Here is a 57,671-nt window from a genome sequence, read left to right on the forward strand (position 1 = left end):
TTTACTGGGGACATCGGCATTGCTTCCATTAAACGTGTTTCGTCGCAAAAACAAGTCTAATGAATGTCGGTGTCCCCCGTTAATGATGAAGAGCCAAATCTCATAAAGCCCTGAAAACTGCACGAATGCTAGGTTTCAGGTCTTTTTTATTTGTTGGCTGATTGCTCTCGTGTTCTTATTGCCCCGCAAAGGTATTGGTATATGCGTTGGTACCGATACGGGAGGCGATTGTTCAGCGACAATTGACTTGGCCGGCCAAAGTAGTTGACGCGCGACAAGGCGATGATGTACCGGCAACGGTTCACAGATGCCCCTTGTGTGCGGCACCAAGGCGGAGCACTAACATATCAAGTTGTCCTACGGTGATGACTTGCGTCTAATGCTGGGGTCTGGTGCAGTAAGTACTGGCGCCACGCCTGTCGCTTCGAGGGCAAGCAAGACTCTGGTGCTTGATACCTTCCCTGTATCAGGTTGCGCAGGCTCGGGAAGAACATCTGGAAATCCGGTGCATCTGGCCGATGGCGTCGATTCTGGAGCACAGGAACAAAGTCAAAGGCGCAGCTTCGAGTCGGTGGCCCATCGTGGCATGGTCCTTGGCCCATGAATGGGACTGAGCGGCATGCGACTATGTGCTCAATCGTTTGGAGGCCGATATATTCCTACGAATTTAATGTCTGTCTATCGGCGAGCTGATGCTCGCCACATTTCGAGACGTTATCCAAAAAATTGAAGCCCATGGGGCATGGATGGTGCTAGACGTAACGTGGCGACATGTGGCCAGATTACGCACTACACTGTTAGTAATGATTGCCTGAACCATAATCCGGAGGCGGGAATTCGCCCTTGGGTGCGGACAAACGGCAGGTGAGCAATATAAAATAAACTACTGTAATTAAATACAGTAGTTTATTGACGTCTGGACGTCAATATGCTAAACTCCACCAACTTTCTTGGAGTTTCGTATGTCTTTTCCACCTGGTGCTATTCGCGACGCAATTATTGAGTATTTGACTGTAGTCGCGTCTGGAGCAACCACAGAGGAAATCATGGGAGCTGTTCGGGTGCGACTTGGTGAAGTACCTTCTTCTTCTATACGTTCTTATTTAAATCTTAATACACCCACTCGATTTGAACGCTTATGTAGAGGCCGTTATTGTTTAAGAGAGCATGTAGGTGAGTACAAAGGTGAGTTCGTCGATCGCCCTATTTTTCCTTCCGAAACTTTAGGTGGCGCACGGGCTTTTAATGCTGATTGTTTTGAATGGCTGGCAGTCCAGGCTGAGAGATCTATACATGCAATAGTGACAGATCCCCCTTATGGCTTAGTTGAGTATACGGAAAAAGAAACAATTAAACTTCGAAACGGTAAGGGAGGTATATGGCGTATTCCTCCTGCTTTCGATGGTCATCAAAGGGCACCCTTGCCCCGTTTTACTGTGTTAGACGAAGCCGACAAGGTTAGGCTTTACAAGTTTTTCATGAAATTTGGTGTACTGGCAAAAAGAATACTCGTGCCTGGAGGGAATGTGGTTATAGCGTCAAACCCTTTGCTTTCGCATATCGTGAGTTCTGCCATGGTGGAAGCAGGTTTCGAACTGAGGGGCTACTTGGCTCGGCAGGTAATGACAATGCGTGGGGGTGACAGACCAAAGAATGCTCATGAAGAATTTTCTGATGTATCTGTAATGCCACGCTCTCAATGGGAACCATGGGTGGTATTGAGAGCGCCTCTAGAGGGTCGCGTTCAAGACAACTTAAGGAAATGGCGTACTGGCGGATTTCGGCGAATCTCAGCAGATAGACCTTTCGGGGACTTGATTCGATCTCACCCGACTCCGTCGTCTGAGAAGAAAATTGCGCCTCATCCCTCATTAAAGCCACAATCTTTTATGAGGCATTTGGTGCGTGCAGTGCTACCTCTGGGTGATGGCATAATCGTCGATCCCTTTATGGGGGCGGGATCAACATTGGCTGCTGCAAATGCAGTCGGTTATAGAAGCATTGGGGTGGAATTGGATGAGATCTTTTTTGATATGGCAAAATCGGCCATACCATTGTTGGCAAATCTCAAAGTGCGGAACGATGATTAATCGAGAGACTTACGCTTTGTATATCCAATTCTCTCGGAGCTTTTTAATACCCTCTCGGTGCAATGTTGCTGTACGGGTACCTAGCTCGGACCTCTGATTTTTGCGGAAATCTGATTCAGTCACGTATGCTAAGTACACTTCGGAAAATTGCATCGGAGCCCGTTTGGAGGCAGGTTCGCTTTGATTGTCGACGGTATAAACGAATACGCACATCCATTGTTCTCTTGCGCCGTGTGTGTCTACTGCGCCGCCCGCTTTTCTTGTGCTTTTGATTTCTATGCCATGTTCCCCCGAGGCAACTGAATCATTTGCATATTGGCCACGTTTTATAAGATCTGGGTGGCCGTTGAAGTGTTTGTTTTCTACGAGGGCTCGAGAGAATTTTGCTAACGAGGCCGTGATCATGTCGGATATGGTACCTGACATAGCTGCCGGTCTCATCATATCGTCAAGGCGCTGTAAACCCCGCTCCGAGAGTAGCTTATTCACGTCATGGAAAAAATCATAGACGTCTTCCATTGCTGCTTTAAAGTCGCTAATTCTCAAGTCGTACGGCAGCTCTATATTTTGGTTAAAGGCTGCCGCGTTAATCATGGCTTTAACCGTCACGTTTGGGCACTCGAGGTTTAAGGGTAAAAGGAAGTTGTAACCGCATTTAAGGATTGTACTACGCTGTTATCTCCTGCAGAGTGGTTCGGGTTCCGGAAGAGGATCATGCCGTGGATTGGGCAAAAATAATCGATCGCTGTATGTAATTCCTAGATAGTTCGCTCAATGGCACCAGAAGGCGAAATGCATCAGTTGCCACGCGGTAGGTCAATGCTCTGCACTTTGAGCGGATCAAGCAGTCTGAGACGCGCACATGGTCTATGTCTGCATCAATTCCCCAAACGGGCTGTATTGCAGTTGCATGAGTACTGGGGCCTGGCAACCGGAGCCCCACCAATATGCTTTGCCCACATCCTCATTACAGTTGTCGAGAGAGCAGGACAGTTAGGTTCCTATGCAAAAGGCAGGATCGCCGGGCTAACGTATGACCGGATTTGCGATGGGGTTGAGGTGCTGCCAGTGAGTGCGCAATAACGAGACGATTAGGCGGCGGTGTATTGCTGCACTTCGTGCTGCGGATCTTGATTAGAGACAATTCGCGGCGCTTCACGAGTGGATAAATGATCGAACGAGATACCTGGAGGCATGCCATAGTCTCATGTATGCGGTACATCTACCTTTCAGGTTTCGTTGTTTCTCGCCTTCACGCAAAGTCTAATGGGCGTGTAGCCGCCTCATAGATCAAAGGTGGGCCCTGATTGGAGCCGCTTTGGCCCGGTGCTCAATCCAAAGAATCAAACGATTCTGCCATAATTTGCCCGGGAACCTGTATGAAATAAGGCATTATCGGGGGTTCGAATCCCCCTCTGTCCGCCAAGAACAGCCAGCGGTAATCGGCAAGACCCGCGCACAACCCGCCCGAAATCATGTAAAAACATGGCTTTGGCTGGTTTTTTTGCATCAGCTATCGTTATGTCCATGCCGCTATCCCCTTCTTTGCTCGACGAGACGCTGCGCGTCGTCGCTCGCCGTTACCGCTTGCCGGCGATGGCCGCCATATCCGCCCAGATGCGAGAAGCCAGTCCGGCGGCGGCGCTCGCCATCGTGATCGAGCAGGCGCGCGGGGCGGTCGCCCGCGGTGAAGCGCCGGACGCGGCGCTGAAGCGCCTTTTCATCGACGCGCTCGCGCGCATGATTCATGACGCGATGCGCGCGGAGTCCGGAGATCACGCCTTTCAGGCCATGGTGCTTCGGCACCGGGCAGTGCAGGTGCGCGAATACGCGTCGCTGTCCGCGCACGCCGATCAGGATCGCCGCCTGATTCTTGCGGGCGTCAATGCGATGGCCCACCCGGCCAAACGGCAGCGCATCCTGCCAGGCCGGCAGCGCGAGGCCTTGGCCCGATTGCACGCGTGCGCGTCCTCCGCATCCTGGTCGGAACTCTCCGATACCGCGCGCCGCCTCCTCCTTACGCCGGAGTTCGCGAACGGATCGCCATTCGAGCGCGGCTTGACGCGGCTAGTGGATAGTCCCGCCCTGGAGCGCCTGCGGCGCCTCGAAGCCCTGACGCCGGATGAACTCGTGCGCCAGTATCAATCGCTGTGGGACAGGCATGGTCCGCGCTCGGGAAGCCCTGTGGCCCTTGCGCAAGGCTCCGCCTCGCAGCGGCGCGGCGCCGCCGTCGAAGCATCGGCCGCGCAGGCGCTCGAGGCGCTGGCTCGGCGACTCGATGAGGCGGAAGGGGCCGGGGCGTCATACCGCGTCGCGACCTCGATGCGTGTGCCGGCTTCGATACCCGCCAGCCCCCAGCGCGCCAAGAGCGAGTGGGACGCGGTCCTGCTAAGGCATGCAAAGACCGCAGATGCGGCGCCAGTCTGGGACGTTTGCCTGCTTGTGGAAGCCAAGGCTTCCGTGGATGCCGCGGCAACCGACCTGCCGCGGCTGCTGCGCGGATTGCGCCTGCTCGCGCACGCCGAAGAAGACATTGTTTATCCGTTCAAGACCCAGCAGGGGATGGTGCGCCTGCGCGGTGCATCGCTAAGCGCGCTGACGACCGACGCGGCCGGCCTGAAAAGGGCGGTGCTCTATTGCTGCGATGCGCCTGCCGAAGCGGCTCCGCGCCTGCTCAGCGCAGCCAGCCGGATGCAGCTTTTGTCCGCGCAGGCCAGTGTGGAATTCGCCAGCATCCTGGCGGACAGGCAACATGCGGATGCTCAAGGCCTCGAGCCTGTCTGGCATCAGCTGCTGGAATCGCCCCGGTGGGATGCCGTGCTGAACCAATACCCGATGCTGCGCCAGGCGCGGGAATTGATGGTTCATACTGAAGACCTGTTGGCTGCGATCAACGGCGCGACAGGAGCGGGCCGCTAGCCTTTCGATGCCAGAACCTGGCGCGCGGCTTCGGCGGCGACCCGGGCGAGCTTGTACGATTCGTTCAACACCCTCGTGGCATAGCCTTGTGCGCTGCCCGAGTATTGTCCAAGCGCTTTGTCGAGGCTTCCGCCCGCCTTTTCCAGATACTCTTCCAGGACATCGGCCCCGACCCGGATGTTCACCTCGGGATCGAAGAGCGATTCGGAAGGATGCAGCTTGTCGGGATGCCATCGGCGAACGATCTGCATCAGACCTTGGGCGCCATAGCGGCTTTGCACTTTTGGACGCAGCGAGCTTTCTTTTTGCATCATGGCCAGGAGAATCTCTGGAGACATCCCGTTGCGCTTACTCGCCTCCTTCCAGGCCAGCTCCACATATTTGAGAATCGACGATTCACTTTGACCAAACTTCGCGGCCAGATACTGTGTTTGCGCTTGTATTTTCGCCTCTTGTTCGACTCTCAGCATGCGCCCCTGCTCCAGGGACTTGAACTGCGGAGGCGGCGTTGTATATTCTTCCGGCTCCAGCGGCGGTATTTGCAATGCGAGCTGCTGGGCCGAGGGCTGGCGCTCCTGCTCGTCAAGCTCGCCGGCCAAGAGGCCGGGCGGGACGAGAATGCCCGCCGCCAAGACGAGCATGGCGGCACGCTGACGGTTGCTTCGTGTAAAAGTGAAGGCTAGTGCTGCGGAAAGGATATTTTCAAGGTATTTAATGTAGGTCATCGGTCCTGAGCCGCCACAGTTGGCGCAGGGGCGCAGAATCGGCTCCGGGCTGTTCAAGCTTGCCGTTCTCGATGGGATCTGACGCTGGCGTGTATCGGTTCCTCGTGGAATCAGGAGTCCGATCAATCGCTGTGTGGCGGTCTGTTTTGTTGATATGCCGCGCCGAATGACGCATTTTCTGCTGAAAAGCATAGCATTGACCCTCCCATGTCAGGCCTACCAAATGTAAAAACAGTACAAAATGGCAACAGGAGCGTCCTTCCCCCCTGGGAACCGTGCGATCGCCGGCTCCTCGACCTGATATGCTGGATTGCAGCATTGCGCAGCGATGGAATGGGAGCTTCGGGCTGTGTGTACGGTAGGATAGTTTTACCTTTTAGCGCCATGGGCCAGGAGATCTACTTTTTATGGCCCTCATCTGATTGGCTCCTGTGATGGGGGATGGCGTCATTGCCCCCATTGCCATTCGCCGGGCTATCCTGATCGACTTAAACCCGCTGTCGCCAAAACTGCCCGCGCCCGGCGAGGCGGTAATGATCCGCGTTTTTCTCAGGGGAGCGGGGGGCGGCAATCCCGTCCCGCTGCTTGTTCATGCTGACGGCATGTCGCCGGCCCAGCACGATAGTGCAAGGCGAAGCGATGGGCTGTCCTTCCGCGATTGGGCGGCAGCATTCCACTCACCGCAGAGCTTGCGGCAATGACTGATTGCGACTGGCGGATCAAGGCGCTCTGTAGGCCTACCAAGCGCGTGGAATATCCGGCCCGGCGGTTCCGGACGGTTCGGGCGCTGCGGGAATGGGTTTCAAGTGCGACAGAAAGGTTTGGGTCGACGCGCGCCAGGAGAATTTTTCAGCGTGAGCGCGGGCCCGTTCGCGCGGAATGTTCAGTGCGCTCAGGCAGGCCTGGCGCAGGTTTTCGTCCATGACGCCGGCGTCGGAGCCGCCCAGCACGTCGATGGGGCCAGTCACCGGGTAGGCGGCTACGGGGCAGCCACAGGCCATCGCTTCCAGCAAGACCAAGCCGAAGGTGTCGGTCCGGCTGGGAAAGACGAAGACATCGGCGGCGTTATACAGGCTGGCCAGAGTCGGCTGATCGAGTACGCCGGTAAACCGCGCCGCGGGATAGCGCTTTTTCAGGTCGTCCAATAGGGGACCGGTGCCCGCGACCCATTTGGTGCCGGGCAAATCCAGCTTCAGGAACGCTTCGACATTCTTCTCGATGGAAACCCGGCCAACGCATAAGAAAACTGGCGGTTTTTCCTCGTGGGGCAAAAGGGGCCCGGGCTTGAACAAATCCAGATCCACGCCGCGCGACCAAAGCACCACCTGGGCGGCAGGAAATCCGAACGCTTCCAGGTCTTGCTTGACGAGCCGGGTCGGCACCATGACGGCGACCGCCGGCCCATGAAACCAGCGCAGGAAACGATAGGTCCACGACAGCGGTAAACCGATGCGCGCCCGTATGTATTCGGGGAAACGGGTGTGATAGGCCGTGGTGAAAGGCAAGCCGTGCCGCAGCGCATACGCGCGCGCCGCCATGCCAAGCGGGCCTTCCGTCGCGATGTGCAAGGCATCGGGGGCGACCGATTCGATTCTGGCCGCTACCCCGCGTTTGGGGAACAGGGAAAGGCGGATTTCGGGGTAGGTCGGGCATGGAATCGTACGAAACTCCAGCGGAGTCAGCAGATGCACTTGATGTCCCATGCGGCTCAGTTCTAGGCGTGTTTGCGTCAGGGTTCGCACCACGCCGTTCACCTGCGGTTCCCAGGCATCGGTCACGATCATGATTTTCAATTGTGCGGAACTCCTTCGGTTTGGCTGGTGACGGGATCGGTGCCGGGTGTCGCCGCGGCTTGGGATTTTTTTATCTTTGCTTTGGCCTTGACGGGCAGGGGCGGGGCCCACATTATGATTTCCAGGCGGCCATCCCAGTGTTCGACCAGGGCGCTGCGGCTTTCCACCCAATCGCCGTCGTTGCAGTACAGAATGCCGTCGATATCCCGGATTTCCGCTTTATGGATATGCCCGCAAACCACCCCGTCGAAATTCCGTTGGCGTGCTTCGTGCACCAGCGCTTCTTCGAACGCGGTAATGAAGCTCACGGCATTTTTGACTTTATGCTTCAAATACTGGGACAGGGACCAGTACCCCAGCCCCATGCGGGCCCGGACCCGGTTGCACCAGCGGTTGAACTTTAGCGCCAGGGTGTACAAGTGGTCACCCACATACGCCAGCCACGGCGCATATTGGATGACGCCGTCAAACAAGTCGCCGTGCGTAATCCATAGCCGCTTGCCTGTCAGCGTTATGTGTTCGGCTTCGTGCAGGACTTCAATGCCGCCGAAATTCAGGCTGACATAGTCCCGCGCAAACGAGTCGTGGTTGCCGGGAATGTAGACCACGCGTGTCCCCTTGCGGGCCTTGCGCAGAATCTTTTGCATGACATCGTTGTGTGATTGGGGCCAGAACCAGCGGCCCTTCAATTGCCAGCCATCGACAATGTCGCCAACCAGGTACAGCGTGTCGGACTCATGATGCTTCAGAAAGTCCAGCAACGGTTCGGCCTGGCACCCGGCGGTCCCCAGGTGCAGGTCCGAAATCCATATGGCACGAAAGTGCGAGGTTTTTTCCAGGGCTTCAATCAAGTCGAATTTCGCCGGCAAATGAATGATGTGTGCATTACACCCGCGGCGCATGACGCTAGAGTGACAAAAACACGTAATAGAACCTCATGTGGCGTGTTTGTCACACAGGGAGGGGGCTGTCTTCCCGTCTAGCAGCGACTCACATGCTTTTTCCACTGCCGTCTCTCTTGATTGACGCCGTGCGCGATGCATGGAAAGCAGACTGTCCACGATATGCGCCGGCGCTTCGTACGGCGTGCCGGCGGCAAATAGAGGCTCTGGAGCATATTCGATCTGCAGTTGCACGCGCATGGCGGCATCCTCGCCTTCTATTTCCGCAATGACGCGAAGCGCCATATCTATACCCGCCGTGACACCGCCGGCGGTGAAATACTTTCCGTCTATGGTCGTCCTTTCATTTGACACGTCCACGCCGAAGCGGGCCAGAAGATCGCGCGCCTGCCAGTGGCCTCCCGCCCTTCGGCCAATAAGCAGCCCCGCGGCGGCCAGCAACAATGACCCCGTGCATATCCCCAATACATACCGGGCTTCCTCGGCCTTTTCACGAACGAATTTCACCGTGGCCTGGTCGAGCATGGCCTCGTCGACCCCGGGTCCGCCTGGAACGACCAGGATATCCAGGCTTTCAGTAAGCAGAAAATCATGGGTGGGAGTCAGGATCAAGCCGCGGTCGCTCACCGGCGACCGGTCTTTGCCAATCAATAACGGGCGCGCATTTTGCATGCGGCTCAGCACTTCGAAGGGACCCGTCATGTCGAGTTGTGTGATGCCTGGAAAAATCAGAAAGCCCACAGTGATGTTCGAGCGTGGAATGGACATATGTTCTCCTGGATTGAGTCGCCGGTATTCAATGCGGGCTCATGGACGCTGTCCATGATGCCCATCGGTCATTCGTGATGGCGGCTTTGCTCCTCGATACCATCGTCCGGGCGCTGTTCCTCGCACGAGCTTCTCGGCATCGCCGATTCGCGGGCATCGACCCATGAAATGGGAGAGTTCTTGGCCGTGTTGACGCGCAGATCAAAAATATCGAAACGATTGTAGTAGCCCACCACGTCATGAATGCGTTTTACCGGCAGCGCCTTGCTCAAATCTATCTCGCCGATGCAGAGTCCTTCATCCTTCTCGAAAATTTCCGAGACGGGTTTTCCGGTGGGATCGATGATCATGGAGACCGTAGGAGAGCCATTGTCGAGCAGCGCAAGCTTGTCGTCGCCCAGGAACTCGAGGAACTTGCGCGCGGTGGCATCAAATGGCGCGGACGCCACAATGTTGAACACCTTAGCCTCGAACGAGTGAGATGCCGCGCGAATGCGTATGCCGTCCTGGATGTCATAACCGCCGGAACCGTCAATGTTCCTGGCGGGCGCAACCGATGGATAGCTCGAAATATGGACCTGCTCTCCTTGAGCCATCAAGGTGTACCTGGCCAGCGGGTTGGCGTTTTCGCCGCAAATCAGCATGCCGATGCGGCCAAGAGCCGTCTCGCTGACCTTCAGCCCCGACCCGTCGCCGTTGGCCCAGAAAAGCTTCTCCACATAGGTCGGGACGAGTTTGCGATGATGATTCAAAAGGGCCCCATCGCTGCCAATCAGCACGTTGGCGTTCCACAGACACCCGACACTGGCGTTCGTGCCTTCGTTGAATCCTATCGATACGACGACCTCGTGCATCTTCGCGGCGGACCGTATGCGGGCTATTTCGGGCCCGTCTATCCGCAATCCGCGCGCGCACATTTCTCCGAACAGGGCATCGGTCTCTATCGGCGCGACAATCCGGCCCCAATGCGGATACCCGGGAATGAAACTCTCGGGAAAAGCCAGGAGCTGAACACCCTGGCGAGCCGCTTCGGCGATCAGGTCGCAGGCTTTGTCCACAGTCTTGTCAATATCAAAATAGACAGGCGACACATGCGCGGCTGCCGCCTTGTACTTTGGGTATGTAATCACGTTTTCGCTCCTTTACGACGTGGCACGGCACCAGGAAGCCGCGTGGATCGCAGGCCTCAGGGCCTTGGAACCAACGATTATCCGCCCCTGAAAATTCGTGGGTAGCGAAAACGGAGACCGTCACCCTTTCCAAAAAATCGCGGCCGCGAGCGCATCCGTCCTATTCCAGGTTTTGCTCGTGCCGGGAGGCCAGCCAGGCGATCAACTGCTGCTTGGGCGCATCAGAGTGGATCGACGGATCATGGCACACGACGACTTCAAACCTCGCCGGCTGTAGATCGAGCCGCACAATGGCCAGACCTGTCGGCAGCGTCCCCGGGACCGCGACGTAAGGAATGACAGCAATACCGGCGCCCTCCTTCACGGAGCGGAGCACCACATCGAAAGATCTCACCGCAAGCTCGACATCTCCGCGCAAGCTCGAGGCGCCCGATGCGCCGTCCACAATGTCGATCGGCGGCGTCCAGACGATAGGATAGCCGGCAAGATCGCCGCTTGTGAGAACCAGCCGTGAAGCCAGGGGATGCGCCAGTGGAACGACCACGGCCAGATCGGTTTGGCGGTACGGGTGGGACAACAAGCCGCTCATCCGATTGGTCTTGACGCAGACGCCAATATCGGCCGTATTCTGCTTCACGGCCTCAGCCACCTCGATGCTTCCGCCCTCCAGCACCATGACGCGGATGCCGGGATGAGCGACCCGAAAGCGTGTGATGTCTTCGAGCAAACCCAACAGGATGGCGGTCGTGTTGGACATGATTCTTATCTCGCCGCGCTGCTGGGAAAGCAGCTCCGCGACTTCGCGGGACATCTCGGCAACCCTTCCCATGAGGTCGTCGGTATATTTGACGACGATCTCGCCCGCGGGAGTCAGGCGCACGCCTGTGCTATGCCTGCTCAGGAGGGGCGTGCCGAACCTCGCTTCCAGTTCCGCTATGCGTTTGCTGATCGCCGACGGTGTCATGTGCAGGTCGGTGGCCGCGCGCGCCAAGCTCGTTGCCGATGATACTGCCGACAGAATTTGCATGCTGTGCAGATTGATTCTTGCCATGGGATCCTTTCCAGTTGACGTGCGGCGGTGGCGGCCACAGCACCCCCGGATGTGCATGGGTGCTGCGCAAGTGTCGCACACAGCCAGTTCAAACGTCTATCAATGCAGACCCTGTCCGGCCTTGGGTGGAACACACCCGATCCCGCCTGTATCGAAGCTGCGATCGTCCGGATCGGAGCCGCGACATTTTGGAAATCCGTCCTTTCCACTTTATCGCTTGTCCCCTTCGCGGGATGAAAGCTTAATAGCACTTTTGGAAATTTGGAGTTCTCATGGATCTCGGTCTTCGCGGCAGCACGGCGCTCGTCACAGGCGCGTCACGGGGCATCGGCTTTGCCATTGCGGAGGCGCTGGCGCAAGAAGGCTGCAATCTCGTCATGGCGGCACGCCATGACGTATCCGCCCGGGAGGCGGCCGAGGACATCGCGGAAAGGTTCCATGTCGATGCACGCTCCATTGGCGCGGATCTGAGCAATAAGGCTGGAATTGAGCGCTTGCTGGAGAACGCTGGCGGCATCGACATCCTGGTCAACAATGCGGGAGCAATCCCTGTGGGCGCGCTTGGGGAAATTCCCACAGCTCTTGCGAGGGAGGCGCTGGAACTGAAGCTATTTGCATACATGCAATTGGCGCAACTCATCTTTTCCGGCATGCGTTCGCGGGGACGAGGCGTCATCCTCAACGTGATCGGGACTGCCGGGGAACGGCCCCGAGCTGGCTACGCGGTCGGCAGCATGGCAAACGCGGCGTTGATTGCGATGACCCGCGCGCTTGGCCTCCAGGGTTCGGCTTGCGGAGTACGCGTAATCGGCTTGCATCCGGGCGCAACCCGCAGCGAGAGAAAGCTGGCGCAACTGGAACAGCGGGCATTGGTCCAGTTTGGCGACAAGTCGCAGTGGCCGAGCCTGGCAAAGGCATACCCCTACGGGCGCCTGGCCGAGCCGGCGGAAATTGGCGCGTGCGCGGCCTTTCTGTGCTCCGGTATGGCTTCCTATATCAATGCCACCTGTCTCACAGTGGATGGGGGCGCCACCGATTCAATGGTTTGAATGTTGTTCTAAAAAGAGGGGAAAAAATTATGAAAAAAACGTTTTTATCGAGCGCGCGCCGTCGCCAAATTCTGTTGGCATGGGCAGCGGCCGCGAGTATCTTTGCGCTGGCGCCCGCTACGGCGTCCGCGGCAGCCGACTACCCCAGGCAACAGATCACCATCGTTGTGCCATTTCCGCCTGGAGGCCCTTTCGACATCATTGCCCGTGCGCTTTCAACGCCTCTTGCCGCCAAACTCGGACAGCCGGTCGTAGTCGAAAACCGTCCGGGCGCTTCCGGAATGATAGGCGCAACCAGAGTCGCCCGCGCTGCTCCGGATGGCTATACCCTATTGCTGGGGTCGTCCGGAACCCAGGCTTTGAACCCCAACGTCTTTAGCGGCGTTCAGTATAAATCCCCAGATGATTTCGCACCCCTCGCGGAACTCGCGAGAGCTCCATCGATCCTGATGGTGGGCAAGGCAAGCCCTTTCAAGACTGTCGGCGATTTCATAGACTATATGTCGAAGAACCCTGGCGAAATCAACTTGGGGAATGCCGGCGCCGGATCGGTGTCGAACCAGGCGGCAATGACGTTCCTGGCGAGCGTCGGCGGCAAGGTGACGGCAGTGTCGTACAAGGGTACGGCTCCTGCGCTGGTCGACCTGATCGGGGGCCAGATTGACGCACTGTTCGATACGGCGGTGCAAGCGCTGCCGCATATCAAGGGCGATCGCGTTCGTGCGCTCGCAGTGACGTCAGCGGACCGTATCGCGAGCTTGCCGAATGTTCCGACCCTCAATGAGACCTGCTGCAAGGGCGCTGAACTGTTGATTTGGTACGGATTGCTGGCTCCCGCCAAAACACCCAAGGATGTCATCGGTATTCTTACCAGGGCTGTCCTCGAGGCGCGGTCGGATCCACAGTTCCAGGCGGTGATGCGCGCCGGGGAGGCTATCGTTCCTTCCCCGTCCGAAGGCGCTGCCGAATTCGCCGCCAAGATCAATCGGGACGTGGTGCTCTTCGAAGAACTGGCCCGCAAAGCGGGTGTCGTCAAGCAGTGATGTGTCTACGCCGACGACGTCACAAGGGTCGAATACGGCCACGCGCCGGTTCAGCCCTGCCGTTTCGTCTTCCGTGAGAATTGTCCCAGGGCCCACTCCCGGAAAAAACGGATCTTGGGAACGTCCGCCTGGTCTTTGTGATGGGCCAGGAAATAGTTGACGTCCAGCCTGACCTTTTGTTCGAAGGGGGCGACCAGCGTGCCGTCGCGCAGCTCCTTCTGTATCAGCCAGGATCGGCCTATGCAGATTCCCAGGCCGCTCAGCGCGGCTTCCACCGTGAGGAACAGGCCTTTGAAGCTGATTTCGTCTTTGAATACCATGGGCTCGTCGCAGGTTTGCGCCATCCAGGCCGACCAGTCGTCTTCCACGATGGGCGACACAGACCTCAATATGGTGTGCTTGATCAGGTCTAGGGGCTGCTTCAGGTTTCCCTGTTTCATTACTGCCGGGCTGCACACGGGAAATATGTCATCCGGCGGAAAAGGATAGACCGCGAGATTCGGCATGGTGTTCACGCCGTATCCGATGCCCACGTCGAACTCCTGCTCGGCTATGCGGTCCGCTCCGATCACCGGCGTCAACCGAATCTCGATGTCGGGATGCAGCCGGCGAAAGCCCGGCAGGGCGGGCAGCAGGCATTTGGCGGCGAAAGTCGACAGGCAGGCAATATGCAGCCTGGACTCCCGCGTGCTGGATACTTCATCCGTAGCGGTGCCTATCATGACGAGCGCAGGCCTGATCTGCCTCAGATAGTCCAGGCCGCTTTGCGTCAGCGTAATCTTATTGGGCCGGCGTTCGAACAACTGAGTGGCAAGAAGCGTTTCGAGCTCCTTGATCTGGTGGCTGATGGCCGTCTGAGTCAGATTGAGTTCGCGCGCGGCGCGCGTGAAGCTCAAATGGCGAGCCGTGGCCTCGAAAGCGCGCAACGCAGTCAGCTTGGGGAAATGCTTGGGCATGAATGTCCGCCTCCAACGGACGTGGCAATTCCCTATGCCTGCCAGTGTCTCTGGATGAGTCTTCTGCCAAATTATCGGCGCGCTCTTCGGATAGGCGGGTGCCATCTTGCTGGAGTCACGACTTATAACACATTGAGACACTGCAGAACAGAAAGCCGGGAGCGGTTCGGCGCCCGGCTTCGGCGGTCCGGACGCGAAGGCCTAGTTGGGCTTGATCTCCATGCGCGCTATGTCGGCGCCGTTCTGTTCATATTCGCTGCGCAGGCGCTTGGCGAGATCGGCGGGCGACATGGACTCCGGCTCGACCCCGCGTCGCGTCATGTCCTGGCGGAACTGGTCCGTAGCGACGACGGCAGCGACGTCCTTGCTGATTTTCTCGACGATGGCGTCCGGCGTGGAGCCGGGCGCCAGCACAGCCAGCCAGCCAAGCGCGCCGAAGCGCTCATAGCCCAATTCCTTGGCCGTAGGCACATCGGGCAGCAAAGGCGCGCGCTTGGGCCCGAGATTGGCGATAGGCACAACCCTGCTGTCCGTGAGCACAGGCACGATGGTGCCGATCGATACCGTCATGACAGGTATGTGGCCCGCCATCACGTCCTGAAGCGCGGGCGAGGCGCTTTTGTACGGCACATGGTTCAGCTTGATTTTGGCCTGTTGCTGAAACCGCTCCCACGCCAGGTGATGGGTGCTTCCTATGCCGTTGGTCGCAAAGTTGATGGCGCCGGGATTCGCCTTGGCGTTTTTGATGAGATCTTCCAGCGACTTGAAGCCCGCGTTGGAATTGGCCAATACGATATACGGATATGTGCCCGAGGTGGATACGGGTTTCAGGTCGGACAGCGTTTTGTAGGGGATATTGCTGTTGAAATGCGGCATGGATACCAGCACGCCGTCGTCGGTATAAAAGAGGGTGTAGCCGTCGCCCTTGGCCTTGGCCACCGTGGAGCCGCCTATGGCTCCGGCTGCGCCGGGGCGGTTCTCCACGACGACGGACTGTCCCCATAGCTTGCTCAGGCCTTCGGCCAAGGTCCGCGCGGTGATGTCCACGACGCCGCCAGGCCCATAGGGAACCACCAGGGAAACCGGCCTGGATGGATAGGCCTCTCCTTGCGCGAAGGCCGGAGGCGCCGTCAATAGCGTTGCAGCGGTGACGGTGAGTGCATGGGCAAACAGTTGTCTGCGTAAGGGGTTCAATAGCGGCATAATTATCTCCTCTGCTGGTATGGCGCCGACACGTAATCCGGCGATAGCGTTTTAACTGATCCGCAGCCTAGCAATATCATGGTTCTTGCGGTTTCTTCTTCGAGAATTTGTAGGGCCCGTGCAGCCCCGGCGGCTCCGGCCGCGGCGACGCCATAAAGCGGGGCGCGGCCAAGCACGACGGCATTGGCGCCCAGCGACAGCGCTTTCACAATGTCCGCCCCCCGGCGAAAGCCTCCATCGGCGAGGATGGTCAGGCGCTTGCCGACAGCATCGGCGATGGGTTCGATCGACTGTATGGTGGAAACGGCGCCGTCCAGCTGCCGTCCTCCGTGATTCGAGATGACGATTCCGTCAGCCCCCATGTTGAGCGCCTGACGCGCATCCTGCACCGACAGGACGCCTTTGATCAGGAAGGGGCCCTTCCACATGGCGCGTATGGCGGCGACGTCGTCCCATGACAGGTCCGGGTGCCTGTGCTTGCGGGTGAATGCCGCGATCTCGTGTATGTCGGCCGCCGGGTGGACGAATTCGAGCAGATTCTCGAAGCGCGGCACGCCCTTGAGCCATACATTCCATAGCCAGCCGGGATGCAGCAGTCCGTCCAGGACTGTCCGCGGGCTTATGGTCACGTCATGGGCGAAGCGGTTGCGCCTGTCCCTTTCGCGGTTTCCGGGCACGGGGGTGTCCACCGTCAGGACCAGGCATGTGAATCCGGCGGCGGCGGCGCGATCGAGCAAGCGCCTCCATACTTTCCGATCGCCCCAGGGATAAAGCTGGAACCATTTCACTCCCCTGGTCGCGGCTCCGACGGTTTCGATCGACTCGTTGGATGCCGTGGCCAGCGCGAATGCCGCGCCGGCTTGCTCCGCGGCCCTCGCCAGAACGAGATCGGCATGGCGATGAAAGATGCCGTTCATGCCTGTGGGGCCAACGACGGCGGGAAACGCCAGGGATTCGCCGAATAGCGTAACGCCAAGGTCTGCCTTTTTGTGGCCCGCGACAATGCGCGGAATAAATTCCACTTCGTCCAGGGACGACCGGTTTCTCCTCAGCGTGACCTCATCCTCGGCCGCGCCTTCGAGGTATTCATAGATGACGCGCGGCAGGCGCCGCCGCGCGAGCTCCCGCAAGTCGTGTATGTTGATTGCAGCGTCGATATTCATTGGCCGGGTCCGGTGCCTTGTCTCTGTGCCGTTCAGTTGCCGCGCGTGAGGGGCGCAATGGAGTAGCCAGTGGCCACATGAGCATCGATGAAGTAAGGCTCGCCTCGCTTTACCGCCTCCAGTCCGCGCAGGATCGCGCGTTCGAGGTCCGGCACGTTGCTTATGGGGCCTTCGGCCTGTATGCCTTGCGCACGGGCAATGGCCGCCAGGTCCGGCGCCGGGTCGTCGATGCGCTGTCCTATCCAGCGGTTCTCGACGGGCCGCTTACGCGTGCGCGCCACGGTTTCCTGGTGCATTTCGTCGTTGAAGTTGGACCGATTGTTGGAAACGATGATGAGCGCCGGCAACTCGTATCTGGCCGCGGTCCACAAAGCGGTTGCGCCCTGCAGGAAGTCGCCGTCGCCCATCACGGAGACGACCAGCCGGCCGCTGTCCTTGAGCGCCAAGGCGATGCCTACGGTCAGCCCCGGCCCCGCCGCGAGCCCCGCCCCGCCATCGCTGCCAAGGAAATCCAGCGGTTCGTGGAAGTGATAGGCATCGCCGGCCCAGCCATAGGTGGCGTGCGCCAGGGAAATGGCGTGGTCGCCGCGCAGGCGCTGCAGGGACACTTCAATGTCGCGTGGCGCGATTTCCGTGGCGCTGTTCGCGCTGTATTCGGCTTGCGGGGCTGTGTTGCGGCTTCTGCCGTCCCATTTCCTTTTGCCGCCCAGGCGCTTCTTGACGACGGCCAGCAACTGCTCGACGACGGCATCGGGGCTGGCCTGCACAGGCAGGTCCACGGGCGGCAGGCCGAAGTAGTCCATGCTCCAGCCCCGGTGCAGCTGGTTGTCCAGCGAGGCATGGGCGATGGTGGCGGCCATGGAGTCGACATCGTCCTGGACTTGCCTGAGGAAGCCGCGCAGATCGACCCAATCCAGGCTGAGGATCGCATCGGCGGCCCCCGCGAGTTTTTTCGCATTGGCATTCAGCCAGTACACGGGCGGCACCGCCATCAAAGGATGTTCGGTGGGGAAGATAGCGCGGTCGCGTATCGACGTCATGACCGATGCGCCCAGCAGTTCCGCCAGCTCCACGCGCCGGTTCCATGCCTCTTGTTGGCGCGAACCTCTGCCAAAGAGCAGCAAGGGATTTTTCGCATTCAGCATTACGTCGGCCAGCTTTTCCATGGTCTGCTCGCCGGCTCGTGGCGGCGGCGCCGGCTGGTAGCGCGCCGCGCCGGGGATGGACAGCTCGCCGGCCAGGCGGCTTTCCTGCAGGCCGGCGTCCAGGCAGATATAGACGGGCGCCTGGGGTTCCGAGCGCGTCAACTGGGCGCCCCGCCAGAACGCTTCCACTATGCCTTCGGGCGAACGCGGCTCGTCGTCCCACTTGATGAAGTCGCGTATCAGCGCTCCCTGGTCCTTGGCGGTGTGTATCCAGTCTATCCATGGGCGCCGCTTATGTCCGTCGACGGGGCCGGTGGCGCCCACGACCAGCATGGGCATGCGGTCGCAATAGGCATTGAAGATGCCCATGGACCCATGCATCAGGCCGACGTTGCTATGCAGCACTGCCCCCATGGGGCTGTCCGTCACCTTGGCATAGCCGTGGGCGATCGAAACGACATGATCCTCATGCAGGCACAGCAGCATGGCGGGATTTTCATTGCCCAGGTAATTCACCAGGCTGTCGTGAAAGCCTCTATAGCTGGCGCCTGGATTCAGCGCCACATATTTGATGCCTGCGCGGCGCAGCATCTCGGCGGCGACGTCGCTGCCCCATTCCATGACAGCGGGAGTCTTCCCCGCAACTGGCTTGTCCGTCTTGACCATATTTATTGCTCCACCTTGACGCCGGCTTTCCTGGCGATCTCTTTGTTTAGTTCCAATTCCCGCTTGATGCGCGCGGTGAATGCTGCGCTGCTGGTGCCCACCGCGGACCCGCCGCCGGCGGTGAACGCCGTCTGGATTTCGGGCGTGCTTAGCGCGGCCACCACATCTCTATTCAGCTTCTCGACGATGGCCGCGGGGGTGCCGCGCGGCGTGAACAGCCCGACCCAGTTGGATGCGTCGATATCCGGAACGCCGGCTTCCTGGACCGTGCTCCACTCGGGATGGGAAGCCAGGCGCTTGGGCGTCATGACGGCGATGACTTTGATGCGGCCTCCCTTGACATACTCGTTGACGGCCGAAACCCCGAGGACCCCCAGCGCGACCTCGCCCGATGCGACCGCCGCGCTCGCGGGCGCTCCGCCCCGGTAGGGAACGTGCATCAGCTTGATGCCGGCATTGTTTGCAAACCATTCACCGGCAAGATGGTTATAGCTGCCGGTGCCGGGCGTCGAGAAAGTGATGGAGCCTGGCTCCGCCTTGGAGCGGGCGATGACATCAGCCACGGAATTGAGATCGGAGCCGGCGGGTACGGCCAGCGTGAGAGGCGTGTCGCTGACTAATGAGATGGGAATGAAATCCCGGTCCAGGTCGTAGGGCACTTTGCTGAATATGGCGGGATTCACGGAAAACTCGCCGGTATGGGCCATGAGCAGCGTGTAGCCATTGGGCTGCGCGCCCGCGGCCGCGGTGGTGGCGATGAAGCCGTTGCCGCCCGGCTTGTTTTCGATGACGACGGGCTGGCCCCAGGTCTTGGATAGCGCCTGGCCGATGTGGCGGGCGGCGATGTCGACCGTGCCGCCGGCCGCAAAGGGCACCAGGATACGCACCGGCCTGTCGGGATACTGCTGGGCGGAAGCGGAAGCGGACAAGAGCATTGCGGCGAGCAAGCCTATGAGCTTTGATTTCATTGTTGTCTCCGTGGCGGGCCCTCGCATGGGCCTCGATGTATTTCGTAGCGGCAGGATATCGCCCGCCGCCTTTCGCCGGCAAACGATGAATATCGATGAACGCCATGAGCTAATTTCATGAGACCGGTTTGAGACGGCCGCCCCGAGCGCCGCCATGGCGCGAGGCCATGAAAATAGCTCATGGTCGATAGCGAAAACTTTCGTTTGCCGGCCCTTGCGAGCCCCGCGATACTTCGATCATCAGATGCCCGGCACCAGAGTGGCAGGCAAACCCATCACGAGGAGAATTCAGGAATGAGCGCAACGAACGACGCGGCCTTGCATGAATATGGCAATTGGATCAACGGCCGCGAGCAGCCATCGTCGGCCACCATGGATTCGATGAACCCGTATACCCAGAAAGCCTGGGCGCGAGTGGCCGAAGGCACCGCCGGGGATGTCGACCAGGCGGTGCGCGCCGCACGCGCTGCATTCGAGACCGGCCCGTGGTCGGAAATGACGGCGACCCAGCGCGCCGCGCTTCTGCGCCGGCTGGGCGACATCATCAAGCGCGACGCCGAGGATCTGGCCCGCTGCGAATCGACCGACAATGGGAAGCTGTACAAGGAAATGCTGGGCCAGTGGCAGTATCTGCCCGAGTGGTTTTACTATAACGCCGGCCTGGCAGACAAGCTGCAGGGCGACGTGATACCGTCGGACCGCCCCAATTTCATGATCTATACGCGCCATGAACCCATAGGCGTCGTGGGCGCCATCACGCCGTGGAATTCGCCTGGCTTGCTGCTCATCTTCAAGCTCGCGGCCGGATTGGCCGCGGGGTGCACCTTCGTCGTCAAGCCTTCCGAGCACACGCCGGTGTCCACGATAGAGCTGGCCCGGCGCATACATGAAGCGGGCTTTCCCGACGGCGTATTCAACGTCGTCACGGGTCAGGCCGCCGTGGGCGCCGCTCTGGTAAGCCATCCGGGCATAGACAAGATAGCGTTCACAGGCGCTACCGAAACCGGCAAGCGGATCGCCGCCGAAGCCGCCAAGCACCTGACACGCGTGTCGCTGGAGCTGGGCGGCAAGTCGCCCAACATCATCTTCAACGATGCCGATCTGGATGTGGCCGCCAATGGCGCCGTCGCGGGCATATTCGCGGCTACGGGCCAAACCTGCATGGCGGGATCGCGCCTGCTTGTCCAGGAGGACATCTATGACGTCATGCTGGAGAAAATCATCGCGCTGACCAAGACGATACGCTTGGGGGACCCGATGGATCCGGCCACCGAAATGGGCCCTTGCTCCAATGCGCCGCAGATGAATAAGGTCCTGGAATATATCGAGGTGGCCAAGCAGGATGGCGCAACCCTGGCATACGGCGGGGGAGTCGATCCGGAGCGGGGCGGCCTGTTTGTGCAGCCCACCATATTCTCGAATGTCAACAATGACATGCGTATCGCCAGGGAGGAAGTCTTCGGTCCGGTGCTTGGCGTCATCCCGTTCAAGGACGAGGCCGATGCCGTTCGCATTGCCAATGACACTCGCTTCGGGCTGGCCGCCGCGGTCTGGACCCAGAACGTGCACCGGGCGCATCGCGTCGCCCATAGGCTGCGGGCGGGAACAGTATGGATCAATGCCTACCGCGTCGTCTCCTTCGCCGCGCCATTCGGCGGATTTGGAGAAAGCGGGCTGGGCCGCGAGAACGGGGTCGACGCCATCCGCGAATTCACCGAAACCAAGTCCGTCTACGTGGAGCTTAGCGGCGCGCCGCGCGACCCCTTCAAATTGGGCTGAGGCCTCGAAGGACTGAGGGCCGGCAATCATGCGGGAAGATCACTTTGACGTTGTCATCGTCGGCGCGGGCAGCGCCGGCTGCGTACTCGCGGACAAGCTTACCGAAGGCCGTCCCCATCAAAAGATACTGCTTATCGAGGCCGGATCCCGCGACCGGATGGAAATGCTGCATGTCCCAGCGGGGTTCAATTACGTTGCGTTCGATAAACGGGTGATCTGGGATTACAAGACCGAGCCGGAGCCCGGCCTGGGCGGGCGGCGCATCGATTACGTCCGCGGCCGCGTCCTGGGAGGATCCAGCAGCATCAACGCGATGGTGCACGTTCGCGGCAATCCGGCGGATTACGATGGCTGGGCGGCATCCGGATGCACCGGATGGGGCTGGGCCGACGTGCTGCCGCACTTCAGGGACATGGAGCAGCACGCCGATGGCGCCTCCGGCCTGCATGGCGCGGGCGGACCCATGCCGGTGACGCCCGCCCAGCGCCATCCCGCGAGCGATGCCTTTATCAAGGCCATGGTGCAATCCGGCCTGCGCTTCACCAGCGACTTCGACGCCGGCGGGCAGGAGGGGGCCGGCTACTATCATCAGGCCGTCAAAAGGGGCCGCCGGCAAAGCGCGGCGAAGACCTTTCTGCGGCGCGCGCTGCGACGTCCGAATCTGAGCCTGTGCACAGACTCCATCGTAGAAAGAATCGAGTTCGACGGCAAGGTGGCGACAGGTGTGTGGGTTTCGCGCAAAGGCGCTCCCGGCGTCCTCATGCGGGGCCGCAAGATCGTGCTTTGCGGCGGCACCGTGGGCAGCGCGCAATTGCTGCAATTATCCGGCATAGGGCCGGCGGCGCGGCTGTCGAAGCTCGGCATACCGGTACTGATAGACCGGCCGGCCGTGGGCGAGAACGTGCAGGACCACTATCAGGCGCCTGTGGTCGTCAGGACCCGCAATATCCCTACGCTCAACGATTATGCGGGCGGCCTGGCGCTGCTGGGCCAGATAGCGCGCTATTACCTTCGGCGCGACGGCCTGCTGGCCTATAACGCCACGCAGGCCGGCGCATTCGTGCGCTCGGCCGGCGACGTGCCGCATCCGGACCTGCAGATCCTGTTCGCGCCCGGCGCGCTGGATCCCGCGGCCCACCCCAGAAAGCTGGACAAGACCGCCGGCGTGACCGCCATCGTGTGCGCCCTGCAGCCTGAATCCCGCGGCCATATACGCATCACATCGAGGCGCGCTCAGGACTATCCCGAAATACTCGGCGGGTATCTCGCCCACCCCTATGACCGCGCCATGATGCTCAGGGGTATGCGCTTCCTGCGCAAGGTCTTCGCGCAAGAGGCGTTGCGGCCTTATGTGGCCGAAGAATTCGCGCCCGGGACAGGCGTGGCCAGTGACGAGGATCTGCTCGACTTCTGCCGCAGGAAGGGCGACTCCGTTCATCACCCGGTGGGCTCATGCCGCATGGGCGGCGATGGCGATGCCGTGGCCGACCCCGAATTGCGCGTGCGCGGCGTAGGCGGCCTGTATGTCGCCGATGCCTCGGTCATGCCACGCATTATCCGCGGCAATACCAATGCGGCCACGCTCATGATCGCATCCAAAGCGTCAGAGATCATCAGGAGAGGAAAATGAGAAAACCCACACTCGCAGCGTTTGGCGCCGCCTTTGCAACGGCCATGGCGGCGGCCGGCTCGCCCGCGCTGGCCCAGTATAGCGGCGACGTCATACGCATAGGCCTCGTCACCGATATGTCGGGCCTGTACTCCGACCTGGACGGTTCAGGCGGAGTGGAAGCCTTGAAAATGGCCATCGAGGACCAGGGCGGGCAGATAGACGGCAAGAAAATAGAGTTGCTGTTCTTCGATCACCAGAATCGCGCCGATCTGGCGGCCAACAAGACCAGGGAATGGTTTGACAACGGCGGCGTCGACCTGGTCATCAATGGCGTGAACTCGGCTACCGGCCTTTCCATGGCGCAGGTCGCGGGTGAAAAGAAAAAGGTCTACATTTCCACCGGCTCGGGCACGCCCAAGCTGACCAATGAGGCATGCAATCCCTACACCATCAATTACGTCCACGACACGATTTCGCTGGCGCGGGTAACCGGCAATGCCGTCGTGGACCAGGGCGGCACAAACTGGTTCTTCCTCACCGCCGATTATGCCTTCGGCCATTCTCTCGAGAAAGATAACGGGAGCGTCGTCAAAGCTCGCGGCGGCAAGGTCATGGGCTCCGTCAAGCATCCGCTGGGCACATCCGATTTTTCATCCTTCCTGCTGCAGGCCCAGTCATCCGGCGCGGACATCCTTGGGCTGGCCAATGCCGGCGGCGATCTGAACAGCGCGATCCGGTCGGCCAACGAGTTCGGCGTCACGAAAACCATGAAGCTCGCCGCATTGATGATGTTCATCTCCGACGTGCATGCCCTGGGCCTGGAATCCACCCAAGGCATGTATCTGGCTTCGGCATGGTATTGGGATCTGAACGACCGATCCCGCGCGTGGAGCAAGAGGTTTTACAGCAGGACAAAGAAAATGCCCACTGTCCTCCAGGCGGGGGATTACTCGGCGGCCACGCATTACCTGGAAGCGGTCAAGGCCCTCAAGACAGACCATCCTGAAAAAGTCATGACCCAAATGAAAGCCACCCGGATCGACGACATGTTCACGTCCAACGGCGTCATACGCCCGGATGGACGCATGGTGCACGACATGTATCTGGCACAGGTCAAGGCGCCTTCGGAATCGAAATACCCCTGGGACTACTACAAAATCCTGCAGACGGTGCCTGGCGACCAGGCCTATAACACCAAAGAGGAATCGCAGTGCCCGCTATGGAAATGAGCCCAGGCGCGGATCGATTGGAACGCGGCCGCCATGGCCATGAAAACTCCTCATGGCCCGCAGCGGAAATTTTCGTTTGCCCGCGTTGATCGCCGAAAAGTAAGCTAGGCAGCAACGAGTCGACGGCCGGAAACAGGCCGCGCGAGTGCATTCACTCTACAAAACGACCAAACGGGGACAAAGCATGAAGAAGACATTGGCGGCCTTTCTGGCCCTGGCATTGATATCCGGCGGCGCGCTGGCGCAGAAATACCCCGAAAGGGCGGTCCGTGTCCTCGTTCCTTTCGCGCCGGGCGGCGTGGTGGATATTGCGGCACGGCATGTCAGCGAGGAGCTCTCGCAAATGTGGGGCCAGTCGGTGGTGGTCGAGAACCGGCCCGGCGGAAATGGTTTCATCGCGACTTCCGCCGCGGCGCGCGCCGCGCCCGATGGCTACACGCTGCTCATGGCCCATACCGGCGAGTTCTCGGTGAATCCGGCCATCTTCAAGAATATTCCCTATGAGCTGGAGCGCGATTTTGTTCCCATCTCCCTGGTGAGCGACACGCCGCTGGCGCTGGCGGCAAAAGCCGATTCCAGGCTGAATTCGGTGCGAGACGTCATCGAGCGCTCGAAGGCCGATCCCGGCTCATTGACGTTCTCCTCGCCGGGGACCGGCAGCTACAACCACCTGGCCGGGGAATGGTTCGCGAACAGCGCGGATATCAAGCTCATGCATGTGCCCTATCGCGGCGGATCGCCCGCCGCGGCGGCGGTTGCCTCCGGGGAAGTCGCGCTGGGATTGGTTTCGGTATCGTCGATCGAACAGTTCGCGAAATCGGGGCACGTCAAGATTCTTGCGGTGATGACCAAGCGGCGCATCCCCACACACCCCGATTGGACGACGGTTCAAGATGCCGGCGTGCCGGACGTGGACGCGGCCAACTGGGTGGGCCTGTTTGCGCCGAAAGGCACGCCCGAGGCGATTGTGGACAAGATAAGCCGCGATGTGATCACCGCGCTGAAATCGGAAAAGCTGCAAACGGCGTTTTCGATGGGCGGCGGAGAAGCAGTGGGCAGCACCAGCGACGAATTCCGGGCCCGGATCCAGCGCGACCTCGAAACCAATCGAGTCATCGCCAAGAAAGCCGGCGTGCAGGTCGACCAATAAGGGTCAATAGAAGCTCGAGATCATTCTGCGGGAGTAGACGAACATGGCTGCAGCATATGGCGCCGGTCCAGAGTACGGAACGGCGGATGTCGGAAACGGCGCCTCTATCTATTATCAACACTACAAGCGTGGTCCCAAGGGGCTTTGCGTGGTCCTGCTGCACTCGCTGGCGATGGATCACCGGTTCTGGCGCCTGGTGGCGCCGGAAATCGCAAAACACGTTTCAGTCGTCTGTATTGATGTCCGCGGTCACGGCGCCTCGGCAAAACCGCAGGGGCCTTATTCCATCGCTCTGTTCGCGCAGGACGTAAAGCAGGTGGTGCAGACCCTGGGCTACGGGAAAGTGATCGTGGGCGGGGCCTCCATGGGCGGTTGCATTGCTTTGCAGTTCGCCATCGATTATCCCGAGCTCACCGCCGCGCTGGCTCTCATCGATACCACGGCCTGGTACGGACCGGACGCCCCCCGGGATTGGCAGGGGCGGGCGCAGAAAGCGCGCGCGGAGGGCCTGGCCAGCCTGGTGAAGTTCCAGACGACGCGCTGGTTCAGCGATGCCTTTCTTGCGCAGCGCCCGGATCTGGTTCAGGAGTGCATCGATGCATTCCTGTCCAACGACATCGACGCCTACGCGGCGACATGTCATGCCATGGGCGGCTTCAATGCGCAGGAGCAGGCGAAAAACGTCGCCTCGCCCACGGCTGTCATCGTGGGCGAGGAGGACTACGCGGCTCCGGTCGACATGGCCAGGCGCTTGCATGAGTCCATCGCGGGTTCGACCCTGACGATAATTCCCGCCGCGCGCCATCTGACTCCGCTCGAGACCCCCGGCGTGATCATCGCAGCCCTGTCCGGCTTGCTGGCGGACGCCGCCGAATAATCATGCAAAGAGCGATAACCGAAGCGGCGCTTCATCGCGGCGCTGCAAAACCAAAAGGAGAGTTCGAGTGATTCCCTTCGAGTACCTGGCGCCTCGGACCCTGGAAGAAGCCATCCAATGCCTGGACCCGGAAGACCCGGATATCCGCCCGGTGGGTGGAGGAACGGCCATCATGCTGATGATGAAGGCCGGTGTGCTGCGTCCGACCCGGCTTGTCAGCCTGCGCCGCGTCGAGGACAAGTATCGTGAAATCCGCGTGAACGACGCCGGCGAACTGCGCATAGGCGGCATGGCCAGCCTCGCGGCCCTGGAACAGTCGCCGCTCCTGCGGGGCGGTTGGCCCGTGCTGGCAAGGACTTTCCGCAGCTTGTCGAATATCCGGGTGCGCAATGTCGCTACGATAGGCGGCAATCTCGCGCACGGCGATCCGCATATGGATATGCCGCCGGTATTGTCGGCCCTGGGCGCGCGCGTCCTGGCTACCGGTCCATCCGGCACGCGCGAGATCGCCGTGGAAGAGCTGTGCGTGGGTTACTACGAGACGGTCTTGAACCGCGACGAACTTATTTCAGAAGTCATTGTTCCCCCCATGGGCGGCAGGCGCGCCGTGTACTTCAAGGTCACCACGCGGGCTGCGCACGACTGGCCGGCGCTGGGGGTCGCCGTGTCTTTGCAGCCCGATGGCGGCTCCGTACGCAACGCGAGTCTGATCGTCGGCGCGGCGACGGACCGCCCTACGCGTCTGCACGCAGCCGAAGCCCTGCTGCGCAATGCGACGCCCAGCGATGAAATCCTGCGGCGAGCCGGCCAGGCCGCGGCGGATGCCCTGGACATTGTCAGCGATCAGCACGGATCCGCCGCCTACAAGAAACATTTGCTCAGCGTTTATCTGGGCCGCGCCGTGCGCGCGGCGATGGACGCCTCGAAGGAGGGCGCCTCGCATGACTCACACTGAACTCGCCGCCATGCCTTGGACCCGGGTGGGCAAGTCCCAGCCGCGGCTGGAAGCCAGATCCAAGGTGACCGGCCGGGCCGAATACATACATAACCTGGCTTTGCCGGGCATGTTGCATGCCAAGATACTGCGCAGCACCGTCGCGCATGGCCGTATTCTCTCCATCGATACCAGCGCCGCGCAGGCGCTTCCCGGGGTGCACTCGGTGGTCACGTCGGAAGACGTCTTGAAAATCATACCGGAACCCTATTTTGGTCCGGCGTTCCACGACCAGCCTGTGCTGGCCATCCATAAAGTGCATTACGTGGGCGAGCCGGTGGCCGTGGTCCTCGCCCGGGACCCCTACATCGCCGAAGAGGCATTGCACCTCATCGCGGTGGAATACGAAGAGCTCGCGGCCGTGTTCAACGAGGTCGAAGCGGCGCGATCCGCAGCGGTAGTGCATGATGTGCTCAAGCCAGCCGGCACCTTTCCCGACCTGAAGCATCTGGCGGGCAAGCGCGACACGAATGTGGCTCTCGATTTTCATGTCCGGCGCGGAGATGTGGCCCAGGCTTTCGCCAATGCCGACCATGTCTTCGAGCATACCTTCCGCACCCAGCAAGTAATGCACACTCCACTGGAGCCCATGATTACCCTGGCCGAGCTTACCGACACGGGGATGACGATACATACGTCCTCACAAAGCCCCTCCTTCGTGCGCCTGGAAATTGCCCGGCTGCTGGGCTGGCCCGAAAGCAAGGTTAGGGTAAGGACGGCCTTGCTGGGCGGGGGCTTCGGCGCCAAGCTGTATATCAAGCTGGAAGCGCTTGCCGCCGCGCTGACCTTGATAGCCAGGCTCCCGGTGAAAGTCGCGCTGACCATGGAGGAACAGTTCTACACCATCACCAAGCACGCGACGACGTTCCGGATCAAGACTTCGGTGACGAAAGAAGGCCGCATTACCGGGCGGGAGTGCGAGGTCTGGTGGAATGGCGGCGCGTTTGCCGACATTGGGCCGCGTGTGACGCAGAAGTCCGGCTTCACGGCCGCCGGTCCCTACGATATAGATAATGTATCCATTGATTCATACCAGATTTACACCAATCTGCCGCCGGCGGGGGCGTTCCGCGGTTTTGGCATTACCCAGATGGTTTGGGCCTACGAAAGCCAGGCCGATATCATCGCGCGCGAACTGAAGATGGATCCGGTGGAGTTCCGCCGCATCAACCTGCTGCGCGATGGCCGCCCGCATGCCACGGGAACGATCATGAAAGACGCCGCGCTGATCCAGGTGCTTGACCGGACCGCTGAACGCATGAACTGGCACCTGCCGTTCGACCATGGCGCCGGGACTTTGCGCCGCGGCCGCGGCATAGGCATAGGCTACAAGGCCCTGGTGGCGCCGACGACATCCATGGCCATCGTAAGCCTGTCGGCGGATGGCAGTTGTTTCGTCTATTCAGGCACGGTCGACATGGGACAAGGCTCCGATACGGCGTTTGCCATCGTCGCGGCTGAGGTTCTGGGGCTTGATCCCACTGCTGTACGGGTCATCCATCCCGATACCGACGTCACGCCTTACGACATGGCCACCCTCGGTTCCCGGTCCACCTTTCACATGGGCCATGCCGTCCGGCTGGCGGCGGAAGACGCCCTGGACAAGATGCGCAGTCTCGCGCAGGAACTGGGCATGGAAACGGAAGGCAAGCTGGACGCCGCCAAGATTCTTGTACGGCGGTATGGCATGCAGGCCGGCAACATCATCGGTGTGGGCAGCTTTATTCCGGAGTACATCTCGCCCGACAAGGCGACCGGGCAATCCGCCAATATCACCCCCAACTGGATGGTGGGGGCAACGGGCATCGAAGTGGAAGTCGACACCGAGACGGGGCAGTTCCGCATTGTGCGCATGGAGAATGTGGGGGATTGCGGCACCCCCCTCAACCCGAAGATTGTCGAGACTCAGTTGTCGGGCGCCGCCATCATGCAGCTGGGGGCGGCCCTTTATGAGGAAATGGATTTCGACGAAATGGGACAGTTGCGCAATGCTTCGTTCGCCGAATACAAGATTCCCGGTATTCACGATGTCCCGGCTATCGTGGGCACCGAAATGGTCGACTCCTATCAGCACAATGGCCCGTTTGGCGCGAAAGGGGTGGGAGAAACCGGCACATACGGAGTGGCGTCGGCAATAGCCGCCGCGATCGAAGATGCGGTCGGCCTGCGCCTGACCAGCATGCCCATGAAATACGAAGCGGTCTGCCGCGCCCTGCATGCCTCGGCTCCGCAGTTCAGGTCGGAGACATCACAATGAGCAATACAGCAATGAAGGTCAGCTTCACTCTCAATGGCAAACCCGTCCAGGCGGATATCGAGCCGCACCATACCGTGCTCGATGTCCTGCGCAACACCTTCGCCCTTTACGGCGCCAGGGAAAGCTGCGGCCAGGGCCTGTGCGGATGCTGTACGGTGCTGATCGACGGCAGAAGCGCCAGCGGCTGCCTTTACCTGGCGGCCGCGCTCGACGGCAGCAATGTCGAGACGGTCGAGCACCTCGATGCGGATGGCGAGCTGCATCCCCTGCAGCAGGCTTTCATAGACTGCGGCGCGTTTCAATGCGGCTTCTGTACGTCGGGTTTTCTGCTTATGAGCAAACAGCTGCTGGCGGCCAATCCCGATCCAAGCGACGCCGAAATCCGCAATTACCTGTCCGGAAATTTATGCCGCTGCGCGGCCTATCCGGAAATTATCCAGGCGGTGCGGCTGGCCGCGAACCGAATGAATGAAGCGAAACAAGAGGTGTCGTAGTGGAACTCAAAGGCGAACAAATCATAGCTTTACCCGCAGGGCAAGTGTGGGCCGCGCTGAATGATCCGGCGGTGCTGCAGCAGTGCGTGCCAGGCTGCGACGTTTTCGAATTGACGGGTGAAAACCAGTACAAAATCGTGATGACCGCGACAGTCGGGCCCATAAAGGCAAAGTTCACCGGCAAGCTGCTGCTCTCCGATATCGCGCCTCCCGAATCCTACAAGTTGAGCTTCGACGGCTCCGGCGGCGCGGCGGGCTCCGGCAAAGGGACGGCGGCGGTGTCGTTGGCGCCAATACCCGAAGGAACGAGGCTGCAATACACGGTTAGCGCGACGGTGGGTGGCCGCCTGGCGCAAGTAGGCGCGCGGCTCATAGATGGCGTCGCCAAGAAGATGGCCGATCAGTTCTTCGCCCGCTTCAGAATGACCGTCGAGCCGGCCCGGGAGTTGGCGGACGCGGAGGCGGCCTTCGAAGGCGGCGCTTCCACGGCAGCGGAATCCGCGCCAGCCTCCAGGCGCCGCAACGCGCTGTTGTGGTCCGGCCTCGCCGCGGCGATCGCGGCCCTGGCCATACTCTTTTACATGTACGCGCGTTGATCGAGAACGCGGCACGCCACATCAAGGAATGGCTATCTATGGAATTGATCAATAACGCCGGCAAGCCTCCAGCCGGTCATTACTCGCCGGCGGTTTCCAGCAATGGCCTCATATTCCTTTCAGGGATTCTGCCGGCCAGGCCCGGCGCGGTGGATTTCGCGGATGAGGTCGGGCAGGCGCTCAATTCCTGCAAAGAGGTGCTGGCACAAGCGCAATGCACCCTCGACGATGTCGTGCAATGCACCGCGTATATCGTCGGCGTGGAGAACTGGCCGGAATTCAATCGCGTTTATATGGAAGCATTCGGCCGGCACAAGCCGGCGCGTACGGTCGTACCCGTTCCGCAGCTGCATCATGGCTGCCTGGTGGAACTGCAGCTCGTCGCCGCCAGGCGGCCTTGACGCTCGGGATCCTTGCCCGGGCCGGCCTGCGGCTTGCCCGGCTCCATAAGCTGAGACGTCATGGATACTTTGAATCGCGACACCCTGATTGCCGCCAGGCAATGGCGCGAAAGCGGCTACGCGGTCGTGCTGGCCACCGTAACCCGCACCTGGGGTTCCAGTCCAAGGCCGGTCGGCTCCATGCTTGCGCTGCGCGAAGATGGCCTGCTGCGCGGCTCCGTGTCCGGCGGCTGCATAGAAGACGACCTGATCCATCGTATCACCAGCCAGCAGCTGGCCCTGGCCGCGCCGCGGCAAGTCTCGTACGGCGTAGGCGCCGACGAAGCGCGGCAGTTCGGCCTGCCTTGCGGCGGCACCCTGCAATTGGTGCTCGAGCCTGTCGGCGACTCCGCGTGGATCTCTGCAGTGCTGGAGCAGTCTTCCCGCGGAAGCCGGGTGGCGCGCGAACTGGACTTGGATACCGGCGCCATCCAGGTGCGCGCGGCAGGAAAAGACGAATCCTTGAATCTGGCTGGCGGCGTCCTGACCTCTGTGCATGGTCCGCGATACCGGCTGCTGATTATCGGGGCTGGCGATTTGGCGGCCTTTCTCGCTCAAATTTCCGTCAAGCTCGATTATGAGGTCACGGTATGCGACCCGCGCGCCGAATACACGGAAGGCCTGGATCTGCCTGGGGTCAATGTGGTCGGCACCATGCCCGACGATACAGTGGCAAGCATGAAGCCCGATGCGCATACGGCCATCGTCACCCTGACGCATGACCCAAAGCTGGACGACCTCGCGCTTATGGAAGCCTTGAAGACCGAGGCGTTCTATGTGGGCGCCATAGGCTCGCGCCGCAACAACGAGAGCCGGCGCGACCGGCTTGTATTGTTCGACGTAAGCAGGGATGAGCTGAGGCGGCTGCGCGGGCCGGTCGGCATCCATATCGGCAGCAAAACGCCATTTGAAATCGCCGTATCCATTGCGGCCGAAATGACGGCCGTCAAGAACGGCGTGCGGATGCCGCCGGAGCTGTCGATTGCCGAGTCGAAGGAGAAAGCGGAATCGCAAGCCTGCCCCGTATTGCTGAAAAGCCATGCGTGACGCCCGCAAGAGCCCGAACCCGCCCCGGGCCAACCGGCGGCAGACAGGCCGCAGGCGTGTTGCGCCGTATCAGGCATAGACTTCGAAGATCCGGCGGGCCAACGCCGACTTCAGGACTTCCTCGGGGCCTTCGGTAATCATCATGCTGCGCTGGTCCCGCCAGAATTTTTCTATGGGAAGGTCCCGGGTCAGGCCGGCGCCGCCGTGGATCTGCAGGCAGTGGTCGGCGCATTGGAAAGACAGGCGGTCGCCGCGTATTTTGACCATGTAAGCATCGTAGCGGATGTCCTCGCCGCGGTCGTATTTCCAGGCCGCCCGATAGACCATCAGGCGCAAAGCCTGAAGGTCGATATAGGAGTCGACCAGCATCCATTGAATGGCCTGGCGGTCGGCCAGCGGCTTGCCAAACGTGATTCTTTGTTTCGCATAGGCCGCAGCCAGTTCCAGGCATCGCTCGATGACGCCCAGCGCCCGGGCGCCATGCCGGATCCGGCCTTGATTGATCCATGCCTGGCCCACCTTGAAGCCTTCGCCTTCCGCTCCTATGCGCTTCCAGGCGGGCACGCGGACATCGTCGAACGCCACATCGCAAGGCTCGTCGTCCATCATGGTGGCCTCTTTGCGCAGCACCTTGACGCCGGGGCTGCTCATGTCGACCAGAAAGGCGGATATGCCGCCACGCGATCCCTTGGCGGCGTCGGTTTTGGCCATCACTTGGGCGAAGTCGGCCGTGTCCGCGGACGTGATGAAGCGTTTGCCGCCCGACAGAATGTAGTCATCCCCCTCGCGTACGGCCGTGGTGCGCATCGCCGCCGGGTCGCCCCCGGCATCTGCTTCGGTCTGGGCGAAACAATCGGTTTTTTCGCCCCGGATGACCGGCAGCAGATAGTGCCGCTTCTGTTCCTCGTTCAGGAGGTAGAGCGTGGGGCTGACCTCGGGACCGAAGATTTGCGCCTTGCGGCCTGGCACGGCAATGGTGCGCCCCATTTGTTCCCAAACGACGACACGCGCCAGCATGCCCAGCCCTTGGCCGCCGTACTCGGTCGGCGTGGCAAAGTGCCATAGCCCCATCTTCCTGGTGGCCTCGCTCAGGCGCGCGCGGATTTCGGGTTTCATTTCCGGGCCGCTATAGGCTTCGCGCTCGATCGGGATTACCTCCCGGTCCACAAACCTGCGCAACTCCTTGCCCAGCATCCTCAACTCTTCCGGCAATTCAAAATCCATGTGGCTTCCTGGTGGGTGGCCATGCGCGGCCGTGCGCTCGCGGCAGCGATTCAGCGGGCGACGTATTTGCGGAGATAGGCCTGCACCGAGGGATCGACCTTGCCCAATTGCTGAATGATCGCCTCTCCCTCGGCGCCTATGATCATGCGCGGCTTGGTCTGGACGACCCGCTCGTAAGCGGCAATGAAGTCCGCGTCCCGTGACAGTTGTTCAAATGCGTTGCGCATTTCCTGCACGGCTTCCTTGGGCGCATTGGGCGGCATGAAGACCGTGCGGTACATGCTGTCCATGATGCGGCCCAGCAGCTGCAGGGCTTGCCATTTCTCGCCGCCAGGCTGGGTATTTTCTCCGTGTATGTTCTTGTAGACCTCGGTGAAACTCGGCACGTCGGGTAGATCCGGGCTGCGGCCCGGCGTGCCGTCCGGCTTGCGATAGTCGTATTGAAAAATCGGCGTGACTATGCCCGTGTCGGCCAGGGTGGGCTTGACACTGGCATACCAGCCAGGAAGCGAATTGCTGGTAAGCTGAATTTCCTTGCGCTGTATCGCCGTGTCAATATCGCGCAGGCCCCTGTAACCGGCGATGGTTTCGTATTTCACCCCCAGGAGATCCAGCGCCAGCCTTTGCCGAACAGTCAGGTGGTTGGTGGGCGATAAGGCCCCGGCGGTGACCAATGGCGATTTGGCGATATCCGCAGCCTGTTTTATTCCGGGCGGAGTATCTTTGCGCATATAGACCAGGGTCACTTGCTTGATGCCGGCAATCAAATTCAGGTGATCGTAACGGACCCGCAAAGCATCATTGTCTATGAGCTGGTCCATGGGGTCCCAGGTGAAGAACCCGAGGTTCAGCTTCTCGCCATCGGACGACGCGCCCAGCTGATTCACACCGATTATGCCGCCCGCTCCGCCGGCATTGCGCACCACCACGGAGCGCACCCCTTTTAGATATTTGGGCAGGTACTGAGCGACGATGCGGGCCTCGATATCGGTCGGGCCCCCCGGCGAGTAGTTGACGACCATGGTCACCACTTTGTCGGTGAAGTTCTGTGCCGCCGCGGGGCCGGCGATGGATAGCAGAAGGCAACCGAGCCATGCGCACGCAGATTTTATTTTCATTGTGTGTCTCCTATTGGCAGCGGGATGAAGTCCGCCGGAGTATCCGGCCCCGTCTGATGCGCTAGTATTTATACAAGTGGCCTATGCAGGCAAATGTTCTTTTCTAATGCCTGCATGATGTCCCCTCATGCTGCCGCGCATGAGCTATGGGTAAATCCCCGGCCAGGCGATCAGGAAAACCGCGCCATCATCCATTCGCGGAAAAGCCGGACTTTGGGCATGTCGGCCTTCTCCTTCCGGTGAGCTATGTGGTAGCCGACGTCTACCGGCAGGTGCACCGCGAAGGGCTCGATCAAATGGCCGCTGTTCAATGCATCCTGCACCAGTCTCGAGCGTCCCATGCATATTCCGAGACCGTTGATTGCCGCCTCCAGGGCAAGGAATAGCCCGTTGAAGCTCATCTCCTTGTTGAAAGTCACCGGTTCATTGCAGGCGTGTTGAACCCAGGCCGACCAATCGTCCTCGACGATGGGGGAGACGGATCGCAGAATCGTGTGCCTTTTAAGATCGCGCGGGTGCAGAAGCTTGTCCCCGCCCAGCAATGCGGGATTGCACACCGGGAAGACTTCATCTGTGGACAAGGAGTAAACGTCGACATCCGGCATGGTGTTCACCCCGTACCAGATACCGACATCGAAATCAAAGTGGCTCGTTCGATCCGCTCCCCCGACAGGAGTAAGGCGCAGCTCGATGTCGGGGTGCTCCCGCTGGAAGTCGCATAAGGCGGGCAGCAGGCATTTCACCGCGAAAGCCGTCAGACAGGTGATTTGCAGCCTGTCTCCGCGGGTGTTGGATACCCGGTCCGATGCGGCGCCTATCATGGCCAGGGCGGGCCGTATCGATTCGAGATAGTCGAAGCCGCTTTCGGTAAGCGCTATGTTGTTCTGCCGACGCTCGAAGAGCTGCGTTGCGAGCATGCGTTCCAGTTCTTTGATCTGGTGGCTTATCGCTGTCTGGGTCAAATGCAGCTCGCTGGCGGCGCGGGTAAAGCTCAAATGCCGGGCGGTGGCTTCGAATGCGCGCAGCGTATTCAGCTTGGGGAAATGTTTGGGCATTGCGGACTTCGCCTCCTGGGTGGCTGTCGACACATTTTGCGTTCATCGCCAGCGCACCATGATACCAGCGTTGTTTTTCCCTCATCGCCTCATGACGATGTTTTCCGCCGGGCGCATCCAGGCGCCGCGATGGCCCATATAGAACGGAGCGACAGCGCTGAATGCGCGGGTATCAACGCAGCTCACGGGAGCATGAAGAGAATTCATTAGCGATGAATATCGTTCGGAACGATAGTGTCATCACCTTTTCAATACTTGTCGGAGACAGGCTATGAGTGAAACAAAGAAAGTCGTTCGCGTCGAAAAATATAACGGCGTCACCACCGTTTTCCTGAACCGCCCGGAAAAACGAAATGCAATGAGCCCCGCCCTGCATGAGCAAATGGACCAGACGCTTCTTGAGCTGGAAGGAGATCCCGATACCAAAATCGTCATAATCCGCGGCGAGGGCGGCAACTTTTCCGCGGGGCAGGATTTGAAGGAATTCTTCCGGGGCCTGGAGGACAACCCCGCGGAAGCCAAGAGAATGCAAGAGATCGCAAATCGCTGGCGTTGGGAACGGCTGTACAACTACGATAAGCCTACCATCTCCATGGTCGAGGGCTACTGCGTTGGCGGCGCCTTCATGCAGTTGCTGGCGACTGACTTTGCGATCGCCGCGGACACCGCGCAGTTTTCTCTGTCCGAAGTCAACTGGGGCATCCTGCCAGGCGCCTTGGTGGCCAAAGTCGTGGTCGATAACGTCCTGTTCCGCCATGCGCTTTATTACTCTTGCCTGGGCGATGCCTTTGATGGCAAGGAAGCCGCCCGGGTCGGTTTCATCAATTATTCGGTCCCGGCCGAAAAGCTCGAGGACGAAGTGGCGAAGCTGGCGGACAAGTTGATGAAAAAGAGTCCCGCCGTGCTGCGGGCGACCAAGCAGGCTGTCCGGCAGGTCCGCACTATGGACTTCAACCAGGCCTATGATTATCTGCACGCCAAGAACATGGCCATACGCGTCAACGATCCCGAAGAATCATATAGGACGGGCTTGTCCCAGTTCATCGATAAAAAGAGCTATAAGCCGGTCCAGGGGCCATTCACCCTCGGCACGCTATTGACCGATCAGACTGCGAAATAGGGCGCGGACATGAGAGAGGCCAGCAGCGATCCGTTCCTGCTAAAGGTGGCCCCGTTGACGGGGGTCAGAGTGGTCGAGCTATCCACCATGATCACGGCGCCGCTTGCCGGCATGTTGCTGGCCGACATGGGCGCCGATGTCCTGAAAATCGAAAACCCCGATGGCGGCGACCCCTTCAGAAACTTCCGGGGTGGCGCGTACAGCCCTCATTTCTGCGCCTACAATCGCAACAAACGCAGCGTAGCGCTGGACCTGCGCAGCGGGGAAGGCTGCGGCGCGCTGGCCGCGCTGCTTGCCGACAGCGACGTGCTTTTGGCAAACTTTCGGCCTGGCGTGCTCGACCGCCTGGGATTTTCCGACGGGCGGCTCGCCGGCATGAATCGCCGATTGATACGTTGCTATATCAGTGGCTTTGGGCCTGATGGCCCTTACGCCGACAGGCCCGCCTACGATGCCGTAGCCCAGGCGCTGGGCGGAATGTCCAGCCTTTTCCTTGACGCTGATCAGCCGCAATTGGTGGGCCCCACCATAGCGGACAATGCCACGGGGCATTATGCCTGCCAGGGCATTCTCGCGGCTCTTTATGTACAGCAGCGGACAGGCCTGGGCCGCCGCATCGATGTCAATATGCTGGAATCCGCCATCGCCTTCATGCCGGATCCTTTTGCCTATCTCACGCAAATGGGATTGATGTCGGACCCCATGCTGAGGCCGCGAACCTCGCAGTCTTACGTTTTCCGATGCCAGGATGGCAAGGCGCTGGTCATTCACTTATCGTCCCAGGCAAAGTTCTGGGAGATGTTTGTCGACATCGTGGATATGCCGTCCTTGCGTGACGACCCGGACCTCGCCAGCCGCGGCGGACGCATTCAGCACTATGAAAAAATCCGCGATCTTGCCGCCCCTGTATTTGCGGCCAAGACCCAGAAGGAATGGCTGGAGACCCTGTCCCGCGTGGACCTTCCCTTTGCTCCGGTCCATGACGTGGCCGAGGTGTTCGACGATCCGCAAGTCAATCATCTCGGCACATTCATGACGCTGGAGCACCCTGTCGCGGGTTCCACGACGGCCATCCGGCATCCCGTCTGGTTCGATGGCGACCGCTCGCAGCAGCCGAATAATCCGCCGCCGATTCTTGGCGAGCATACCGGCGATGTCCTGGAAGAGATCAGGGCAGCCCGGTCCAATGAAGTGGCCGGCCAGGAAAAATAGCTGGCCTCCGGTGTCGCGCCCTATCAGGGCCGCCCGCAAGCCTTGCCTTACCAGCTATAGTTGGCCGACAGGTTGATTGCCCGCCCATAGCCGTAATAGCACCAGGTGATGCTGTCGCAAGTGGCGATGTATTTCTTGTCGGTGAGGTTGTTCACGGTGAGCAGGAAGTTCCAGTCTCCGCGCGTGTAATGCGCCTGCGCGTCTATCAGTGTGTAGGCCTTGTTCCTCCACTCGTTGGCCGAGTCGCCGTAGCTCGCGCCGGTGTAGCGCACGCCGGCGCCCAGGCCGAGTCCGGGCGCGATATTGGCGGGAAAACGATAGTCCGCCCATACCGAAGCCTGGTGGCGCGGTTGTATGGGAATCTGCTTGTCCAGCGTGGCGGGATCAGTCGTTTCCTTGACCTTGGCCTGCGTGTAGGTATAGCTGCCGATCAGCGTGATGGCGGGCGTCACATGGGCGCGGGCCTCGAGCTCCACGCCCTGGGAACGGATTTTTCCCTGCTGGATCTGGTAGCCGAACACCGGCGCATTGACGTCGGTGACCAGGACGTTTTCCTGCTGCAGATCGAACACGGCCAGGCTGAACAGCGAATCGCTGTTGGCCGGCCGGTACTTGAAGCCAGCCTCGATCTGCTTGCCCGTGAGGGGAACGAAGGGCGAGCCGCCATAGGTCTGCCCCGCCGCGGGTTCGAACGAGGTCGCGTAGGACACATAGGGCGAGAAGCCCGATTTGAAGACATAGTTCAGGCCCACCCGGCCCGACCATTTCTGGTCGCGCTGCCCGGTCGTCGCGCCGGCCAGCTTGTCGTCGGTATCGGTGTCCACCCAGTCGTGGCGCGCGGAAAGCGTGGCGACCCAGCCGTCGCCCCAGCGGATCTGGTCCTGCAGGTAGGCGCCGATCTGCTGCTGCGTCTGCAATGTGTGCTGGTTGTCGGGCGGGGCCTGGACCGGACTGCCGTAGACGGGATTGAAGGCGTCCAGCGTGGCAACGTCGAACCCCATGCCGACGGCATAGTCGTTGCGCGAACGTTTGTAGTCGACGCCGGCGAGCAGCGTATGTTCAAGGCTGCCGGTCGAAAGCTTGTACTCGGCCTGGTTGTCGATGGAGAACATGGTCGAGTCTTCGCGCGGCGTATAGATATAGCGGCTCAGCGTGCGCTGGCTGCCGGGCACGAAGCCCAGCAGGCCGACCGAAGGGTGGTCCACATCGGCCCAGTTCATGCGCGCGTTCTGGCGCAGCGTCAGCTTGTCATTGACGCGGTGGGCAAACAAATAGCCGATGGACTGCGTGTTTTTCTCATAGCGGTCGAAGCTGGGCTCGCCGCCATAGAAGCTGGGCTCGATCTTGCCGTTGGGGTTGGGCAGCAGGGTGCCTTCGGCCGGCAGGAAGCCGCCCCAGCCGCGCGAACGGGCGCGCTGGATCATGGCCAGCACCGTCAGGCTGGTGTCGGCATTGGGCGCCCAGGTCAACGACGGCGCCAGCATGTAGCGGCGGTCGTAGCCATAGTCGCTTTCCGCCTTGCTGTCCCGCGCCAGGCCGACCACGCGGTAGAGCAGTTTGCCGTCCTCGGTCAGCGGGCCCGTGAAGTCGGCGGTAAGCTCCTTGCGATCGTGGCTGCCATAGCTCAGGCCCAGTTCATGGTAGGGGTCTTCCTGGGGGCGCTTGCTGACGGCGTTGATGAAGCCGCTGGGCGGCAGGGCGCCATAGAGAACCGATGACGGACCCTTGAGCACTTCGATGCGCTCCAGCGCATAGGGTTCGTAGCGGGTGTTGGCGGTCCATGAGCCATTGGGCAGCGGCAGACCGTCCAGGTATTTGGCGGGCGCAAAGCCACGCACGCGTATCCAGTCGCCGCGCGCGTCTTCGCCATAGGCGGCGGCCACCACGCCGGAAGTGTAGCGCAGCGATTCGTCGATGCCGGTTGCGCCTTGCAGCTGGATCTGCTCGCGCGTCACGACCGACACCGATTGCGGCGTTTCGAGGATGTCGGTGTCGGTCTTCACGCCGGTGGAGGTGCGTCTGGCCACCGCGCCGTAGACCGGGCTGGTGGCGGTCTGCTCGCTGCCGGTCACGGTGACTTGCGACAGCACCTGCACATCGCCGGCGCCGGGCGCCGCCATGGGCGATACCACCACTGAACCGCCATCCAGGCGCGCCGACAGGCCGCTGCCCGAGAGCAGGCGGTCCAGCGCTTCGCGCACGGTCAGCGTGCCCGTCACGGCGGGAGCGCTGCGGCCCGCGACCAGTTCGGGCCGCACGATCAGCGTCAGGCCGGCCTGGCGCGCCAGCGCATTGAGCGACTGGGCCAGCGGCTGCGAGGGCAGGGATATCTGGGCGGCGGGGCTGTCGGCCTGGGCCTGGGCCAGCGGCGCGGCCAGGCCCAGCAGGACAGCCAGGGTCATGGGCGCGAGGGGGAACAGAGGTAGGTGCATGCTGCGGTAGTCCTAAAAACGACATGGGAATCAGTTGTATTCTCATGTAGACGCATCAGCTTTGAAAAACCCTAGGTCGCGCCGTGTTTCAGGGCGCGGGTTCGATGGCGGTGCCCGCGGCGGTCCGGCGCACCTGGACGGGTAGGACTTTGGGCAGCAGGCGGTAGAAGGTGTCGGGATCGTCGGCGTCGAAAGTGCCCGTCACCCGCAGCGCCGCCACTTTTTCGCTGGCCGCGCTTGCCGGGGCGTGGCCATAGCGGGCGAATTCCGCCAGCGCCTGGCGGATCGTGAGGTCTTCGAAGCTGATGCGGCGCGCCCGCCAGGGCGCGATGTTGTCGGGTGCCACGGGCGTGATGCGTCCCGGCCGGCCCGCGTCATCCAGCGTAAGCTGTTGCCCGGCGCGCAGTTCCACGCCGCGCCGCGTCGCGGGCTCGCGCCAGAACGCCAGCCAGGACCAGGGGTCGGCGGGGCCCACGTGGACGCGGCCCGACTCCACCGAGATATGGACGCCGGGGTAGCCGGGCGAACCGGGCGTATGGCGCACGGCGAAGCGGGTGCCGACCACCGTGATGCGCAGCGGACCGGCCAGGACATCGAAAGGCCGCGCGGCATCGCCCTGCACGCTGAACATGGCCTGTCCCTGCGGCAGCGACACTTCGCGGCGGCCTGCAAACAGCGCCACGTCGAGGGTGGTGCCCGTGTCGAGTTCGAGTTCGCTGCCGTCGGGCAGGGCGACGCGGCTCAGCTCGCCCGGCTGCGTGGCATAGTGGCGGGAGTATTGCGGCGCGCCTGGCGCCAGCGCCAGGACGACCGCCAGCGCCATACAGCCGGCCAGCAGCGCGGCCGTCAGGCGGCGGGCCGGCCGCCAGCGCGCAGACGCGGCCGGGGCAGCAGCCAGGCGCGCGCGCGCCGCCGCCGGCACGGCATCCAGCGCCGCCCATTCGTCTTCCCAGCGCGCATAAGCGCTGCGGTGCGCGGGCGCAGCCGCCAGCCAGGTCAGCAGCGCCTCTTCGACGGCCTCGTCGTGGCCGCCCATGCGGCGCACGAACCAGTCCAGGGCTTCGTCCTCGAGCATGGAATCGGGCGAGGCGGCGGTGTGGGATTGCGGATTCATGGCGGGGAAGGCTCGGAAGATTCGGTGTTGCGGGGCGCGGCCGGCGCGCGCGCGGCGAGCCGGCTGTCCCATTCGGCCCGGCCGCGCCGGCAGGCCAGCATGGCGGTCTTGATGTGTTCTTCGACCATTTTCCGCGAAATGCCCATGCGCGCGGCGATTTCGGCGTGCGACAGGTCTTCGAAGCGGTGCATGACGAAGGCTTGCCGGCGGCGCGGCGGCATCGCTTCTATGACCGCCAGCATCGCGTCGACGGCTTGCCTGGACATTGCGGCGGTTTCCGGTTCGCAGCCGCAATGCGCCGCGACGTCCGGCGCATTGTCCGTTTCGTCATGGTAGCGCTCGCGTACGGCGGCGCGGCGCTGCTGGTCTATCATCAGGTTGCGCGCCGTCCGGTACAGCAGCGCGCGCGGCTCGCTGATCCGCCCGCCTTCCTTCTGGGCGGCCAGCACCCGCGCATAGGTTTCCTGCACGGCATCGGCAGCCCCCTCGGGGTTCCTGGCGAAGCGTGAGCAAAAATTCAGCAGCTCGCGGTAGTAGTGCTCGAACACAGCCTGGGAGTGAGGTGGAGGGCGGTGAGCCGGAGGGCCGGGCGGTTTGTCATCAACAAGAATTGTAATGCAAATAACTCGCATTATTACATGCTTGCGCTCACAGGCATTATCGCAGGCCGGGACCGATTTGCGGTATGGTTCCATAAGAATGAAACCGGAGGACGACATCATGTGGCAGCCCAGCGACCGCTATCCAGACCCGAGAATCAAAAGCCTGCACCCGGATTTTGCCAAGTACCATCTGGCCAGCGCGGCGGTCGAAATGCTGGCCGGCGGCGCGCGCTGGGCGGAAGGCCCGGTATGGTTCGGCGATGGACGCTTCCTCTTGTGGAGCGATATTCCCAATGACCGGATCATGAAATGGGATGAAACCGACGGGTCGGTCTCGGTCTTTCGCGATGGCAGCAATATGGCCAATGGCAACACGCGCGATCGCGCCGGCCGCCTGGTCAGCTGCGAACACCTGGGCCGGCGCGTCAGCCGCACGGAGTACGACGGCAGCATCACGGTGCTGGCCGATTCGTTTGACGGCAAGCGGCTGAACTCGCCCAACGATGTCGTCGCCAAGTCCGATAACTCCATATGGTTCACCGATCCGCCATTCGGGCTGCTGGGATTCTACGAAGGGCGGGTGGCGAGGCAGGAATTGCCGGCGAATGTATACCGTATCGACGGGGTTTCGGGGGAGATCACCGTACTGGCCTCGGACGTCGAATGCCCCAATGGCCTGTGTTTTTCGCCGGACGAGAAAAAGCTCTATATCGTCGCTTCGCGCGCCAGGCCCAATCGCCTCATTTATGCCTACGACGTGTCCGCGGACGGCAAGTCGATCTCCAACAGAACCACGGTCATTGACTGCGGGCCGGGCACCTCCGACGGCATACGCTGCGACGAGGATGGCAATCTCTGGTGTGGATGGGGCATGGGAAGCGAGGAGCTCGACGGGGTGCGCGTGTTCAATGACCAGGGCGTGCCGCTGGGGCACATTCATTTGCCTGAACGCTGCGCCAATATCTGCTTCGGCGGCAAGAACCGCAACCGGCTGTTCATGGCGGCCGGGAAAAGCCTGTTCAGCCTGTTCGTGAATGTGCGGGGCGCAGCGTAGCCTGCTTAGTCGTAGCGGTACGTTGCCGTCAGCATATAAGAACGGCCCGCCGCGACGTTGGCGAAAATGCCCACATGGGAGGCATCGTAGAGTTCATTGTCCGAAATATTGTTGACGTTCAGCTGCAAGGCGAAGCTCTTGTTGAACTCATAGCGCGCCATCGCGTCATAGCGCCAGTATGACGGCAGTTCATAGACATTCTCGTCGTCGACGAAGCGCTCGCCCAGATAGGTCGCGCCCGCGCCCAGTGTGAACTGCGGCAGCACTTTATAGGTGCTCCACAAGCTCATGCTTTGTTTGGCAATGAATTTCATCTGCTTGCCGTCGAATACATTATTGCCATTGCGGTACTCCTTGATTTTCGGATCCAGATAGGAATAGCCGGCCCACACCTGCCATTTCGGCGTGATCGCGCCTGTAGCGCCAAGCTCCAGCCCGCGCACCCGATTGCTGCCGCTCAGGGATACGTCGCCCGTCAGCGGGTCGGTCGAGCGCGCGTCGGTTTTGTCCGTCTGGAATATCGCCCCGGTCAAAGACAGGCGCTCGTCAAAGACATCCCACTTCGTGCCGAGTTCCCAGCTGCGGCTTTTCTCCGGCTTCAGGTCATTGAGGGTCGCCGCGCCGGCGGGGCCGTCGGCTCCGCCGGCCTGGCCAAGATTCTCGCCGGACGGATTCGACGAAGTGCCATGGGAAAGATAGATGCTGCCATTGGGCGCCGGCTTGTAGATGAGCCCGAGCTGATAGTTCCAGAAGTTGTCGGACCGGGACGCAGAGGGATTGGCCACCCGGAAATTGTCATGTCGCAGGCCAAGGTTGGCCGACCATGCCTTGGAGAATTCTATCGTGTCGAACAGGTAGACCGAGCGGGTCTTGATGTCCCCGTCCTTGCTGCGCGGGCCGTAGGTCAGGCTGTAGGAGTAGTGCTTGCCGGGGTTGGGGTTGTAGAGGGAATCCCTGTCGCTGCCGGGCAGGCCCGCGACATTCCTGGTGTAGATGTCCTCTTTCCCGAATTCGAATCCCGCCGCGATATTGTGCTTGAGCGCGCCGGTATACAGCTCGCCATAGACATCCGTCTGGTTCACCAGCGATTCGCTCGAACGCCACCTGGCGCGGTCCGCCCTGGTGAACTGCACGCCCGGGCCCTCGGTGGAGCAAGGCGCGCCGCTCGCCGCGACGCAATTGTCGAACGACGGGCGCGTCATCAAATAGTGATTCAGGGTCTTGCCGTAGCGGCTGACGTTGCGCACCGTGAACTTGTCGTTCAAGTCATGCTCGATCTGGGCGGTCGCGGTGTCGAATACGTTCTTGCGAAAGTCGACATGATGGCGGCCGTAGAAATTGTCGCGGTCCACATCCGGCGGCGTCGTGCGGCCCGGCCTGGCCTTGTTCTGGAAGGGAACGCCCAGGTCGGGCATATCATTGTTTTCTATGTGCGCGTAGCTCAGGATGACGCGGGTAGGCGTGCCCAGGCCGAACGCCAGCGAGGGGGCCACCCCCCAGCGATCCATGGTCAGGCCGTCGCGCCCGGCCACTTCGCCGCCCATTTTCATCAAATTCAGGCGGAATGCGGCGCTGTCGGTGAACGCATAATTGCCGTCGGCCGTGCTGCGCCACTGCCCATCGGTGCCATAGCCGCCGCTCGCTTCGAAGAAATCGTGGAGCTTGGGGGACTTCGTGACCAGGTTGATGCTGCCGCCAGTCCCGCCCCGGCCCGTATACGCCGAGCTCGGCCCTTTGAGGACTTCGACGGATTCCAGGTTGAATGTTTCGTGCGAGCCGCGCGCATAGTCGCGCACGCCGTCGATGAATATATCGGTGCTGGCTTCGTAGCCGCGGATGAATGGGCGGTCGCCGGTGGGCGTGCCGCCTTCGCCCGAGCCGAACGTGATGCCCGGCGTGGTGCGCAGGACGTCCTGCAGCGACGTGGCGCCGCGGTCCTTGATCAGTTCTTCGGACACGACAATGACCGAGCGGGGCGTATCGCGCAGGGGGGCGGTCATTTTCGGGCTCGTTGCCTTGGCGGGCGCCTGGTATGGCGCCACGCCCTGTCCTTGGACCGTGACGGGGCTGAGCTGCGCGGGATCGCCTCCCGCCTGCTGCCCGTGCGCGGGGCCGATGGCCAAAGCGCCTGTGACGATGGCGCCTGAAAGCATCGAACGCTTGAACGAGGGCGCAAAGCTTGCGCTTGAAATAAGACCGGCGACAGGGCTATATTGCTGCGCCATGAGTTTTTCGGACATCGGTTTTCCTTGGCTTTGTAACGGTATGCGGCCGCCTATCGCGGCAAATGGCGTTGCGGGCCGCGGCTGGAGGCCGCGCGCGCAGGCGCTGGTTTTCGGTTTGCAAGCTATCATTGAAGAGCGCGCATCGCCGGACAGACACGAGGCTGATCTACAATAAGATTGATTTGCATTCCGAAGTCTAATGAGCGGGGTGTCGAATTTTCGTCAAATCCCGCGAGGCCCGGGCATTCGCCATGAAGCCGTCAAAAACGATGTTGTAAAAACGCCAGGCCAGCGGCGCCTGGCGTCAGTTCGCCGGCTGCGGCCGGCTCTTTATCTGGATATGTATGCGCAGCACTTGCCACATCGGCGCGCGGCTATCGGTACTGATCGTCGAAGACGATCCCGCCCTGGCCGAGAACCTTTTCAGCGCCCTCGAAGCGGAGGGGTTCGCGCCGGACGCCGCCTATGACGCGGGCTCGGCGATTTACCGCCTCGAGAAGGATCATTTCGATATATTGGTGCTGGACATAGGCCTGCCCGGCATGGACGGCTACCGGGTGCTGACACATATCAGGGATGTCATGCGTCTGGCCATTCCAGTCCTGGTTCTCACGGCGAGAAACAGCATTGAAGACAAGATCACGGGTTTTTCCCGCGGCGCCGACGATTATCTGACCAAGCCATACGCGCTGGTCGAAGTCGTGATGCGGCTGCGGGCCCTGCTGCGCCGGAGCGCGCGCCCGGACGGGCCGGCAAGCACCTTGCGCTGCGGGGAACTCGAGTACGACGTGGCCACAAGAAAAGTCAGCGCCCGGGGGCTGCAGCCGAAGCTGACGCGCAAGTGCCTGCAGATCCTGGAAATCCTGATGCGCAATCCCGGGGTCGTCATCTCCAGGGCGGTGCTGGAAGATCATCTATGGCAGGGCGAGCCCCCCTCGTCGGACGCGCTGCGCAGCCAGATCCACCTGCTCAGGAAAGCGCTGGGGGAGCTGGGTTTCGACGGCATCGAAACGGTGCACGGGCTGGGCTGGAAAATTATCGGCGCGGCCGAGCCGGCGCCATGAAGTTCAAGGCGACGATTGCGCAGCGGGTCGCCTGGGCGCTGACTGCTTTCGTGACGGTCGTGACCGTCCTGGCGGCGGGCATGGCCTTCTATACCCACAAGAAAATGGAGGACAGGCTGATAGACGGCCTGGTGGCGTCCGAATCCAGGTATCTGGATGCCGGCTTGAGCCGCGGCAAGGCCAGATGGGACGAGCCGCTGGAACGCGAGATTAGTCCCGTCATGTCTGCCTGGGGGGAACACCCATCGAACCCCGCCGCCAGCATGCCCGCGCTCCTGCGCGGCCTGGACAACGGAATCCATCACATCCGGACGGAGTCCGTTTTGTGGCATGTGATGGTGGCGGATTCGCTCGATGGCAAGCTGTATGTGCTGTACGATGCGGCCGACCATGAGGCGCTGGCGCGCAATTTTGGCCTGGCGCTGTTTGCCATTGCCTTGTTTTTCATTGCCGTTTCCCATTTTATGGGGCGGCGTGTCGCCAGGTGGGTTGTGTCGCCCCTGCAGGCCCTGACCGACCGGCTGGAGCAGTGGGCGCCCGGCTCGCCCAGCTTCCTGGTGGCCCGCTCGGACGAGGCCGGCCGCCTTATGGAGGCATTCAACCGCGTCCAGGATGAACTCGACGACTCCATCGCGCGCGAGCGGGAATTCGCCGCGAACCTGCATCATGAAATCCGCACGCCGCTTGCCCGGATACGCAGCGACAGCGAACTGATGTTGCGCCTGCCTGCCATGGGCGAGGGCGAATCCAGGCGGCTGCGGCGCATCATGCGCTCGGTGGACGACGTCGCGGAATCCCTCGAGAGCACTTACGACATCGCGCATGCCGAGATGGGCGCGGTGCAAGCCCTGTCGCTGTCCGATTGCGTCGATGACGTTTTCGCCCGGCTGGAGCTGGAGGCGGAAAATGCGCGGCTCGAACTCGTGAACAGCGTTCCCGCGGATCATGTCGCCATATTGGACCGATACGCCTTGCTTACGGTGATGCGGAACCTGGTGCGCAACGCCATCAGCCACGCCGCGCCCGCCATCCTGGATGTCAGGTCTATAGGCGGCGGGCTGGCGTTTGTCGATTCCGGCCCCGGCATAGCCGCCGATGAGCTGCCCAATATTTTCGACCGGTATTACAGCAGCCGGCTGGTGGATCAATCGCGCCGGCGCGGCATGCCCGGCGGCGCGGGCAAGGAAGGGCGGGTCGGCCTGGGCCTGGCCATTGCGCGGCGCGTATGCGCCACCCATGGATGGCACCTGGCCGTCGAATCGCCGGTGCAGGGGGGGCGCGGCACGGCTTTCCACTTGCGGTTTCCAGGGTCCGGCGAAACCGCGGCTGGACATGCGTTTCCAGGCACGCGGCCTTGGGGCCGGGCAAGAAAGGCTGGGGCGGATGCGAACTGGCGGACTTAAGCAGATACAATGCAAACAATTGCTATTAGCATTACCCCTTTATTTTTGAATTTCATATGGTCACGACTATCGGCAACAAGAAGAAATCCAGCTCCAAACTCTGGTTCCTGGTCCATAGCTGGCTGGCCCTGCCGCTATGGGTGTTCGTCTTTTTCGTCTGCCTGACGGGCACTATCGCCACGGTCAGCCAGGAGATCGTCTGGCTGGCCAACCCGGCGGTGCGCGCAAGCCCGCCCTCGGACGACGCGGTGGTGCTGGGCTATGACGCCATCATGGAAAATGTCTTGCGCGAACGTCCCGACGCGGCGGTGCAATTCATCTCCCGTCCGGTCAAGTCGCAGTTCGCCCTGACGGTGCGCGTGAGCTACCCGGATGCCACGTCGGCTTCGCTTTACGTCAATCCCTACACGGGCCATATCCAGGGCAGCACGTCCGGCTTCAGCTTCCAGCAGTTCATCAGGGCCTTGCATGGCTGGCTGCTGATGCCGTTCACCAACGGGTTCAACTTCGGCTGGTATGCCGTGTCGTTCCTGGGCCTGCCCATGCTTGGGTCGCTGATTACCGGCCTGGTCGTCTACAAGCGATTCTGGCGCGGTTTCATGCGTCCCCGTCTGCGCGCCGGGCAGGGCGCGCGCGTATTCTGGGGCGACTTCCACCGCTTGGCGGGCATCTGGTCGATTCCCTTCATCGCCATCATTTCCGTCACCGCCGTCTGGTTCCTGATCCAGGCCATTCTGTCGGACAACCACATTTCGATTTCCACCGAAGGGCCGCCGGCCGTCGTGGCGCGCACAGACATACCCGTGGCGCCAGCCGGCCAGCGGCCATCCATCATCAGCCTGGACCGGGCGGCGCAGATCGCGCACGAAACATTTCCCGACCTGGAGCCGTCGTTCGTCAGCCTTCCCTTCAATGCATACAGCCATATCGAAGTAGGGGGCCGGGGCAGCTACCCATTGCTGTTCGAGACGATGGACATCAACCCCTACAACGGCGCCGTCGCGGGGACGCGACGCGTGTCGGACCGCTCGGCCCTGGAGCTGGTCACCGAGTCCATGCGGCCCCTGCACACCGGCGACTTCGCCGGGCTGTGGCTCAAGCTCGTGTATTTCCTCTTCGGGCTGCTGCTGACCTGCATGGTGCTCAGCGGCTTGATGATATGGACCAAACGCACCGTCAAGCAGACTGCCGGGATACTGCGTCCCGCTTCGGCCAGGCGCGGGGAGCCTTCCGCCAGAAAGAGGCCGCCGGTGATGGCGACCGAAACAAGCCCGCTTACCGGAGGACGCCATGAATAAGACAATAGCCGCCCGGCGCACGGGTTTTCCGGCGCAGTGGCGCCGCTGGCGATACCACCTGAGCGCCTTGCTGCTGATATTGCCGCTGGCCTATCTTCCCCGGTATTTCGACGACCTGGCCTTGTCGCGCGGCGACAAGGGCCTGGGGCAGCGCGAGATTGGCCAGCAAGCCGTGGGGCCATGGTCGCTGCGGCTGGCGGAGTGGCGCATCGAAGCGCCGCAGCGCCAAGGCGAGGCCGGCTATATGAAGGTCTTTACGTTGGCGCTGTGCAAAGAATGCGTAGGCCAGGTGAAGGCCGCCTATCTGCGCGTGGGCAAGCCGCGCAGTCTGCGGGCGGCGGGCGCGCTGTTTTCGGGCAGCCCGTATCGTCAGATGACCAGCGTGCCCATCCCCGTGCGCGCCGCGCCGGATGCCGATCTGTGGCTGACCCTGGAGGGGTGGGACGGTTCGGTGCATCAGGCAAGCTGGCCGCTGAAGCAGGCATCACCCACGACCGCGGCATGGCTGCGAAAGCAAGGAGAAACGCAATGAAGAAACCCCATTCGAACATCGGCCGGCGCGCCGCCGGCGCCGCCGCGGCCATTGGCCTGTTGTGCATGAGCCTTGCCGCATGGGCGCACAATCCCATGGCGCAATGCCTGCAGGTGGACGCCAATACCATTAAATGCAAGGGCGGCTTTTCGGACGGCAGCGAGGCGCCGGGCGTAACGCTGGATGTCATTTCCTATGACGAGCAAATCCTTGTCCCGGGCAAGCTCGCCGACGATTCCACCCTGACATTCAAGAAACCCGCGGGCGAATTCTACGTGCTGTTCGACGCGGGCCCCGGCCATGTGGTCGAGATCGACCATAGCGAGATCCAGGAGTGACGGTACAGGTCGTCAAGCCGGCGGGGGCCGGCCCTGAAACCTTGCTGGTGCTGGCTTGGTGCGCGCTGATCCTGGCCATGGCCGGCGCTTTCGTGTTCTGGCGGGTCGCGCCCGCCGGGGCCGTGGGCGTGCAAGCCCATCAAATGGACGCCCGGCGGGATCTGACGGCCGCCGAGCAGGGCATTTATGCGGACCTGCGCGTGGCGTTCGACGAGATACAGGCCGCCGGGGGCGCGTCCGCCCCGGCCGTCCAGGATCTGGCAGATTCCGGCTTGCCGCCGTTCGCGCGGGACGCCAGCGCATCGCAGCGCGGCGGCCACGCCTGGCAGCTTGCCGGCGATGGCGCGATGGCAGGCTATGCGGGCTTGAGCGCAGACAGGAGAATTGCCGGAGCGATGCTGCTGCGCATGCCGCCGTCGGGCGCCGCGCATGATGCGCGCCGTGCGCATGGCCATGACGCCGCGGACGCGCGGCTTGCCGAGCCCGACATCTGGCTCAACCGGGAGGCCGGCGCGGACGCGCCGGCGCAACTGGACGACGCTGCGCTGATCAGCGCCGGCTGGCGTCAGATCGTGGCGCAGTTCGACGCCAGCGTAACCCGCCAGCGCCGCCAGCCCTGAGCGGTCGGCCACCACTAACATTACCCATGCAGACCTTACCGATGCCGATGCCTTCCCTTTTGCCGCAATACCTGTTTAGTCGTTCGCGCCACGCACTGATGGCGCTGGCTTGCGGCGCGCTCGCCCTCATCATCTCATTTCCCTCGCTGGCGCAGGCCAAGGCGCTGCGCATCGGGGTTACCCTGCACCCTTACTATAGTTATGTCGTCAATATCGTGGGCGACAAAGCCGAAGTCGTGCCGCTGATCCCGGCGGGCTTCAATCCCCATGCCTACGAGCCGCGCGCCGAGGACATCAAGCGCATCGGCGAGCTGGACGTGGTGGTGGTCAACGGAATCGGCCACGACGATTTCGCCGACCGCATGATTGCCGCCAGCGACAAACCCCAGTTGCCCGTCATCGAAGCCAATGCCCAGGTGCCGCTGCTGGCGGCCACCGGCACGGCGGCGCGCGGCGGCGACGCCGGCAAGGTGGTCAACCCGCATACCTTCCTGTCGGTCACGGCCTCCATCGCCCAGATCAACACCATCGCCCGGGAATTGGCCAGGCTCGACCCGGACAATGCCGATGCCTATCGAAACAATGCCCGCGCCTACGGGCAAAAGCTGCGCAAGCTGCGCGCGGATGCGCTGGGCAGGCTCGCGCAGGCGCCCGGCGCGGACTTCCGGGTGGCGACCATACATGGCGCCTACGACTATCTGTTGCGTGAATTCGGCCTGGAAGTAACGGCCGTGGTCGAGCCGGCCCACGGCATCGAGCCGAGCCCGGCGCAGCTCAAGGCCACCATAGATCAGCTGAGAAGCCTCGACGTGAAGGTGATTTTCTCCGAAATGGATTTTCCTTCGACCTACGTCGAGACGATACAGCGCGAGACCGGGGTGCGGCTGTACGCGCTGACCCATATTTCCTATGGCGACTACACCAGCGGAAAGTTCGAGCAGGAAACGGCCCGCAACCTGGATACCGTGGTGCGCGCCATCCAGGAGGCCGCGCAATGACGGGCGCGCCCACTACCGGGCAGGGGCCGGCCCCGCGCGGCCCCGCCATCGATTTCAGGCAGGTGTCGCTGACGCTGGGGCGCACGGACATCCTGCGCGATGTCTCCTTCGCCGTGAAGGCGGGCAGCGTGCATGCGCTGGTGGGGCCCAATGGCGGGGGCAAGAGCTCCCTCATCAAAACCCTGCTGGGGCAGATGCCGCACCGTGGCCGCCTGGCGCTGGATTGGCCACACGAGCCGGGCGCCATCGGCTATGTGCCGCAAGCCCTCGAGTTCGATCGCGGCCTGCCCATGACCGTGAATGATTTCATGGCGGCAATGACGCAGCGGCGCCCGGCCTTCCTGGGTCTTGCGCGCCGGCGCGCCGCGGACATCTCCGCCGCGCTGGAGCGCGTGGGCATGGCGGACAAGCGCAAGCGCCGCATGGGCGCCCTGTCGGGGGGCGAACGCCAGCGCGTGCTGCTGGCGCAAGGCATGATTCCGGCGCCTTCGCTGTTGGTGCTGGACGAACCCATGTCGGCGCTGGACGAGGCCGGCGCCCAGGTCTACGAGCGCCTGCTCTGCGACTGGCGGCGGGCGGGCGTGACCGTCTTCTGGGTGGAGCACGATCTGCAGGCGGTAAGAGAGCTGGCCGATCATGTCACCGGCTTGAACCGCGGCGTGCTGTTCGATGGCAAGCCCGCCGACGTGCTCACGCCGCAACGTCTGCTGGAACTCTTTTCAACCCGTCCCCGGCTGGCGGTAGTGAGTGACGAACCTGCCGAGGCCGCGGCATGACGGCGTCGGCGATAGACACGCTGCGTGCGGCCATCCAGGCCTGGGCTGCCGGCGGCTACCTGCCCGCGTCCCTGACCTACGGCTTCGTCGTCAATGCCGTGCTGGCCGGCTTCATTATCGGTCCCATCCTGGGCGGGCTCGGCACGCTGGTGGTGGTCAAGCGCTTCGCCTTCTTTTCCGAGGCCGTGGGGCATTCCGCGCTCACGGGCGTGGCCATAGGCATACTGATGGGCGAACCGTATACCGGGCCCTACGGCAGCCTGTTCGGCTATTGCCTGCTCTTTGGCATTTTGCTGAACTATTTGCGCAACCGCACAGGCCTGGCTCCCGATACGCTGATCGGCGTATTCCTGTCGATTTCGCTTGCGCTGGGCGCCAGCGTGCTGCTGGTGCTGGCGGGGCGCATCAATGTCCATATCCTTGAAAACGTCTTGTTCGGGTCGGTATTGACCGTCAACAACCATGACCTGAGCGTGCTTGCCGTCGTGGCCTTGTTGACGGCGGCGCTGGCCTTGCCGTATTACAACGGGCTGATGCTGGCAAGCTTCAATCCGCAATTGGCAGCCGTGCGCCGGGTGCCGGTCAAGGCCCTCGATTACCTGTTCGTCGCGCTGGTCACCATCGTCACCGTGGCCTCCGTCAAGGTGATAGGCGCCATTCTGGTGGGCGCGCTGTTGGTGATCCCGGCGGCATGCGCGCGCATGCTGAGCCCTTCGCTGCGCAGTTTCTTCTGGCTGTCGGTGCTGATCGCGACAGTCAGCACGCTGGCCGGCATCCTGCTGCCCATCGAGCTGGACCTGCCGGTGCCCTCGGGCGCCGCCATCATCCTGGTGTCGGGGGCCTTGTTCATGCTGGCGGCGATCACCCGCGGCCTTGTTCCAACCTTGAGAGGAAATCCATCTTGAAGCGTAGTTCCTGCGGCGCCCTGGGCGCTTTGACATTGGCCCTGGCCCTGGGCTGCGGATCGCCGCTGAGCGTGGCGCCCGCCGCTGCCGGGGAGCGCGCGGCGGCCGCGAAACCAGGCGCGGCGGCGGTTTCCGGCATCAAGGTGCTTGTCGCGCATCCTGTCGTGCATGCGCTGGCCCAGGCGCTGGCCCAGGACAGCGGCATTTCGGTGCAACTGGCGGCTCCCGCCAGCCTGCCGGCCACGCGCATGGCTTCCTACTTCGCGGGCAGAGGCGCGGCGGCGCTGCGCAAGGCGGCCGAAGACGCGGACGCCGCGGCCGGCCTGCGTTCCATCTGGCCCGAGGATCCGCTGTATCCGCTGGCCCGGCGCGCCAATATACGGATAGTCGAAATCGATGCGGCGCGGCCGATCGACGGCGCCCTGCCCGGGATTGCCCTGCAGCCGGGTTCCGGCGCCAGCGCTTATCCCTGGCTCGATCCCGTGAATCTGGGCCGCATGGCCGACATCATGGCGGCCGACCTGGAGCGGTTGACGCGCGCGGCCGCGGACAAGGCCGCGCTGGCGAAGAATCTGGGGGAATTCAAGCATCGCCTCGTGGCGCTGGCGGCGCAAGCGCAAGCCCAATTGGCCGGCGTGGACAACGTCTCGGTGGCCACGCTCTCGGACCGGCTGGCCTACCTGGCATCGGGCTTCGATCTCGATCTTGTCCTGAGCGATGCGCGGCCCGACGCGGATTGGAGCGGACAATCGCTGGCAGCGTTTGCCGCAAGCCTGAAGTCGAATGGCGTGGCGCTCGTCCTGCATCACCGGGAACCCGCCGCGGACGTCCGGCAAGCCGTCGCCAGCGGCGGGGCGCGACTCGTGGTGCTGGCCACCGATGACGCCGATCCGGTGGCGCAATTGCAGGCCAATATCCGGACGCTGGTGCACGCCTTCAAATCATGAGCACAACTGCGCGGGCGCAGGCGCGCGTTGCCGTGCGCCTGGAAGCCGGCAACCTAGCCTGAACGGACTAGGAGACGCGTCCGGCGATAGGCTTTAGAATGGCCTGTTCATGCTTCATATACGGAGAAATATTCCTATGAGTGTTGTAGCCAGCTCCCCATCGCCCGTCGAATCGAATGCGCCCGCCGGCATGCGCCATGCCCGTCTCATGGCGTGGGTGGAGGAAATCGCCTCGCTGACCCGGCCGGATCGCATTGAATGGTGCGATGGTTCCCAAGAGGAATACGACAGGCTCTGCGAATTGATGGTGCAGGCCGGCACCATGCGCCGCTTGAATCCCGGCATACGTCCCAATTCCTACCTGGCCTGGTCGGATCCCAGCGACGTGGCCCGCGTGGAAGACCGCACATTCATCTGTTCCGAAAAGCAGGAGGATGCCGGTCCGACCAATAACTGGATGGCGCCGGCCGCCATGCGCGAAACGCTCGGCGGCCTGTTCGCGGGCTGCATGCGCGGGCGCACTATGTATGTGATCCCGTTTTCCATGGGCCCGCTGGGCTCGCCCATTGCGCACATCGGCGTGGAGCTGTCCGACTCGCCCTATGTGGTGGCGAATATGCGGCTGATGACGCGCATGGGCGGCAAGGTATACGACGTGCTGGGCGCGGACGGCGACTTCGTGCCTTGCGTGCATTCGGTCGGCAAGCCGCTGGCCGCGGGCGAAGCCGATGTGGCCTGGCCTTGCAACGATACCAAGTACATCGTGCATTATCCGCAGGACCGCGAAATCTGGTCGTTCGGCTCGGGTTATGGCGGCAATGCCCTGCTGGGCAAGAAATGCTTCGCGCTGCGCATCGCTTCCAGCATGGGCCGCGACCAGGGCTGGATGGCGGAGCACATGCTGATACTGGGCGTGACCTCGCCGCAGGGCAAGAAAATGCATCTCGCGGCGGCGTTCCCGTCGGCCTGCGGCAAAACCAATTTCGCCATGATGATCCCTCCCGAGTCCCTGCCCGGCTGGAAGGTCAGCACCATAGGCGACGACATCGCCTGGATCAAGCCGGGGCCGGACGGCCGCCTGCATGCGATCAACCCCGAAGCCGGCTACTTCGGCGTAGCGCCCGGCACGAACGAAAAAACCAATTTCAACTGCATGGCTTCGCTGCGCGCCAACGTGATATTCACCAATGTCGCCCTGACCGACGAGGGCGACGTGTGGTGGGAAGGCATGGGGCCCGCGCCCGCGCATTGCATCGATTGGCAAGGCAGGGACTGGACCCCTGACTGCGGGCGCAAGGCGGCCCACCCCAATGCCCGCTTTACCGTGGCGGCGGTGCAGAATCCCGCCATAGACCCGGAATGGGACAACCCCGACGGCGTGGCTATCGACGCTTTCATCTTCGGCGGCCGGCGCTCGGACACCGTTCCCCTGGTGACCGAGGCGCGCAGCTGGCTCGAAGGGGTCTACATGGCCGCCACGCTCGGTTCCGAGACAACGGCCGCCGCCTCCGGCGCCCAGGGCGTGGTGCGCCGCGATCCCTTCGCCATGCTGCCATTTTGCGGCTACAGCATGAGTTCCTATTTCGCCCATTGGCTCGAGCTGGGCGAGCGGCTGCAGGCGGGCGGCGCCACGCTGCCGCGCATCTTCTGCGTAAACTGGTTCCAGACCGACGACCAGGGCAAGTTCATCTGGCCCGGGTTCGGGGAAAATATGCGCGTGCTCAAATGGATGCTGGAGCGCATCGAGGGCCGGGCTCAGGGCGCTGACAATCTGTTCGGCGTTACGCCGCGCTACGAGGACATCACCTGGGACGGCCTGGATTTCGATGCCGGCAAATTCGAGCGCATCACGGCCATCGATTCCGCCGCATGGCGCAAGGAGCTGGGCCTGCATGCGGAATTGTTCGACCGGCTCGAACACCGCCTGCCGGCGGAGCTGCCGGACTTGCAGAACCGCTTGCGCGAGCGGCTGGACGTCTAGCTTGCCCCGGTCCGCCAGGTCATGAACCCGGCGGGGCCTTCAAGACCATTTTTTCCTCCCACTGGGCGAGAGGCAAGGGCGGGGATTGCCGCCAGACGCGCCGTATGGTGTCCATCAGCGCCGGGCCGCCGCGATCGCTCGGCCAGTAGGCCGGCTTGACCGCCAGCCACGTTCCGCCGGGTCCCGTCCGCCGCGCAAGCAGGAAACGGAAAGAGTAGTAGCCGGTGCCCAGGCCCATGCGCAGGTCGGTGGCTACCAGTTGCCCGTCGATATCGTCGTAGCGCAGCCAGTCGCCGGTGAACCAGCGCAGGCCGGCAAGCTGGAGCGATTGCGGCAGGGCGTCCGCCAGGGCGCTGTTCAGGGGCAGTTCGATGCGCTCGGGCGGGTCATGGTCCAGCAGGCTGCTTATGACTTCAATATAGTGGTCGCCGGCCGTGCGCGCGACGACGCGCCACAGCAGAATGTTGAAAGGCTCGGGGCTGGAAAACATCGCCTCCGCCTGTATTCCGTCTTGCGCCAGCATTTTATCGACGCGGCCTTCGACGCTGCCCTTGGCCGCCAGGGACAGGGCCAGGTAGGCGGTGCTCAGGCCCAGGGCCCAGGCCAGGGCGCGGCGCGGGCGCCGGCCGGGTCCGGCGATGGACGCGGCAATGACGGCTGCCAGCAATGGCAGGGTGTAGAAGGGGTCGATAATGAATATGCTGGACCAGCTGGTGGGCGTGGGCCTCAGTGGCCACCACAGCTGCGTGCCATAGCTGGTGAAGGCGTCGAGCAAGGGATGCGTAATCAGCACCAGCCAGAGCGCCAGCAACAGCCGGCCGGCTCCGTACTCCTGCGCCGGCCTCCAGCGGCGCAGGGCGGCGGTCAGCAAAGCCGCGACGCCGGTCAGCACAAACAGGGAATGCGAGAAACCCCGGTGGTTGATCATGCCCGAGACCGGATCGCCGTAATCGATCAGCACGTCCAGGTCCGGCAGGGTCGCCAGCAAGGCGCCGGCCAGCAGCGCCTTGCGTCCATGGAAACGCCCCAGCATGGCGCCGGAGATTCCCGCGCCGAGCGCGGCCTGTGTCAATGAATCCATAAATACCTGAAAAATAATGGATGGCGCCGGCCTACAATTTAGCACTCAATGCTTGCGCGGCGGGTTGACATTCATACACGGGTATCATTCCTGGTGGCGGCCACCGCTTCCCCCTTGCTCATGCGCCATCTTGCGCCGGGGCCGAAAGCGGTGCCGGCGCCGACGCAAGAAGCATTGACGGAGTTTGGCGCCGATCCGGCGGCGATTGCGCAGCGCCTCGACTGGGCGCTCGAGGGCTGGTTGCGCCGGCGGCGACAGGAAAGGACGAAGCATGAGTAAAAAGCAAGCGGTAATCGGACTGGCAATAGCGCTAGCCCTGGCCGCCGGCGGCTATATTTGGTATTCGGAACGGCCGCGGGACACCGAATTGGTGTTGAGCGGCAATATAGACATCCGGGAGGTGAACCTGGCCTTTCGCGTGGGCGGCCGGCTCAAGTCGCTGGCGGTGGACGAAGGCGACACCGTGCAGGCCGGCCAGATCCTGGCCGAACTCGATACGGAGCCGCTGCGCAACGCGCTTGCCGAA

At 61.9% G+C, this 57,671-nt stretch carries 50 protein-coding genes (1 of these 50 running past the window's edge); 30 read left to right on the forward strand and 20 right to left on the reverse strand.

The features are described from left to right. Positions 1–962 precede the first annotated feature (962 nt). Positions 963–2,090, forward strand: a complete 1,128-nt coding sequence (locus tag BUB23_RS24255; protein WP_084136234.1) for a DNA-methyltransferase — start codon at positions 963–965, stop codon at positions 2,088–2,090. Positions 2,091–2,099: 9 nt separating this feature from the next. On the opposite strand, the gene BUB23_RS24260 is transcribed toward BUB23_RS24255, so the two are convergent. Next, positions 2,100–2,699, reverse strand: coding sequence for a hypothetical protein (locus tag BUB23_RS24260; protein ID WP_218599151.1), 600 nt, complete (start codon positions 2,697–2,699; stop codon positions 2,100–2,102). 912 nt (positions 2,700–3,611) lie between these two features. On the opposite strand from BUB23_RS24260, the gene BUB23_RS24265 reads away from it, so the two are divergent. After that, on the forward strand, positions 3,612–5,009 hold the full coding sequence (locus BUB23_RS24265; protein ID WP_073109367.1) for a 3-deoxy-D-arabino-heptulosonate 7-phosphate synthase: 1,398 nt from the start codon (positions 3,612–3,614) through the stop codon (positions 5,007–5,009). Here the strand turns inward: BUB23_RS24265 and BUB23_RS24270 are convergent. The 6 genes from BUB23_RS24270 to BUB23_RS24300 form a co-directional block, all read right to left on the reverse strand. Next, a complete protein-coding gene (locus tag BUB23_RS24270) occupies positions 5,006–5,734 on the reverse strand; it encodes a transglycosylase SLT domain-containing protein (RefSeq protein WP_245801375.1) in 729 nt (242 codons plus the stop codon). The genes BUB23_RS24265 and BUB23_RS24270 overlap by 4 nt on opposite strands. A gap of 737 nt (positions 5,735–6,471) precedes the next feature. Next, a complete protein-coding gene (locus tag BUB23_RS24280; RefSeq protein ID WP_073109376.1) occupies positions 6,472–7,527 on the reverse strand; it encodes a glycosyltransferase family 4 protein in 1,056 nt (351 codons plus the stop codon). Further along, complete coding sequence (locus BUB23_RS24285; protein ID WP_084136235.1) at positions 7,524–8,429, reverse strand: UDP-2,3-diacylglucosamine diphosphatase; 906 nt, start codon at positions 8,427–8,429, stop codon at positions 7,524–7,526. Before BUB23_RS24285 ends, BUB23_RS24280 begins: the two co-directional genes overlap by 4 nt. Positions 8,430–8,462: 33 nt before the next feature. Then, on the reverse strand, positions 8,463–9,197 hold the full coding sequence (locus tag BUB23_RS24290) for a DJ-1/PfpI family protein (RefSeq protein ID WP_245801376.1): 735 nt from the start codon (positions 9,195–9,197) through the stop codon (positions 8,463–8,465). A 68-nt stretch (positions 9,198–9,265) separates the two neighbouring features. Next, positions 9,266–10,327: a carbon-nitrogen hydrolase family protein gene (locus tag BUB23_RS24295; RefSeq protein ID WP_073109378.1), complete on the reverse strand. Its 1,062-nt coding sequence runs from the start codon at positions 10,325–10,327 to the stop codon at positions 9,266–9,268. Positions 10,328–10,487: 160 nt separating this feature from the next. Next, a complete protein-coding gene (locus tag BUB23_RS24300; RefSeq protein ID WP_073109381.1) occupies positions 10,488–11,378 on the reverse strand; it encodes a LysR family transcriptional regulator in 891 nt (296 codons plus the stop codon). Positions 11,379–11,650: 272 nt separating this feature from the next. Here BUB23_RS24300 and BUB23_RS24305 point away from each other — a divergent pair, with 272 nt between their 5' ends. Next, positions 11,651–12,427 (forward strand): short-chain dehydrogenase/reductase, encoded by a 777-nt coding sequence (locus BUB23_RS24305; RefSeq protein ID WP_073109388.1) that lies wholly within the window; start codon positions 11,651–11,653, stop codon positions 12,425–12,427. 29 nt (positions 12,428–12,456) lie between these two features. Beyond that, positions 12,457–13,470: a Bug family tripartite tricarboxylate transporter substrate binding protein gene (locus BUB23_RS24310; protein WP_073109391.1), complete on the forward strand. Its 1,014-nt coding sequence runs from the start codon at positions 12,457–12,459 to the stop codon at positions 13,468–13,470. A gap of 50 nt (positions 13,471–13,520) precedes the next feature. Here BUB23_RS24310 and BUB23_RS24315 read toward each other — a convergent pair whose 3' ends face one another. The 5 genes from BUB23_RS24315 to BUB23_RS24335 all read right to left on the reverse strand — a co-directional run bounded on the left by BUB23_RS24315 (position 13,521) and on the right by BUB23_RS24335 (position 19,571). After that, a complete protein-coding gene (locus BUB23_RS24315; protein WP_073109396.1) occupies positions 13,521–14,426 on the reverse strand; it encodes a LysR substrate-binding domain-containing protein in 906 nt (301 codons plus the stop codon). A gap of 201 nt (positions 14,427–14,627) precedes the next feature. Beyond that, complete coding sequence (locus BUB23_RS24320) at positions 14,628–15,629, reverse strand: Bug family tripartite tricarboxylate transporter substrate binding protein (protein WP_084136237.1); 1,002 nt, start codon at positions 15,627–15,629, stop codon at positions 14,628–14,630. 2 nt (positions 15,630–15,631) lie between these two features. Further along, positions 15,632–16,792 (reverse strand): alpha-hydroxy acid oxidase, encoded by a 1,161-nt coding sequence (locus BUB23_RS24325; RefSeq protein WP_073109399.1) that lies wholly within the window; start codon positions 16,790–16,792, stop codon positions 15,632–15,634. A 32-nt stretch (positions 16,793–16,824) separates the two neighbouring features. After that, positions 16,825–18,603, reverse strand: a complete 1,779-nt coding sequence (locus tag BUB23_RS24330) for a thiamine pyrophosphate-binding protein (RefSeq protein WP_073109403.1) — start codon at positions 18,601–18,603, stop codon at positions 16,825–16,827. Positions 18,604–18,605: 2 nt separating this feature from the next. After that, positions 18,606–19,571, reverse strand: a complete 966-nt coding sequence (locus BUB23_RS24335; RefSeq protein ID WP_073109409.1) for a Bug family tripartite tricarboxylate transporter substrate binding protein — start codon at positions 19,569–19,571, stop codon at positions 18,606–18,608. Positions 19,572–19,865: 294 nt separating this feature from the next. Here BUB23_RS24335 and BUB23_RS24340 point away from each other — a divergent pair, with 294 nt between their 5' ends. From BUB23_RS24340 to BUB23_RS24390, 11 genes are all read left to right on the forward strand, one after another. Next, positions 19,866–21,350, forward strand: a complete 1,485-nt coding sequence (locus BUB23_RS24340) for an aldehyde dehydrogenase (protein WP_073109414.1) — start codon at positions 19,866–19,868, stop codon at positions 21,348–21,350. A gap of 28 nt (positions 21,351–21,378) precedes the next feature. Further along, complete coding sequence (locus BUB23_RS24345; RefSeq protein ID WP_073109420.1) at positions 21,379–22,980, forward strand: GMC family oxidoreductase; 1,602 nt, start codon at positions 21,379–21,381, stop codon at positions 22,978–22,980. Beyond that, on the forward strand, positions 22,977–24,191 hold the full coding sequence (locus BUB23_RS24350) for an ABC transporter substrate-binding protein (RefSeq protein WP_073109423.1): 1,215 nt from the start codon (positions 22,977–22,979) through the stop codon (positions 24,189–24,191). The genes BUB23_RS24345 and BUB23_RS24350 overlap by 4 nt, the downstream gene beginning before the upstream one ends. Before the next feature lie 184 nt (positions 24,192–24,375). After that, positions 24,376–25,341 (forward strand): Bug family tripartite tricarboxylate transporter substrate binding protein, encoded by a 966-nt coding sequence (locus BUB23_RS24355; RefSeq protein ID WP_073109427.1) that lies wholly within the window; start codon positions 24,376–24,378, stop codon positions 25,339–25,341. Between the two features lie 43 nt (positions 25,342–25,384). Then, positions 25,385–26,218 (forward strand): alpha/beta fold hydrolase, encoded by an 834-nt coding sequence (locus BUB23_RS24360; protein WP_073109430.1) that lies wholly within the window; start codon positions 25,385–25,387, stop codon positions 26,216–26,218. 67 nt (positions 26,219–26,285) lie between these two features. Next, positions 26,286–27,173 carry an FAD binding domain-containing protein gene (locus BUB23_RS24365; RefSeq protein WP_073109435.1) on the forward strand — a complete coding sequence of 296 codons (888 nt, stop codon included), beginning with the start codon at positions 26,286–26,288 and terminating at the stop codon, positions 27,171–27,173. Further along, the gene (locus tag BUB23_RS24370) at positions 27,160–29,469 is read left to right on the forward strand and encodes a xanthine dehydrogenase family protein molybdopterin-binding subunit (RefSeq protein ID WP_073109440.1); all 2,310 of its coding nucleotides are present in this window, start codon (positions 27,160–27,162) and stop codon (positions 29,467–29,469) included. Before BUB23_RS24365 ends, BUB23_RS24370 begins: the two co-directional genes overlap by 14 nt. Continuing rightward, a complete protein-coding gene (locus tag BUB23_RS24375) occupies positions 29,466–29,963 on the forward strand; it encodes a (2Fe-2S)-binding protein (RefSeq protein WP_073109444.1) in 498 nt (165 codons plus the stop codon). The genes BUB23_RS24370 and BUB23_RS24375 overlap by 4 nt, the downstream gene beginning before the upstream one ends. Then, complete coding sequence (locus BUB23_RS24380; protein WP_073109449.1) at positions 29,963–30,559, forward strand: SRPBCC family protein; 597 nt, start codon at positions 29,963–29,965, stop codon at positions 30,557–30,559. Before BUB23_RS24375 ends, BUB23_RS24380 begins: the two co-directional genes overlap by 1 nt. 38 nt (positions 30,560–30,597) lie before the next feature. Continuing rightward, positions 30,598–30,960 (forward strand): RidA family protein, encoded by a 363-nt coding sequence (locus tag BUB23_RS24385; protein WP_073109452.1) that lies wholly within the window; start codon positions 30,598–30,600, stop codon positions 30,958–30,960. Positions 30,961–31,020: 60 nt separating this feature from the next. Further along, positions 31,021–32,046, forward strand: coding sequence for an XdhC family protein (locus tag BUB23_RS24390; RefSeq protein WP_073109455.1), 1,026 nt, complete (start codon positions 31,021–31,023; stop codon positions 32,044–32,046). 69 nt (positions 32,047–32,115) lie between these two features. On the opposite strand, the gene BUB23_RS24395 is transcribed toward BUB23_RS24390, so the two are convergent. The 3 genes from BUB23_RS24395 to gcvA form a co-directional block, all read right to left on the reverse strand. After that, entirely contained in the window at positions 32,116–33,270 is a 1,155-nt protein-coding gene (locus tag BUB23_RS24395) for an acyl-CoA dehydrogenase family protein (protein ID WP_073109457.1), read from the reverse strand. A gap of 50 nt (positions 33,271–33,320) precedes the next feature. Beyond that, a complete protein-coding gene (locus tag BUB23_RS24400; RefSeq protein WP_073109460.1) occupies positions 33,321–34,388 on the reverse strand; it encodes a hypothetical protein in 1,068 nt (355 codons plus the stop codon). 170 nt (positions 34,389–34,558) lie between these two features. After that, entirely contained in the window at positions 34,559–35,443 is an 885-nt protein-coding gene (gcvA, locus tag BUB23_RS24405; RefSeq protein ID WP_073109463.1) for a transcriptional regulator GcvA, read from the reverse strand. 271 nt (positions 35,444–35,714) lie between these two features. Between gcvA and BUB23_RS24410 the strand changes: the two genes are divergently transcribed. Both BUB23_RS24410 and BUB23_RS24415 read left to right on the forward strand, forming a co-directional pair. After that, the gene (locus BUB23_RS24410; RefSeq protein ID WP_073109466.1) at positions 35,715–36,563 is read left to right on the forward strand and encodes a p-hydroxycinnamoyl CoA hydratase/lyase; all 849 of its coding nucleotides are present in this window, start codon (positions 35,715–35,717) and stop codon (positions 36,561–36,563) included. A gap of 9 nt (positions 36,564–36,572) precedes the next feature. Further along, entirely contained in the window at positions 36,573–37,775 is a 1,203-nt protein-coding gene (locus BUB23_RS24415) for a CaiB/BaiF CoA transferase family protein (RefSeq protein WP_084136239.1), read from the forward strand. A 47-nt stretch (positions 37,776–37,822) separates the two neighbouring features. Here BUB23_RS24415 and BUB23_RS24420 read toward each other — a convergent pair whose 3' ends face one another. The 3 genes from BUB23_RS24420 to BUB23_RS24430 all read right to left on the reverse strand — a co-directional run bounded on the left by BUB23_RS24420 (position 37,823) and on the right by BUB23_RS24430 (position 41,869). Beyond that, positions 37,823–40,207 carry a TonB-dependent siderophore receptor gene (locus BUB23_RS24420; RefSeq protein WP_084136240.1) on the reverse strand — a complete coding sequence of 795 codons (2,385 nt, stop codon included), beginning with the start codon at positions 40,205–40,207 and terminating at the stop codon, positions 37,823–37,825. 88 nt (positions 40,208–40,295) lie between these two features. Further along, a complete protein-coding gene (locus BUB23_RS24425; protein ID WP_073109468.1) occupies positions 40,296–41,321 on the reverse strand; it encodes a FecR family protein in 1,026 nt (341 codons plus the stop codon). Further along, the gene (locus tag BUB23_RS24430; RefSeq protein ID WP_073109471.1) at positions 41,318–41,869 is read right to left on the reverse strand and encodes an RNA polymerase sigma factor; all 552 of its coding nucleotides are present in this window, start codon (positions 41,867–41,869) and stop codon (positions 41,318–41,320) included. The genes BUB23_RS24425 and BUB23_RS24430 overlap by 4 nt, the downstream gene beginning before the upstream one ends. A 172-nt stretch (positions 41,870–42,041) precedes the next feature. On the opposite strand from BUB23_RS24430, the gene BUB23_RS24435 reads away from it, so the two are divergent. Next, positions 42,042–42,977 carry an SMP-30/gluconolactonase/LRE family protein gene (locus BUB23_RS24435; protein WP_084136241.1) on the forward strand — a complete coding sequence of 312 codons (936 nt, stop codon included), beginning with the start codon at positions 42,042–42,044 and terminating at the stop codon, positions 42,975–42,977. Between the two features lie 5 nt (positions 42,978–42,982). Here BUB23_RS24435 and BUB23_RS24440 read toward each other — a convergent pair whose 3' ends face one another. Next, positions 42,983–45,217, reverse strand: a complete 2,235-nt coding sequence (locus tag BUB23_RS24440; protein ID WP_073109476.1) for a TonB-dependent receptor — start codon at positions 45,215–45,217, stop codon at positions 42,983–42,985. Positions 45,218–45,546: 329 nt separating this feature from the next. On the opposite strand from BUB23_RS24440, the gene BUB23_RS24445 reads away from it, so the two are divergent. The 11 genes from BUB23_RS24445 (at position 45,547) to BUB23_RS24495 (ending at position 56,064) form a co-directional block, all read left to right on the forward strand. Further along, entirely contained in the window at positions 45,547–46,266 is a 720-nt protein-coding gene (locus BUB23_RS24445; RefSeq protein WP_073109479.1) for a response regulator transcription factor, read from the forward strand. Further along, a complete protein-coding gene (locus BUB23_RS24450) occupies positions 46,263–47,669 on the forward strand; it encodes a HAMP domain-containing sensor histidine kinase (RefSeq protein WP_073109481.1) in 1,407 nt (468 codons plus the stop codon). Before BUB23_RS24445 ends, BUB23_RS24450 begins: the two co-directional genes overlap by 4 nt. Positions 47,670–47,725: 56 nt before the next feature. Further along, the gene (locus BUB23_RS24455) at positions 47,726–48,967 is read left to right on the forward strand and encodes a PepSY-associated TM helix domain-containing protein (RefSeq protein ID WP_073109486.1); all 1,242 of its coding nucleotides are present in this window, start codon (positions 47,726–47,728) and stop codon (positions 48,965–48,967) included. Next, positions 48,960–49,499 carry a thiamine pyrophosphate-binding protein gene (locus BUB23_RS24460; protein WP_073109489.1) on the forward strand — a complete coding sequence of 180 codons (540 nt, stop codon included), beginning with the start codon at positions 48,960–48,962 and terminating at the stop codon, positions 49,497–49,499. The genes BUB23_RS24455 and BUB23_RS24460 overlap by 8 nt, the downstream gene beginning before the upstream one ends. Next, the gene (locus BUB23_RS24465; protein WP_073109492.1) at positions 49,496–49,837 is read left to right on the forward strand and encodes a hypothetical protein; all 342 of its coding nucleotides are present in this window, start codon (positions 49,496–49,498) and stop codon (positions 49,835–49,837) included. Before BUB23_RS24460 ends, BUB23_RS24465 begins: the two co-directional genes overlap by 4 nt. After that, positions 49,834–50,457, forward strand: a complete 624-nt coding sequence (locus BUB23_RS24470; protein ID WP_073109494.1) for a DUF6162 family protein — start codon at positions 49,834–49,836, stop codon at positions 50,455–50,457. The genes BUB23_RS24465 and BUB23_RS24470 overlap by 4 nt, the downstream gene beginning before the upstream one ends. A gap of 41 nt (positions 50,458–50,498) precedes the next feature. After that, positions 50,499–51,455 carry a metal ABC transporter solute-binding protein, Zn/Mn family gene (locus BUB23_RS24475; protein WP_084136242.1) on the forward strand — a complete coding sequence of 319 codons (957 nt, stop codon included), beginning with the start codon at positions 50,499–50,501 and terminating at the stop codon, positions 51,453–51,455. After that, a complete protein-coding gene (locus BUB23_RS24480; RefSeq protein ID WP_073109497.1) occupies positions 51,452–52,231 on the forward strand; it encodes a metal ABC transporter ATP-binding protein in 780 nt (259 codons plus the stop codon). Before BUB23_RS24475 ends, BUB23_RS24480 begins: the two co-directional genes overlap by 4 nt. After that, entirely contained in the window at positions 52,228–53,136 is a 909-nt protein-coding gene (locus BUB23_RS24485) for a metal ABC transporter permease (protein WP_073109500.1), read from the forward strand. The genes BUB23_RS24480 and BUB23_RS24485 overlap by 4 nt, the downstream gene beginning before the upstream one ends. Then, positions 53,133–54,083 (forward strand): metal ABC transporter solute-binding protein, Zn/Mn family, encoded by a 951-nt coding sequence (locus BUB23_RS24490; RefSeq protein WP_178372395.1) that lies wholly within the window; start codon positions 53,133–53,135, stop codon positions 54,081–54,083. The genes BUB23_RS24485 and BUB23_RS24490 overlap by 4 nt, the downstream gene beginning before the upstream one ends. Positions 54,084–54,219: 136 nt before the next feature. Next, positions 54,220–56,064, forward strand: a complete 1,845-nt coding sequence (locus tag BUB23_RS24495) for a phosphoenolpyruvate carboxykinase (GTP) (protein WP_073109503.1) — start codon at positions 54,220–54,222, stop codon at positions 56,062–56,064. Between the two features lie 19 nt (positions 56,065–56,083). On the opposite strand, the gene BUB23_RS24500 is transcribed toward BUB23_RS24495, so the two are convergent. Further along, entirely contained in the window at positions 56,084–57,145 is a 1,062-nt protein-coding gene (locus BUB23_RS24500) for a metal-dependent hydrolase (RefSeq protein WP_073109505.1), read from the reverse strand. Positions 57,146–57,416: 271 nt separating this feature from the next. On the opposite strand from BUB23_RS24500, the gene hlyD reads away from it, so the two are divergent. Then, a protein-coding gene (gene hlyD / locus BUB23_RS24510) for a secretion protein HlyD (protein WP_073109511.1) crosses the window boundary here: on the forward strand, positions 57,417–57,671 show its beginning. Its footprint extends 741 nt past the window's final position; the window shows 255 of its 996 coding nt (coding positions 1–255); its start codon is at positions 57,417–57,419; its stop codon lies off the right edge, out of view.

Origin of the sequence: Pollutimonas bauzanensis, from assembly GCF_900129885.1 — a bacterium.
Lineage (GTDB): Bacteria > Pseudomonadota > Gammaproteobacteria > Burkholderiales > Burkholderiaceae_B > Pollutimonas > Pollutimonas bauzanensis.

Coding starts and splice junctions, on each gene's coding strand:
- BUB23_RS24485 (WP_073109500.1), top strand. CDS start 52,228: ATGACGGCGTCGGCGATAGACACGCTGCGTGCGGCCATCCAGGCCTGG.
- BUB23_RS24310 (WP_073109391.1), top strand. CDS start 12,457: ATGAAAAAAACGTTTTTATCGAGCGCGCGCCGTCGCCAAATTCTGTTG.
- BUB23_RS24455 (WP_073109486.1), top strand. CDS start 47,726: ATGGTCACGACTATCGGCAACAAGAAGAAATCCAGCTCCAAACTCTGG.
- BUB23_RS24420 (WP_084136240.1), bottom strand. CDS start 40,207: ATGCACCTACCTCTGTTCCCCCTCGCGCCCATGACCCTGGCTGTCCTG.
- BUB23_RS24370 (WP_073109440.1), top strand. CDS start 27,160: ATGACTCACACTGAACTCGCCGCCATGCCTTGGACCCGGGTGGGCAAG.
- BUB23_RS24345 (WP_073109420.1), top strand. CDS start 21,379: ATGCGGGAAGATCACTTTGACGTTGTCATCGTCGGCGCGGGCAGCGCC.
- BUB23_RS24390 (WP_073109455.1), top strand. CDS start 31,021: ATGGATACTTTGAATCGCGACACCCTGATTGCCGCCAGGCAATGGCGC.
- BUB23_RS24350 (WP_073109423.1), top strand. CDS start 22,977: ATGAGAAAACCCACACTCGCAGCGTTTGGCGCCGCCTTTGCAACGGCC.
- BUB23_RS24385 (WP_073109452.1), top strand. CDS start 30,598: ATGGAATTGATCAATAACGCCGGCAAGCCTCCAGCCGGTCATTACTCG.
- BUB23_RS24425 (WP_073109468.1), bottom strand. CDS start 41,321: ATGAATCCGCAATCCCACACCGCCGCCTCGCCCGATTCCATGCTCGAG.
- BUB23_RS24315 (WP_073109396.1), bottom strand. CDS start 14,426: ATGCCCAAGCATTTCCCCAAGCTGACTGCGTTGCGCGCTTTCGAGGCC.
- BUB23_RS24395 (WP_073109457.1), bottom strand. CDS start 33,270: ATGGATTTTGAATTGCCGGAAGAGTTGAGGATGCTGGGCAAGGAGTTG.
- BUB23_RS24270 (WP_245801375.1), bottom strand. CDS start 5,734: ATGACCTACATTAAATACCTTGAAAATATCCTTTCCGCAGCACTAGCC.
- BUB23_RS24265 (WP_073109367.1), top strand. CDS start 3,612: ATGTCCATGCCGCTATCCCCTTCTTTGCTCGACGAGACGCTGCGCGTC.
- BUB23_RS24475 (WP_084136242.1), top strand. CDS start 50,499: ATGCCGATGCCTTCCCTTTTGCCGCAATACCTGTTTAGTCGTTCGCGC.
- BUB23_RS24300 (WP_073109381.1), bottom strand. CDS start 11,378: ATGGCAAGAATCAATCTGCACAGCATGCAAATTCTGTCGGCAGTATCA.
- BUB23_RS24400 (WP_073109460.1), bottom strand. CDS start 34,388: ATGAAAATAAAATCTGCGTGCGCATGGCTCGGTTGCCTTCTGCTATCC.
- BUB23_RS24360 (WP_073109430.1), top strand. CDS start 25,385: ATGGCTGCAGCATATGGCGCCGGTCCAGAGTACGGAACGGCGGATGTC.
- BUB23_RS24500 (WP_073109505.1), bottom strand. CDS start 57,145: ATGGATTCATTGACACAGGCCGCGCTCGGCGCGGGAATCTCCGGCGCC.
- BUB23_RS24290 (WP_245801376.1), bottom strand. CDS start 9,197: ATGTCCATTCCACGCTCGAACATCACTGTGGGCTTTCTGATTTTTCCA.
- BUB23_RS24460 (WP_073109489.1), top strand. CDS start 48,960: ATGAATAAGACAATAGCCGCCCGGCGCACGGGTTTTCCGGCGCAGTGG.
- BUB23_RS24340 (WP_073109414.1), top strand. CDS start 19,866: ATGAGCGCAACGAACGACGCGGCCTTGCATGAATATGGCAATTGGATC.
- BUB23_RS24330 (WP_073109403.1), bottom strand. CDS start 18,603: ATGGTCAAGACGGACAAGCCAGTTGCGGGGAAGACTCCCGCTGTCATG.
- BUB23_RS24410 (WP_073109466.1), top strand. CDS start 35,715: ATGAGTGAAACAAAGAAAGTCGTTCGCGTCGAAAAATATAACGGCGTC.
- BUB23_RS24375 (WP_073109444.1), top strand. CDS start 29,466: ATGAGCAATACAGCAATGAAGGTCAGCTTCACTCTCAATGGCAAACCC.
- BUB23_RS24325 (WP_073109399.1), bottom strand. CDS start 16,792: ATGAATATCGACGCTGCAATCAACATACACGACTTGCGGGAGCTCGCG.
- BUB23_RS24465 (WP_073109492.1), top strand. CDS start 49,496: ATGAAGAAACCCCATTCGAACATCGGCCGGCGCGCCGCCGGCGCCGCC.
- BUB23_RS24355 (WP_073109427.1), top strand. CDS start 24,376: ATGAAGAAGACATTGGCGGCCTTTCTGGCCCTGGCATTGATATCCGGC.
- BUB23_RS24415 (WP_084136239.1), top strand. CDS start 36,573: ATGAGAGAGGCCAGCAGCGATCCGTTCCTGCTAAAGGTGGCCCCGTTG.
- BUB23_RS24320 (WP_084136237.1), bottom strand. CDS start 15,629: ATGCCGCTATTGAACCCCTTACGCAGACAACTGTTTGCCCATGCACTC.
- gcvA (WP_073109463.1), bottom strand. CDS start 35,443: ATGCCCAAACATTTCCCCAAGCTGAATACGCTGCGCGCATTCGAAGCC.
- BUB23_RS24440 (WP_073109476.1), bottom strand. CDS start 45,217: ATGTCCGAAAAACTCATGGCGCAGCAATATAGCCCTGTCGCCGGTCTT.
- BUB23_RS24285 (WP_084136235.1), bottom strand. CDS start 8,429: ATGCGCCGCGGGTGTAATGCACACATCATTCATTTGCCGGCGAAATTC.
- BUB23_RS24445 (WP_073109479.1), top strand. CDS start 45,547: ATGCGCAGCACTTGCCACATCGGCGCGCGGCTATCGGTACTGATCGTC.
- BUB23_RS24495 (WP_073109503.1), top strand. CDS start 54,220: ATGAGTGTTGTAGCCAGCTCCCCATCGCCCGTCGAATCGAATGCGCCC.
- BUB23_RS24255 (WP_084136234.1), top strand. CDS start 963: ATGTCTTTTCCACCTGGTGCTATTCGCGACGCAATTATTGAGTATTTG.
- BUB23_RS24450 (WP_073109481.1), top strand. CDS start 46,263: ATGAAGTTCAAGGCGACGATTGCGCAGCGGGTCGCCTGGGCGCTGACT.
- BUB23_RS24335 (WP_073109409.1), bottom strand. CDS start 19,571: ATGAAATCAAAGCTCATAGGCTTGCTCGCCGCAATGCTCTTGTCCGCT.
- BUB23_RS24480 (WP_073109497.1), top strand. CDS start 51,452: ATGACGGGCGCGCCCACTACCGGGCAGGGGCCGGCCCCGCGCGGCCCC.
- BUB23_RS24305 (WP_073109388.1), top strand. CDS start 11,651: ATGGATCTCGGTCTTCGCGGCAGCACGGCGCTCGTCACAGGCGCGTCA.
- BUB23_RS24435 (WP_084136241.1), top strand. CDS start 42,042: ATGTGGCAGCCCAGCGACCGCTATCCAGACCCGAGAATCAAAAGCCTG.